Origin of the sequence: Ochrobactrum teleogrylli (genome assembly GCF_006376685.1) — a bacterium.
GTDB classification, from domain to species: domain Bacteria; phylum Pseudomonadota; class Alphaproteobacteria; order Rhizobiales; family Rhizobiaceae; genus Brucella; species Brucella teleogrylli.
In genome coordinates this window covers 171,049-222,948 of sequence record NZ_VEWL01000007.1, presented here as the reverse complement: position 1 = coordinate 222,948, position 51,900 = coordinate 171,049, and the positions used below count along the sequence as shown (strand labels likewise).

The following is a 51,900-nucleotide window of genomic DNA, read 5'->3' as shown; positions in this document are numbered from 1 at the left end:
GTTCACCGGAGGATAGGGAGCATTCTGGTGAGGCAATGTGCTATCCGTTCGGGAGCATTCTCTGATGAGGCAATACGGATGGCCGCTAGCGTAAAAGGCGTGAGGTGCAGACATATATCGTTTTCCCTATGTGATCCGACGCCCGGAAATGGCTCGGTAGATGAGGAAAATGAATGTCTGTGACCCTATCCATGATGGTTGCCTTTAAGTTGGATGCGCTTCTTAGCCAGTCGCGACTTGGATTGCAAGCGGTATTTTTGGGATTCCTGCAATTATTATAGGGGCTTACGCGGCGGGGTTGACGGCAGGCGGGCCGACATACGCTTTTAACAATCCTGCCCGCATCGGCGGGCGGGATTGCGACCGAAGGGAGGCGTCGGCTAGTCTGCCGTCACTGAGCGACGGGTCCCAATGTCCTATTTTTGGCGCTTAAGGAGGCCCGCTTGAACCGCGACCCGTGGCGCGGTGAAGGCGATGGCCGGATTTGGCGCTAAAAATCGACGTTGGGTAGAGCGAGTGTTACCCCGCTGCATGAGGTTCAATCTCCACCTCTGCGATAATATTATTCAATCGTTCTCTTGACGTGATAAGCACTGGTCGTATTGGGCAAAGGCTAATCCATGCGGAGGGCTAATATGGTTAGTGAAAAAGTTGACAGGATTTTGCGTAGCATTGGTGTCGGTGCGGATGAAATTGAGCGCATGACTGAAAGCGAATTCGCGCGACATTGCTATCACCAGTACATACCACTAAAACCTAGCGGAAACCGTAGAATGCTGGAAACTAAAATATGAAATTTCGTATTGCGCGGCCGTCTGATGCCCCAGTCCTTGCCGCTATTTCAATCGAAGTTTGGCTGGGGACCTATATCAAGAGAGGCGTGAATGCCTTCTTTGCAGAATTTGCCCTTAGCGAATTCACATCGGCCAAGCTGGCAGCGCTGCTCGAAGATCCCAACGAGCATGTGATCGTGTCCGAGAACGAGGACGGCCTTGATGGGTTTATCCGCATCAGCCACGAAAAGGTGGCTCCTGTCGCGAACTGTTCGGCCATGGAGATATCGACCCTTTACGTTCAGCCGCGTCACCATGGCAGAGGTCTCGGCAAGGCGCTCCTGGTGCAAGGGCTGAATTATGCACGGACTGCGGATGCTCCATCGGTCTGGCTGACCACCAATTCCGAAAACTCCCCGGCAATTGCCTTCTATCTAAAGCAGGGCTTTGAAAAGGTCGGGACCACGCATTTCAGCATCCATGAACAAGCATACCTAAATGATGTATTCAGACGTGTGATCACTTGATAGACAAATGAACTCGCGATCATCTGCCAAAGGTTATATCCAGATTGATGCAGCGAGGCATTTCTGTCGGCGAGCACAGGCTCTGGATTTGACAGAAGTGAAATGTGCGCGGCAAACTAAAAAGACCCCATCATAGCCCGGCAAGGCTAGGGGTCTTTAAGGAACTAAAATCATGATGATTCAGACGCTTAAAATTGTAAAGACGCCATTTAACACGCGGTGACGCGCTTGCTGGAAACCCCGGTTTTCAGCACACAGAATAGTCTACCCCAAAAAGCAAAATTTGTTGACGAAGCTCCGGCAGGCAAGAGTTTTCTAGCCCAAAGGCTGGCGGCTGCACCGTTGCTTGGGCGCGGGTTTTTCAGAAAAGAATTTGAATCGGAATTTGAGAACGGCGGTTCTGTCGGCGGAAAAATCGATTTTTATGATCTTCTTGACGGCAAGATTGAGCCGGAAACGCCGGAAGAGCGTTTGCGAGCGGATTTCACGGCGCTGGATGAGGAAGAGGCTGAAAAGCCGAGCCGAAAGGCTTTGCCTCGCCACACGGTGGAGTTTGTCGCTCCATCCGACAAGGTACTGGCGCAAAAAGCGCGGGCGCATGAGCACGTTGCCAGTTTCTTACCCCCAGAATGGCGCAAGTTTTTGGAGAAACTGAGCAATGCCCGCCGCGTTGAACGCGAGAAATTGATTATTGAACTTGTGGGATGGGAAGGGCTGGAAGTGCTTGGCCTGCGGCCTGAGAAGCTACGCGAGATGGCCGCAAACGAGGCCGCTACATATGCGCTTGATTGGCCGTGCAAGGATAAAGACGGCAATCTTATCAACCAGCATCCAGACCAGAGACGTCGCCGCGATGAAAGATGGCATCTGCGTAAGATCGCGAAGTTGCAGCGCAAGACGATTTTGCGCGTTGAGGGCGCTTTGAAGGCCGTTGGCGGTCGCAATGCATGGGCAAGACCGACTTATGTGAGTGATTATCTCGTAGGCTTGTATCGCGAGCATGTCGATTTAACGGAGGAAATTTTGCAGGGTCTGCGACTTGTGAAAGTCGATGATCCGACCGTGCAAATATCCATGATAGAGCTTAATGAAAAGGCGAAACGACAGGCGACGGCAAAGCGCTCACTGATGATTGACATGATGCTTGCACGTTGGAAGGCATTGGGCTGGCAAGTCTGCTGGATTACGGTCACGCTACCAGGCGAATTTGTATGTCACGCGACAAATGAAGAGACACGGACCAGTGAGCACGATCCGCGTAAATTCGGGCCGTGGGAAGCATTGGACAAGATTCAAGACGATATGAAAATCGTCCTTCAAATCCTTCGCAATAAGAAAATTCGACCATCCGGAATGTGGTGCGGACAGCCTCAGCAATCGGGATCACCACACAGACATATACTATTGGCAGTGCCGACATTGGATGAAGCGCGGAGCGTTTGCGACGAATTCCGTAAGAAATTTTCGACACGTCTTGAGGCTGACGGCAAGGGACAGGATCGCGGATGCGATGCCCGCGTTATTGGCGATACTGACAAGCGCTATAGCCCGAAACCGAGTAGCGATGGCTCGGCGGAGACTGCTACATCTGCAGCCCGATATGCAGCCAGATATTCGACCAGACAAGAGCAGAAGGTTGACCGGAAGCGGGTCGAAAAATTTGAACAATGGAAAAAAGAGATAGGCGATAAAAAGCTATTTGGCGAAGAAAGGAAGGAGTTTAAGCGCGAGGAAAAGGCAGTGAAAGAGATGCTGGATTCTGAGCGTTACCGCGCTTGGAAATGGATTCGCCGCACTCGGACACATACGTGGATCGGGCTCGATTCCAGTCGTGCGCCCAATGAAATTTGGGATGTTTTGTGGAAATGCGCACATCGTGGTGACCTCGAGCCGGAAGATGCCAGAATGGCAATAGCTATGCGTCACATGATCAAGGTGCGCGAGTTGTCGAAGCTAGCGGAAGCTACAAGGGCGGACATTGCGAGATTGGACGAAGACGACGAGACATTGGCTGGACTGAACATAGTTCTACGCGAGCATTCGGATGCGGCTGCAATGGAAGCGTGGCATGCAGCCATAGCAATTGGCATGTGGCCGGATTCGGACATGGACCCAATTGAGTTGCAATGGCTACGTGAGGCGGTGGCCGAATGGGAAATGATGGGGGTTGACGTAGATGAGGTTGCAGAATCCGCTACGATTATCAATCGCCTGGCCGTCGATCCACTACCGCCTATGCCCTTACGGAAACTGGCTGAAAATGGCTATGGCGAAGAGGTTAGTCAGACAATTGGCGCACTTGGGGCGGTGGCGCGTTTTGTTTTCAAGAATGACATGCCACAAGAGGCGGAAATTCGGGAAGCTGCGGCATCCCTTGGGTTTTCAAATGCGCTGAAATTCGCGGTTGATAAACTTGTCGAAAAACGCAAAGGCCGTGAATTGACCGTTTGGCGGTTTAGAAAGGTGTTTTTCGGATTGGCTCAAACTGCTGGTTTCGGATTCAGCGAACGTCCGAGCGGGCGTTTTGTGATTTTTGATACGTCTGGCGAACAGATGATCAAAACCCCCGACGCGTGGAAGATCGTTGATGAAGAAACAGCGGCGAAGATGGTTGAGGAACATAATGCTGCTATCGAATCCGAAAGTGGTATGTCTCAAGGGATTGAAAATAATATTGTTTTCAGAGATACATCTCCAGATAATCAACACCTACCCAAGACGGTGGGAGCTAACGCCCCACCTATTGGATATATAAGTCCACATGGCGAAATCCCATTCTGATGAGCGGAAAATTCCACCAAAAAGTTGACAGAAAAGAGCTTCGAGATTTGGAAGATGAGTGGGGCTTGCTTTTGGGGAATTCATTCTCATTTATTAAGGGCTTAATCAAATTGGGGGGGGACTATGAATGTATTTGATACTAGCGAACCCGGTGTGCACGATATGGGAAAGCTACAAGCATTTATCAACACGATAAAAGATGACGATGAACAGTATCATTCGATGATGCTGATTTACAATCTTCAAGCATTAAACGCTTATGTTAACGACTATGCCGCCGCAATTGGTCTGCACCTTCATATCGACGGCCTCAGAAAACAAGTTCAGAACGTCAATATTAGGGGTACAATCGAATTTACAAAGAATATGCATGCGCTGGATCTTTGGAATCAAATGGCTGGCCGAGAAGCTTGTATGACAGTTTTTCATTTCGGGAAGTCCTTAAATGCCATTCGTTCAACGATGAAAGACACACCCACTATTCGTGCGATAACCAAGCATGATCTGTTACGTGAAGCTAATCGTGATCTTGAAACCAATTTCCCAAACTACAACGACGCAAGACATGCTGCAGGTCATAGAGCCGAAGCTATTTCCTCTTTGGACGCCGTAAAGAAACACGCAGTCGATCATGGCCATATGAAGGAATACCTTCCTGGCAGGATAGTGGAAGATACTTACGTCACAACCTTCGAAGGGCGACGGATTGAAGTCGAGCTTACGGAGCGGAAGCGAAAGGCATTAAGCGTCATAACGGACAAGATTTACTCAGCGTTTCCTGATCTACATACTAACCTTCCGCCCATGAGCTAATATTTCAATCATCCGCCGACAGTTACAAAACCTGTCGGCGGACTGTGAAAAATTTGATTTTAGCATTGTCTGATCCGACAATTCTTGTAACGGAATATTCCATTACAAGAAGGCGGGTAATTGTGCGGGTAATTGATCTGTTTTGTGGTGCGGGCGGCATGTCCTGCGGGCTTCGGAATGCGGGCTTTGATGTAATTAGGGCTTACGACAATTGGCAGCCTGCGATTTCCACATATCGCGCAAATATCGGAAGTCATGTATGGGCGCATAATCTAAATGACATTCTCGGTATCGGCCCGATGCTATCCAGCCTGCAACCGGACATGATAGCCGGAGGCCCACCATGTCAGGACTATTCGGTTGCGGGGGAGAGACAGGAAGGCGAAAACGCGAATATGACGAAGGCGTTTGCCATGCTCGTCACTATTGCGAGGCCACAATGGTTCTTGATGGAAAATGTTGAACAGGCCCGCAGATCCAGGGTTTGGGCAGAAGCACGGACAATATTGGTCCGAGCGGGGTACGGTCTGACGGAAGCGAAACTTGACGCTTCGTATTACGGTGTCGCCCAATCTCGGAAACGCCTATTTATTATAGGCCGTCTTGGCGAAAGAGACGGCTTTTTAAGCTCGGCGCTTATGGAAGCACGATCTGAGCAGCAAACAACACTTGGCGACGTTTTCGGGGCGGATTGTCCGCCAATATTTCTCTATCCACGATTTCGCATGAACAAGGCCGTTTGGCAGGCCTGCGAGCCTGCGCCGACCATAATTGCATCGTCGTGGCGTCCTATCCCCGAGGGGCGTGAAGTGGCTACCGGAACTGTGGTGCCGTCGCTGGCACAGATAGGGCAACTGCAAGGTTTTCCGACAGACTGGGAATGGCGAGGCAGTTCAAAGCACGAGAATATGAAACTCATTGCGAACGCGGTCCCTGTAGGTTTGGCAAAGGCTATCGGCAAAGTGATCTTGAGCCGCCAAACAGGCGAAAATCTGCCTGCAATACAAGGAAATTTTACGCGTTGGCTTATGCAGCGGGGCCGCTCATATCAGTCTGCAAGGAATGTGAAATCGCAATTGCTAAAGGCTAGGCGTTTGCTCGGCGGTCGGACTTTTAATGATACTGGAATCGAATTGGCTAGGCTGGATGCCCTGCCGAATTTCCAAGAGATTGCACCAAAGATACGATCTGATTTGCGCGCCGCCGTTCGCCTGTATGCTGAATTTCTCGAATCCGGCATGCAACGGGCAAAGCCCGAAAAGTTGGACTTAGCGGCCTGAAATCCAGATTTTGGGCGTTGGGCGCAAAAATGAAGGCGCTAGAAGTGCCATTTAAAGCGCAAGTTTGATGCCTGCCTTACCTGAACCCACAGAAAACGGGCGATTCAGAGGCCTTTCGCGGCGGCATACGCATTCGGTTTTGGTTCATCTGATGGCTCGGTTTCCTCGTATTCAGTGCCTTTTACGACGCGAAACCATATATCCTCTATCTTCTCTGCAGCTTCGCGAGCGGATGGCTCAATGCCTGATGTTTCGCCCAAAGAACCACGGGAGACAGGCAAATCCATTGCTTGAAAAGACCACGACCAACCGCCTTCCGAACTGGCGATATGTTTATGAAATCGTCCTACATTTCCAGGGAAATTGGGCGCGCTGGCGACGAAATCGTCTTCCCGGTCATTCCATGTTTTTCGCCATTTTAAGACAAGCTTAATTTCTGACGGTTCCGACATTTTCCACACCTCGATTCTGAATTGGCACGGACATGGAACATAGCAGGAACAAAGAGAGATGTCACCTATAGGTGACAAACTCAATTTATTTCAAATCATCCTGATTTGAGATGAGTTGCCTGCAACTCCACTTCCTGTTTTTCAAGCCGATAGGCGACAGGTGAAGGCAGAGCGTGCCAACCAAATTGCGCTGTAGCCAGGCTGAGACTGTGATAAAAGGAATCGCATGTAACATGGGGGCTTTATATGCAGCGCTGGCAAGAACAAATAACCAAACATCCGTTGAACACTGTTCTGAACCGTTTCGAAGAACAAGCGACAAGAGAACTTGAAAGTATCGATGACGTACAAGCTATAGAGCGCGCCAGATTTTTAAAGGTAGTAAAGTTAGCGCAGCAAATACTGAATGGCCTCGATCCAGAGTTGGCACCAATCGATCTGCTGAATCAAATTCATAACCAAATCAATGCTCATGGAGCAATCGGAACCGTAGAGCAGTTTGCCAAGAATTCCGATCCTAAGCTTTTCAACGCATTAAACGAACAAATTAATCCTGCGCTTAGTTACTTATATCAACTGAGTTCTTTGAAATTTGCTCGTTCTACACGCAAAGCAGACATTGACGCTGCAACCTCCTCATTTGAAAACTTCGCAAAGAAAACCAAAGAGAGCTTTCTCGCGTTTAAAGCTGAAGCTGAGGCTAGCCTAGCCAAAGCAAAACAATCTGCCGATAACGTCACGTCTATAAGTGCTAAAGCGGACGCTATTGAAGCCGAAATCAACAAAACAATTGAAGAATGGAATAGCAGTTCTTCAAGTATCCTAACCAGCCAGAAATCGGACTTTGCGAATGATAAACAGCTTCGTGATGAGAAGTTCGCGAAGGAAATGGACGATTTCAGAGAGAAATTTAAGGCTGAGAGCGAAACATTAATTGAATCAAACAACGTTGCTTTGATAGAGAAGCAATCTTTATTTGATAAAGCCATTGAAGAAATAAATAAAGACGCCAAAAAAAGACACGAAGACATCGTGAAACTGCATAATCTTGTGGCGCATGACAGCGTGACAGGCGGTTATAAGAGTATAGCAGACAGAGAATATGACGCCGCACAACTTTGGCGAAAAGGCGCGATTGCTTGTATTATCGCAACGATCTTATGGCTCCTCGCAAGCCTGTTTTGGTTTACGCCAGTACTTTATCCAGAAAAGCTATTCTGGATGCAAGTCGCCAAATCCGTATCGCTCACCGCGCTATTGCTATCGTTCGCAGTGTACGCATCCAAGCAATCCACCCTGCACCGTATTAATGAAAGAAAATCGCGCACGTTTTTCCTTCAAGTGCAGGCGTTTGATCCGTTTATCGCTAATCTGCCAGAAGAAGCTCAAAGAGCGCTCAAAGAAGAATTGAGCAAGCGCATATTCGGCGCTGACGATCATTCACAAGATAGCAATTTGATGGAGAAAGCTGAGTTTAAAGGCATTGAGCGAGGTATCGATTTGCTCGGCCAACTTCAAAAGCTTGTTGGTAAAGGCTGATGAGTTGTTACACCGTGATCGTTTTATAGCGCTCGTGGCGGATGGGGATAGTCGCTTAAGTGACTATCCTGCCCTTTGCGCGAGCTTCGGCTGCATAGGCCGAAAGCGGCTTGTCTGCGCGAAAGTGGCGGTCGCGCTCGACCAAGAGGCGCATAGGGCCTCTGAGGGAACTGAGTTCACTGAGAGAGGCATACCCAAGTTCGGGAGAGCCATGTCCGAGGTCGCAGAGGCCGTAAAGGGTATCCTCGTCTGCAGCGAGTTCGGAAAACAACCAGGTTGCCTGAGCGTCGGGCGTAAAAAACTTCACGACTGGCCTGTGATCGCGCTCCGCGATTTCGGACTGGTTTGCGTTGTGACGAAGAGCGGTGCGGAGTTCGCGTGTAAGCAACATTGTTTGGCCTCCTTGTCAGTCGCCCTATGCGACCGTTCTGGAAGCCGAAAACATCGGGAATAGGGTTGATTAGCTGGATGACCGTAGGGAACGCTCGCGCTCGTCCATAAGCGATCAAACCGACCGATGTAGGCAGACATAAGAACGGTGCATATTTTCTGCGATGAACAGGAGGTCGCCAACACTATTGCTAGCGACTTCAAACATCAGATTTCGCCACGAGCCATTTTATCCGCGATAGATGGACGACCACGCTTGCGTTTCGGCATTTCGACAATTGGTAAAGGTGGCGTTGGTTTGCGGTGCTGATCGACCCAAGATTCAAGGTCCTTGTAAGCGAACATCGTGCGCCGACCGATATTGACGGTTGCGGGACCACGACGCTTGTAAACGAGGTCGCGAAGAGCTGGACGGGAAAGGCCGAGAACAGCAGCGGCATTATCATAATCGAGCAGCAAGGGGGTGTGCGGTTCCATAGACACACGACTCCTGTAGTCTGGAGTCATGCGTTTGCCTCACGCACTGACGGAATAGCTGCTTATGCTGATCTGTCTTCACCGTATCTGCGTGAACCGCTTCACGCCGTGGAATGCCACGTAACCGGGGTGCATTAAGAGAAAGATATAAAGGCAACACCTACAAATAGGCTGACCGCGATTTTTGCGGTCGTCAATCCCTTTTGTCGCTGAATGTCGCTATAAGTCTCCGAGTTGAGATATCCGCAAGGAAATCGGGGCAGAGGTCACTTTTTACTGGCACATTTGGCACAATTTTGGCACAGTAAGTAGCGACAAATGGCGACTTCCAGCGACAGATGGCGACACTAAATAATTGATTTTATTGATAAGTGCTTGATGAAAAACACCATGTGACTGCCCTCCGAAGGCAGAGGTCACAGGTTCGAATCCTGTCGGGTGCGCCATTTCTCAATCAGCTTTCAAATTCGCTCAGGATACCTGTAGCCAGTCATCAATACCTTCGGCTGCGGCAACGCCCATTGCGAAACAGGCCGTTAAAAGATAGCCGCCGGTGGGTGCTTCCCAATCGACCATCTCACCGGCAACAAAGAGGCCGGGCATTTTCTGCAACATCTGATTCTGGTCGATCTCATCCCACACGATACCGCCAGCCGAAGAAATGACCTCATCTATCGGACGGGTACGCAGCAAAGGGACGCGAAGCGCCTTGATGGCATGCGCCAGCTTGTCAGGATTTTTATCGCGCAGATATTCAGCAACAAGCGCTGCCTTCACGCCGGTCAAGCCAGCGCCCTTCCGCAAAAGATTGCCAAAGCTGAGCTTGCTGTCCTGTCGTTCCAGATCGGCTTTGAGCCGCTCAACGCTACGCCCCGGCGCAAGATCGAGCACCAGATCGGCCCGCCCGTCTGCTTCCAGCGCGTCCCGCAAGGCGGCTGCGTGCGCGTAAACAAGGCCACCTTCAACACCCGTTTTCGTGATGACGAACTCGCCCTGTGTTGTCCCCGCAGCGCTTGTGATGGTGACGGATTTGACTGGTTCGCCTGCAAAACGGCTCACCAGATGCTCACTCCAGGCAACATCGAATCCACAATTTGCGGAACGCAGCGGCGCGATCGTAATGCCCTTCTCGGCAAAATGTGGCACCCAGGTGCCATTTGAACCGAGTTTCGGCCAGCTTCCGCCGCCAAAAGCAAATAGCGCAGCATCGCATTCGACGGTTTCGCGGCCATTGGCCGTTTCCACAACAGGCCTATTGCCTTCAAAGCCCACCCAGCGATGGCGCGTCAGCACCCGCACGCCTTGCGCTTCCAGACGGCGTCCCCATGCGCGCAGAAGCGGCGAGGCTTTCATCGCCTTGGGAAACACCCGATCCGAGGACCCCACAAAGGTTTCAGCGCCAAGCCCGTCAGCCCAGTCGCGTAGTTGTTGAGGCCCAAACTTTTGCAGCATTGGCAGAAGCCGGGCATTGGCCGCGCCGAAACGGCTTGCGAAGACCGCGAAATCTTCCGCATGAGTGATGTTAAGGCCAGATTTTCCAGCCAGCAGAAATTTCCGTCCAACCGTCGGCATCTGCTCATAGACGGTCACGGCGTATCCGAGCGCAGACAGTTTTTCGGCTGCAATCAGTCCAGACGGACCGCCGCCGAAAACCGCAATGCGACCGCTACGCATGTCTGTCTTGCTGAAACGTGGACGTAAAATCCATCAGTCCTGCTTCTCCAGCATTTCCTTGACGGTGGTCGCCAACTGCTTGAGCGAAAACGGTTTTGGCAGGAATCCGAACTTTGCATCCGCGGGCAGATTGCGGGCGAAGGCGTCTTCCGCATAACCGGAAACAAACACGAATTTGATATCCGGGTAGGTCTTGCGCAGCTCACGCAACAGCGTCGGGCCGTCCATTTCAGGCATGACCACGTCGGATACGACGATATCCACCTCGCCGCCCAGCTCTTCCATGATTTCCAGCGCTTCCACGCCGGAAGCCGCTTCATGCACCGTATAGCCGCGCGACTGGAGTGCGCGCACGCCGCCCATACGCACGGCATCCTCGTCTTCCACGAGCAGGACGGTAGCGGAACCGGACAGGTCCGTTGCCTTTTCGACCTTCTTTTCCTTGACCGCGACGGGCGTGTCTTCGGCACTCTTTTCCACGATAAGGCGTGGCAGGAATATCTTGAAGGTCGTCCCCTTGCCGACTTCGGAATCGCAATAGATGAAGCCGCCGGTTTGCTTGATGATGCCATAGACCATCGATAGACCAAGACCGGTGCCCTTGCCGACTTCCTTGGTGGTGAAGAATGGCTCAAAAATCTTTTCAAGCACATCGGCTGGAATGCCCGTGCCGGTGTCTTCCACCTCGAAGACGACATAATCGGCTTCAGGAAGATCGCGATAATTGAGCTTTGCCGCTTCATGGACGGGCACGTTGCGGGTCCGCAGCGTGATTGCACCGCCCTCAGGCATAGCATCGCGCGCATTGACGGCGAGATTGACGGCGACCTGCTCGAACTGGCCAAGATCGGCTTTGACTGGCCACAGGTCGCGGCCATGATCAATCTTCAGTTCGATATCCTTGCCGACAAGGCGCGCCAGCAACATGCGCAGATCGGCCAGAACATCGGTCAGGTCCAGCACTTCCGGACGCAGCGTCTGGCGGCGCGAGAACGCAAGCAACTGGCGCACGAGCGAAGCGGCACGGTTTGCGTTCTGCTTGATGTTCATAATGTCCGGGAAAGACGGATCGGACGCGCGATGATTGGTCAGAAGCAGGTCCGACGACATGATGATTGCCGTCAAAACGTTGTTGAAATCATGCGCGATACCACCGGCAAGCTGGCCCACAGCCTGCATCTTCTGGCTCTGCGCCATCTGGTTTTCGAGCGCTTTCTGTTCCGTCGTTTCAACGGCGGATATGATCGCGGCTTCTTCCGACGATTCCCCACCCATATCGCTGACCGGGCTCATATAAAAACGGATATGCCGTTCTTCATTACCCGGAAGCACAGTATCGACGGGCGAGATACTCGCCTGGCCCGCAAATGCCGCGGCAAGCGCCTTGGTGAAGACTTCGCGGTCGCGCTCATGCACGACATTTTCGAGCTTCACGCGGCGATCGACGGAATCGCGATCCACAACGGACGAGAAAATATCGAGGAAGCGCGCATTGGTGCGTAGCGTGTGCCCTTGCGCATCGACGGCGGCAATGGCCATCGGCGCGGAATTGAAGAATCGCGTGAACCGAACTTCTGCCGAACGCAGTGCAGCCGAGGAATCATCCCCCTCCGCACGATCCAGAACGATGGTGCGACTGGTGCCGCGCGTCCCGTCGCGCGCCGCCTGTACACGGTGATAAAACCGCACGGCCAGGCTCTGGCCATTGCGCTTGATGAGATCGAGATCGATCACCGTGTTGCGGCTGGTGCCGGGCTCGGCCTTGACGGCCTTGATCAGCGCCATGCCGCTGCCCGCTACGATTTCGTTGAGCGTCAGCGAGCCCGGTGTGAAGGCTGTGAGATCGACGCCCAGCCATTCCGCCAAAGTGGCGTTGAGATAGATGATGCGGCCCGACGGATCGGCAGAGAAGAAGCCTGCCGGTGCATGATCGAGATGATTGATCGCTTCCTGCAATTCCTGAAAGAAGCGTTCCTGTTCGGCGCGTTCTTCTGAAATGTCGGCAATCTGCCAAGCGACGAGCGGGCCTTTGTAATCCTGCCCCGCTTCGATGGGACGAGCCTTGATCCGATACCAGACCGGTGCAAGCGAACCATGCGCTTCACGGGACAGCCCGCCAGACAGTCGCACTTCCTCCTGCCCGGAAAGACCGTCACGTACGGCATTCGTCAGACGGTAAATCGCGTCGGATGCTGCCGGTTCCGCCGTCAGCACATTGTCAAGCGAGCGGATGCCGTCGGCATTGGCAACGCCGGTCATGTTGGCATAAGCCTGATTGGCATAAACGATCTGGCCGCGAGAATCGGAGATGACAGTACCTTCCGGCTGCGAATCCATGAAGGAATGCGCCAGATCCTGCCCGCCTTTGCGCTGGCTGAACTGAATGAGGCCCGTGGCCGCGCCCAGAAGATAGAAGACACCGACCATCGACAGAATGCCCATCAGGATGAGCGCGAAACCATCGCCAATCCGGTCGCGAAACAGGAAATAGACAACCGCCAGCCCGGTCAGCAAAAGGCCGACGATCAGCAGACGCAGCGCGCCGCTGGAATTGCGCTTCGGTGTAACGAGCGGTTTCGGATATGCGTTGTCCGTCTGTCGAGACATCAAGCCCACCGACCTTCCATACTGCATGACTGTTCTGCGCAGGCCGTGAATGTGCCGTGCATTGTTTCGATCAGCCAAGACGTCTTTTCACTCATTAAGCAACCCGATCCTGTCGCCACCCATCTTCTTGCGCGTTCTCCATAATCGATCGCGCAGCGGGGCGAAACGCCATGCATCTGGGTATATCCGATTCGCAGAATGCTTTAATCGGCGAGCAGCACAAGCGTTGCTACACGGAAACGGTGTAAATGCAGTTGTTTTTCACCGTTTTGGTTGGGGATCATAGATTTCTCGCAATTCGATGGAACATTCCCAACGCTTGCAAATTCAACTACTGTCCTGGAAAGTGCAAGTTGCGCGATGATGCGGAATGTCGGGGGATGCACAATCTCCGCTCGTCGGGTTTTTCGAATATTGAATTTAAGAGGGTATCCGCATGAAGGAATGGCTCAGCGGCATCGTTGGAGAAAGCGCGGCTAATATTGTCGGCTTTGTGCTTATATTTGCGATCATTCTCGGCGGAATTTTCGTTGTTTTGAGTATCATCCGCCGTTTCAGCGGTGGTACTTTCGTCTCGAACGGTCGGACACGCCAGCCGCGCCTCTCCGTCATGGATGCCGCAGCCGTGGATAGCCGCCGCAAGCTGGTTCTCATCCGTCGCGACGATGTCGAGCATCTGCTGCTTATCGGTGGCCCGACGGATGTGGTTGTCGAACAGAACATCGTTATGGAATCACGCGCCCATGCCCGCGTGCAGAACTCGCGTATCGAGCCGGAACATATCGAGCGTTTTCGTCAACATGAAGCGACGATCACAAGCGATGTGAACGAGCGTCCGGCTTTGTCGTCACAGACATCCGCGCCAGAACCGACGCCGGCCAAGGAAGAAGCGATCCAGCTGAGTTCGGCCATCGAAACGCCGGTCTACCGCAAGCCGGAACCGCCGAAGGAAGAGCCGGTCCGACACGAAGCCCCGCAAGTTGCTGCGCCGCGCGTACCGCCGCGCCCGCCGGTGACACCGACGGTCACTCCCGCCGCCCCGCAGGCCCCTATCCGCCCTCCGGTCGCGCCGCCCGTACAGGCCGCACCACAGAACCGTCCGCAACCGCGCCCCGCACCCAATTATCCGCCGCAGCCGCGCACGGTGCTTCCAGCCCAGCCACCACAGCCGTCGCAGCCGCCTGCCCGTGCTCATCCTGCCTATCCGCTGAGCCAGGTATCGCGCGGCGTGGTCAGCTCTACGTCAAACCTGGGAACCACCGCCGCAACAGCTGGCGCTGCTGCTGCAACGGTCGCCTCGGCAAATCTCGGCAGCATCGTGCCGGAGCGTGAACCGGTAGCCGCCGTGACAAACACGCCCACGCCTTCGCTCGACGTGACGAGCCCGTCCGTTTCGTCCACCGTGACACCGGATTTCAGCAATGTATCCGAACCGAAGCGCGTCGAGCCGGAAGTTGCCATCGCCGCACCGGTCCAGCCGACAGCGGCAACGGAAGATGACGATCTGGAAGGACTGGGGGGTGCGTTGCACGACGCCATCATGGCCGATCTTGAAACGGAAGTGACACCCGTGAAGGAAGAAACGCTTGAACCGGAAGCGGATTTGACGACTGATTTCTTCGAAAGCGAACTTTTGAGCTCGCTTGACATTTCGGCAACCGACGACACGACGTCGGATGATATTGAAGATGAGATGGAAAAGCTTCTCGGTGAACTGACGAAGAACGAAACCCGCCCGTAAGCAGGCGGTTCTCGTTTCGGCCTGGAGCATTTCCAGCAGAAGTGCGAAGCGCCTACGCAGGGAAATCAGTCCACTGGACTGATTTCTGATCCTGCTTCGATGCGTAGGATAATGCGTAAAGACAAATAGATAGAGCAGTTCTACGATTCCGTTTTAAGCGGAACGGCGCTAAAAGCGCCAGCGGTTATGCCGCTGGCGCTTTTAGTTTGGCGGGCATGCAAAAACAAAAGGCTGCGGTCACCCGCAGCCTTTGAAATTTCTCAAACCAACGTTATGTTTTAGTCGTCGCGATAAACTTTTTCACGACGCTCATGACGTTCCTGCGCCTCAATGGACAATGTCGCAATTGGGCGTGCATCCAGACGCTTCAGGCTGATCGGCTCGCCGGTTTCTTCGCAGAAACCATAAGTGCCTTCGTCAATCCGGCTCAAAGCCGCATCAATCTTAGAAATCAGCTTCCGCTGTCTGTCGCGAGCCCTAAGCTCGATTGCCCGGTCCGTTTCGGAGGATGCCCTATCCGCCAGATCGGGATGGTTTGCATTTTCCTGCTGTAGCGCATCAAGCGTTTCACGCGCTTCGCGAAGAATATCATTCCTCCAGGCGATTAGTTTCGCTCGGAAGTAAGACTTCTGCCGTTCATTCATGAACGGTTCGTCTTCAGTGGGCCTATAGTCAAGGTCGATTAATTCACTCATTCTGAATCACCCCACATCTAGGAGACGCGTGCGGTTATATAAGTCCATCGTCCAGTCGACACAACATCAAAGAAACGTATCCCACTACTTTTTAGTGCATCAATTTTGTGTGTATTTGCAAAAAATTTGTGCAAATCGCGCGCGCAACAGATACTCCGGCCATTATGTCTGGAAGATGACACCGAGGATTAAAAATAGATTGCAACGGGAAACATGATCTCAGCAATTCCGTTACCGTTGCTCTATTATGCCCAATAAATCAGCACCAATCCGCTGTGAAAAACGTCAGGCAACGGTGGAAAATTACGCCACATGACGCAGCAACCGCGCATTTTAGCGAAAATCATGGCAAAACATCTGTGTAGCCACGTTCGGGACGGTACAGATGAGTCGCTTGCTTCTCCTACGACATGCCAAAGCCGTCTGGGCAAAGCCCGGAATGAAGGATTACGACAGGCCGCTGGATGTGGAAGGCCACAACGCGCTCGACAGGCTCGCCGAGGCGATGCGCGCGACAGGCCTTCTGCCTGACCGCGTGGTGCTTTCCGGCTCCTGCCGTACGCGGGAAACCGCCTTCGGCCTGCAGACAAGGCTGGGCGTCGAGGTCGAAACCATCATAGACGACGAAATCTATAGCGGCGGCGCAGCGGAATATCTGCGCTCCATTCGCGCGCATGGCGATGTCGAGACGCTGATGCTGGTCGGGCATAATCCGAGCATGGAAGATCTGGCGCTTGCCTTGTGCGCCAAAGGCGACCGGGAGAGCCTTGACCGTCTGCATGCCGGTTTCCCCACCGCCGCCCTCGCAACAATCATTTTTTCTGAAAAGCTGAGCGATCTCAGCCGCGAACACGGATTTCTTGAAAGTTTTCCGCAGCCGGGAGCCTGACGCGCCTTCGTCTTGCGAAAAGGGTTCGTCATCTTATTTATACGTGAACCGAGATTCACCCTGCGAGGACATCATTGGCAAAGCTTACCAGCATCGGCGATGAAGCCAAAATCGCACTGGACACACTGACGGAACGTGCGACCGGGCTTCTTTCACCATCGCTGCGCCTTGGGGTGACGGGCCTGTCCCGCGCGGGTAAAACGGTTTTCATCACCGCACTGGTCCATAATCTCGTTCATGGCGGCAGGCTGCCGATGTTCGAAGCGTATAAGTCGGGGCGGATCTCCCGCGCGCTTCTGGAGCCGCAGCCCGATGACGCTGTTCCGCGTTTTCAATATGAAGAACATCTGTCGGCGCTTATCGACGAACGCGTCTGGCCGGATTCCACTCGTGCCATTTCGCAGCTTCGTCTGACCATTGAGTATGAAACCGCATCAGCATGGGGGCGATGGCTGTCTCCCGGACGACTCTCGGTCGATATTGTCGATTATCCCGGCGAATGGCTGCTCGATCTGCCACTGCTCGGCAAGAACTATGCCGAATTCAGCGCAGATTCCTTCGCCTTGGCCAACGAACCGACCCATATCGATCTGGCGCAGCCGTGGCTGGCGGATGCCGCCTCGGTCGATCCAGCCGAAAAGGCGGATGAACTGACGGCGCAGCGGCTGGCAAAAAGTTTTACCGCCTATCTGCGGGCCGGAAAAGCGGACGAACGCGCATTGTCCACCCTGCCGCCCGGTCGCTTCCTGATGCCTGGCGATCTTGATGGCTCGCCTGCGCTGACCTTTGCGCCACTACCCAACCTTGCACCTGAAGACATCAAGGCCGGATCGCTCGCGGCCATGATGGAACGGCGCTATGAGGCCTATAAAACCTATGTCGTGAAACCGTTCTTTCGCGAGCATATTGCTCGGCTGGACCGCCAGATCGTGCTGATCGACGCGATGCAGGCCATGAATGCCGGAGGCGCCGTGGTGGCGGACCTCGAACGTGCACTGACCGATATCCTGTCCTGTTTCCGTCCCGGACGCTCCAATCTGCTGACCGGCCTTATCCAGCGCCGTATCGGGCGAATTCTGGTGGCCGCAACCAAGGCCGACCATCTGCATCATGAAAGCCATGATCGTTTGCAGGCCATTGTACGTCGTCTTGTAGAACGCGCCATCGAGCGCGCCAATTTTTCGGGCGCAGACATCGATGTTCTGGCCATGGCAGCCGTGCGCGCAACCCGCGAAGCGACTGTGACACAGGGAAAAGAGGTTCTTCCGGTCATCGTCGGGACGCCTCTCAAGGGCGAACGTATCGACGGCGATGTTTTCGATGGTGAAACAGAAACAGCTATATTTCCTGGAGACTTGCCAAAGAATCCTAATGCGATCTTTGAACAGGTTTCCACACCGGAAGACCCTGCCATTCGCTTCGTGCGGTTCCGCCCCCCGCGCCTTGAACGCACCGCCGAGGGTGTGACGCTATCGCTTCCTCATATAAGGCTCGACCGCGCCCTTCAGTTCCTGATCGGAGATCGTCTGGCATGAGCGATGACACACCGCGCAAACCGACCTCCTTCAAGGTTGCCCCCCAGCCACGCGTTCAACCGGTACCGGAAGCGCCTGACGAGACGCCGCGCCGACCCCGTGCCGTCAAAGATTTGGAGCAGATCGTCGTAGAGCCGGATATTTTCGAACTCAGCGACGAAGAAGCCGCCGAACTCGAAGTTCTTGATCCAGCCTTCGAAGCACCGAAGCGCAAGGGCTGGTTTGGCGGATGGTCGCTCGGCAAGATATTGACCGGCGCACTGGGTGTTCTGGTTTCTTTTGCCGTTGGCATCTGGACCGAAGATCTCATTCAGGCGCTTTTTGCCCGTGCAGGTTGGCTCGGCTGGACCGCTCTGGCGGTAGCACTCGTCGCCCTCGCCGCTTTCATCGCCATCATAACCCGTGAATTGCTGGCCCTGAGACGCCTCGCCTCCGTGCAGCATTTGCGCAGGGATGCGGCGGACGCCGCAGAGCGCGATGACATGGCGGCTGCGCGCAAAGCGGTCGATGAATTGCGCGCCATTGCGGCCAACCTGCCGGAAACGGCGCGTGGACGTCAGCTTCTGGACGGTTTGACCGACGACATCATCGATGGGCGCGATCTGATCCGACTCGCGGAAACGGAAATTCTGCGCCCGCTCGACCGTGAAGCGCGCGCGCTCATTCTCAACGCGTCGAAGCGCGTATCGATTGTGACGGCGATCAGCCCGCGGGCGCTTGTCGATATTGGCTATGTGATTTTCGAATCGGCGCGGCTCATTCGCAGGCTGTCGCAGCTTTATGGCGGCAGGCCCGGTACGCTAGGCTTTATCAAGCTCGCGCGGCGCGTTCTCGCCCATCTGGCGGTCACTGGCACCATTGCCATGGGCGACAGCGTGATTCAGCAACTGGTCGGGCAGGGTCTGGCGTCGCGGCTGTCGGCCAAGCTTGGCGAAGGCGTGGTGAACGGCCTCATGACGGCGCGGATCGGCATAGCAGCGATGGAGGTCGTGCGCCCCTTCCCGTTTAACGCTGAAAAGCGCCCCGGTATCAGCGATTTCATCGGCGATCTGGCCCGCGTCAATGGCGACAGAAGCGCCGCGCCCAGGTCTGGCAAGGCTGCAGCGCCCAAGGCCCAACCATGAGTTTTTCCGGGAAAACCCACTGACTTCCAGCCCGATAAAAACCAAGCGTTAACCATTCGCGACGATTATTAGCGGATAGAAATCCTGCGTCAGAATCGCGCGAACTGGTCGTTTGGCACAATCCTGTTTCGGTGTGCCCATCCAGTCCGTTGTTTCTGATAGTGCCGGTTATTCCGGCTTTTTGCAGCGTATGACACGACATTCGGTCGTGACATACTGACCAACAACGATTAGGAATGGCGTCCAGTAAAGGTCGCAAATTCCGGGACAGAGCCGAATATGAAGAATTGCATCGCTGCCTGCCTGACGCTGCTGCCCGTCTCGCTTTCCGCTGCGCCGGTTCTGGCCGCAGACAAGGACAAGCAGTTTTTCCAGACGATCGAAGGCCAGTGGTCCGGCCCGGGCGAAATCGTTGCCGGCAAATACAAGGGCACCAAATTCGTCTGCAATCTTGCTGGCACCACACCGGATGATGCCGTTGGCATGACGCTGGATGGCAGCTGCCGCGTCGGCGTCTTTTCGCAGCCTATGAAGGCGACCGTCACCCGCGTCGGCTCTGGCTATTCCGGCAAGTTCAATGATGGTTCGGAAGGCAAAGGCCTCGACGTTACGTCCGGTTCCGTCAGCGGCAACAAGATGGTGTTCGGCCTCAATCGCAAACAGCTGAACGGCGCCATGCTGGCCCGCATTTCCGATCAGAACACGATGAATGTCACCGTGTCGGTGCGTGTCGAAAAGGAACTCGTTCCGGTTATCGGCATGAGCCTCAAGCGCATTGATAATGTCGCCGTCGGCAGCATCGCCAAGAACTGACTTTTACAGTTTTATTGGTTCCACCAGCCCGCATCCGTGCGGGCTTTTTCTATTTCGGATGATGGAACGTCCGCTTTCCATTCTGCAACCGTTCGCCCGGCGACTTTCAAGGATGGTGCGATATCGCTGAGTGGCACAAGCACAAATGCCCGCTCCTGCATGCGCGGATGCGGCAACTGGAGTTCCGGCAGCGCCATCGCAACAGGCTGCCCGGCAGCATCTTGCATCGCCAGAATGTCGATATCGATGATGCGCGGCCCCCAACGCTCCAGCCGAACGCGTTTCAGCGAGCGCTCCACGTCGAGACATGTCGCGATCAGTTCCAGCGGTTCGAGCGTGGTTCGCAGCTCGGCACAGGCATTGTGAAACCAGGCCTGATCGGTCTTGCCCCATGGCGGAGTGCGATAAACGGGTGAAACGGCGACCACACTAGTATCCGCGCGCGCATCCAGCATGCGCAGTGCGCTGCCCATAGAAAGAACGGGATCGTCAATATTCCCGCCGAGGCCAAGCCAGGCGCGATAGGGTCCTGCGACTGCACTCACTGCGGATGAACCACCGTGACCTCAACATGATCCAGAACACCTGGAACTGGCGCATTGGGCTTGCGAATGGTGATTTCGGCGCGCTTGATTTGAGGAAACCGCTTGCTCAGAGCCTTGGCGACATCAAGCGCCAGCGTTTCGATCAGATAGCGCTGGCGACCGGTGATGATTTCCTCGATCACCGTGAAAGCCGTTCCATAATGGACGGTCCCTTCAATATCATCGCTTTCCAGCGCATTGCCGGGATCGACATCCAGAATGGCGTCGACATAAAAACGCTGACCGAGTTTGTGTTCTTCATCGAACACGCCGTGGTGCGCAAAGAATGCGCAATTCATAATCCGGATCGTGTACACGGCTTCACTTTCTCATATTCTCGCTGCGCTTCACTTGCAGGATAGCATCCGCAATCGCAAGTGCGTCTCTATTAAAAGCGACATTGTGAACGCGAAAGATGTCGGCTCCTGCCAGTCGCAACGCAACCGAGGTCGCAGACGTAGCTATATCACGCTTCAAAGGGTCGGTCTCGCCCGTGATCGTGCCCACAAAGCGTTTGCGCGATGTGCCCACCAGCCACGGATAGCCGAAACGATGTAGTTCCTCCATCCGTGCCATCAAAACCACATCCTCCTCCACGGTCTTGCCGAAACCGAAACCCGGATCAAGCATGATGCGGGATCGATCAATGCCTGCCGCAGCGGCAATCTCCAGCGACTTTTTTAGAAAAACGGCGCGATCCTCAATGACATCGGGATCGGTTTCCCGGTCGCGGGTCGTATGCATGATGACAAGCCCTGCCCCCGTCTCGCGGGCAACACCGGCAATAGCCGGTTCGCGCTGCAAGCCCCAGACATCGTTGACGATATGCGCGCCAGCCTCCACCGCCGCTCGGGCCGTTGAAGCCCGATACGTATCGACGGAAATGATGCAGCCGAAACGTTCCGTCAGCGCCCGGATGACCGGTACAACACGGGCCACCTCTGTTGCGGCTTCGACGCTCTCAGCGCCCGGCCTCGTCGATTCACCGCCAACATCAATGATGGTGGCGCCGTCCTCGAGCATCTTTCCGGCAGCGGCAAGCGCCGTTTCGAGTTCATTGTGATGCCCACCATCGGAAAAGGAATCCGGCGTGATATTGAGGATGCCCATGATTACGGACTTTTCCCCGAACTCAAGGCTGCGCCCGTGAGCCAGTTGCCAGATTTTCGTCATTTCCGGATATTCCTGTATAGATGCTAATTAAGGCCCGCGATGCAACCAAGCTGGCCGAATGTCATTTAACCAAAGCGTTATAGTTCTCTTGACGTTTGCATGCCATGCTGCGACGGCAAAATATGAGTTTATTCCGAGTTTAGGAAAAAGGTGCCAGAATATGATTTTCAAAAAGCGGATTCTGGCTTTTGGCGCGGCTCTTGCAATCCTTGCATCTCAGGCCGACGCCGCATCGATCTTCCGTGAATTCAAATATTACACCGTCAATGGCAAGACAGCTGCCGAACTCGACAAGGCGCTCGCCCGCAGCGGCCCCTTTCTGAAGAAAACCGGACAGCATCATCCTGGCGCCGCTGAAATCCGATTCGACGCCAAAGTCCGCTATGGTCGTGCGCCGGGCAAGGCCTGCAAGGTGCAGGACGTCTATGTCAATGTTCACGCGAAAGTCTCGCTGCCGCGCTGGGCGCAGCGCCGCAAGGCGACAGCGGAACTGGCTCTGATCTGGGACACGCTCTATCAGGACATTCGCCGTCACGAGGAAAGTCATATCGTCATCGCGCGCAGCCATGCCAGCGAGATGGAACGACAGATCCGCGCCCTCCCCACTCGCTCGGACTGCGCCGTTTTGCGCAAGGATATCGACAGGATCACCGCCCGGCTGATGGAAGCCCATGACGAAGCGCAGCAACGCTTCGATCGCGTAGAGACCATCAATTTTGAAAAGCGCTTCGAGCGGCTGCTGACCTATCGTCTTGAAAAGATGAATCAACTGCCGCGCTGATTCCTACGATCCGGCTTTATGCAACCTCTTGCGCACAGCCTGCGTCATGAGGGCGGCTTCATGAAAACCGGACAGGATCAGCTTCAGCTTGCCCGGATAATAGCAGGCATCACCAATCGCATAGATATCGGGCTGTGAGGTCGCGAAAGTTTCAGGTGCGACAGCAATGGCATTGCCAGCTCTTTCCAAAGCGATTTCGGCCAATGGATCGGGCCGCACGATCTGGCCATCCGGTCCGAAAGCACCGAGACCCGAAGCGATCACCACGGCATCAGCCGCAAATGAAGCATCGTTGGCCGTCGTCAGGACAAGGCGATCTCCAGCGCGTTCCAACGTCGTGACGGTCTGACCGTAATGGAATGTGGGTTCGTAGGGCGCGATCTGTTCCAGGAGCCGGGAAACCAGCTCGTCGCCCATGATCGTGGGGAAACCCGGAATATCGAAGATTGGCTTGTCGGGATAGAAGGCGGAACATTGTCCGCCCGGCCGATCCAGCGCGTCGATAAGCTGACATCTGAACCCGAACAGGCCGAGCTGGAATACGGCGAAAAGTGCAACAGGCCCTGCCCCGATGATCGCTATATCATTCTTTATAACGATCCCCGGAGCAGCCGCCATTTTCTTAGTTCTGGCGTTCCGGCACCTGAACGACGAGACCGTCGATCTCATCGGTCACGCGGATCTGGCAGGACAGACGCGAAGTTGGACGCACCTCATAGGCGAAATCCAGCATATCTTCTTCCATCGGATCAGGCCCGCCAACCGTTTCCGTCCACGCTTCATCAACATAGACGTGGCAGGTAGCACAGGCGCATGCGCCACCGCATTCGGCGTCGATGCCCGGAATGCCATTGCGAATGGCCGCTTCCATCACGCTGGAACCGTTATCGGCCTCAACTTCGGTACGTGTCGCGCCGTCAGCAGATACGAATACGATCTTGGTCATTTTCATTCCTTGAAACGCGTGAAGCCACGCGATCTTTTATCCCTTGCGATGGATCACCTGAAATTGGGATCTGCACGCATAATCTCGCAAAGGCAGATACGGCGTTCCGGCCTTAGTTTCAACTGCAAGAGCCCCGTTAAGCCCAACTGCGCCAATATGCCGTGTTTTATAATGTATAAGCGGTGCGCCAGCGCCGATATAATGGGTTTTCTGCAAAACTCCGCCTTGCCGTTGCGCAAGATTGCGGCATATGATGACAAGATGGGAATGCAGACATGTCGGATGGACGAATCCTGCACCCGGCAAATACAGCTTATGATTGCGCTATCGGATATCGAATTCGAAATACGAGCAATTTTGTTAACGAATTTGCATCGCCTTTCGAACTGCAAAAAGCGACCCCTGCTGATTTCCACAACTTGCTGATAATTGCAAAAAGCCCGGAAACACCGCATTTTTATGAACCCAAGCGTTTTCTGTTAACCTTGTATTTAAAGTTTTAGGCATCAGCGGGTGTCGCCTATTTCCTTAACAGGACCGAGCCGATACGATGCAAAATGGCGGATAAAGTTTAGTAACGGCTCTTTGACGATCCGGCCGTCACGGTAATTGAGTACGAGGTAGGCGAACAATGGCTTCCAAATCCAAGGCACAAAAGCTCGACCTTGAGGTTGAAAAGGCACTAGAACAGGCACTCGACATCGACTTCGGCGATGATCTCGATATCGATATGGATTTAAGTGCGTTCGACGAGAGTTTTTCGGTCGACGATCTGGAAGAGCAGATTTCGCGCGCAGCTGAAGAGCTGGTCGCGGAACAGAAGACGAAAGCCGCTGAACCTGAAAAGGTCGCAGCCGTGGCAGCCGAAACCAAGGTCGCTCCGATCGTTTCTGCATCCGTTATCGCCACGCCTGCAGCACCACCCGTACCGCCGGTGGTCAAGGCCGTGTCTTCCGCACAGCAGCCCCTGCAGCAGATCGTCGCCAATACGCCGCATAAGCCGACCCCGATCAAGCCCGACACCACGCAAGCCGCTCCTTCGCCTCAGGTAGCAGATGTGCCGGAAGCGCCGGAAGCAATCCTGCGCCCTGTTGCACCGGCAGCGACCGTCAGCGTTGCAGCGCCTGCCGCACGCACACCCGCCAACGATGATTCGCGCAACGATCGTGCTATCGCAACCGCGCCGCGCCGCGTGACCGAGCGCACATCCAAGCTTTACTGGACCACCACAGCCATCAGCGTTTTGTGGGCTGCCGGTGGCGTCGCACTCAGCAAGGCCATCGATCCGGCTGTGTTCTCCAGCCTTGAGGCCACCAAGAACTTCTTCACCTCGCCCGCAGGCATTGGTGTGCTTGCAGGCGTTGCCCTGCCCGTCGCCATGTTCTGGGGCTTTGCGCAGCTTGTGAAGCGCGCGCAGGAAATGCACAACGCCGCACGCAGCATGTCTGAAGCGGCGATGAAGCTGCTTCAGCCCGAAGCCGTATCGGCTGATCGTGTTTCGACGCTGAGCCAGGCTGTGCGTCGCGAAGTGGCTGCCATGAACGAAGGCATCGAGCGCACGCTCGCCCGCGCCGTCGAGCTGGAAACCCTCGTTCAGTCCGAGGTCAATCAGCTTGAACGCGCCTATAGCGATAATGAAGTTCGCATCCGTTCGCTGGTCGGCGATCTGGGCAATGAGCGCGAAGCCGTCGTCAGCCACGCTGAACGCGTTCGCTCGTCGATTTCCGGCGCCCACGAACAGCTCAAGGAAGAACTGTCGAGCGCATCCAACATCATCCGCGATAATGTTCTGTCTGCTTCCCAGCAGCTCAGCTCGCTGTTGAGCGAATCCGGCGAACGTCTGATCGGCAGCATCAATGAGAGCGGCAGCTCCATTGCCGAAGCCATCGAAACCCGCACGGGTGACATCGGTTCGCGCATCACGACCTCGGGCGAGGCTTTTGCCAATCTGCTCGATACGCGTATCGCAACGCTGGACGAACAGTCCCGCACGATCTCCGAACGCTTCACGACGGCTCTCGATGAACGCGCCGCTGGCATTGCCAATCTGCTTGGCAGCTCGACGCAATCGATGGTCAGCGAATTCGACACGCGCCTTGCCAATCTGGAAGGCACCTTGTCCGAACGCGGTCATGCCCTGCTTTCCGAGTTTGAGGCACGCGCTCATGCACTTGACAGCAGCACAGAAAAGCTCAACGCCGCTCTGGAAACACGCTCGCGTCAGATCAACGAGAACCTCATCGCCCGCACCCGTGAAATTGCCGAGACCTTCTCCGGCGGTCGCGCTTCGCTGAGCTCGATGATCGACGAAACCAAGACGAAGATCAGCGACGATCTGACCTCTATCGGTGAAAGCGTCGGCAATCTTCTCGGTGAAAAGGCAGCCGCCTTTGCAGGCAAGCTGGCAGAAAGCCGCGATGTGCTGGCTGCTTCGCTCGAAGGCGAAACCGACCGCGTGTCGGCAGTCATTCGCGGACATGCCGATACGCTGGCAGCCCGCACCGATGACATCCGCAATGCGATTGACGGTAGCGCATCGGCGCTCAACTCCGTCGCGGATAACCATGCGGCCATTCTGGCTGAGCGCACCAATGCGCTGCAGCAGGCAATGGCGAGCCATTCGGCACAGCTGGATGCAAGCTTTGCCGATCACGCTCGCTCGCTGGAAGAACGCGCTTCCGCCCTGCATACGGTCATCACCGGCAATCAGGCCATGCTTGCTCAGCTGATGGATGAGCGCACTGCGGCAATGCGCGATAATTTCAACGAAAATCGCGAAATCATGGCACGTGCATTCGATGACCGCGTCAACTCGCTTCAGGCCCTGATTGCCGACAATCAGTCTTCGCTGGCGCGCATTCTGGACGAACGCGCGGCAACGCTCGGCCAGTCCATTGCCGCTGGACGCGAGGCTTTTGAAGCAACGCTTGGTGATCATGTTCGTCAGGTGGAGGAACGCACGAGTGGCCTCCGCGCCGTCCTGAGCAACCATAACGACTCGCTGGTCGACATTCTGAACGGCCATGAGCAGACGATTGAAACACGTGCCGCAGCAATCCGCGCAACGCTGAGCGACAGCACTGCCTCGCTCAACCAGTCGCTGCAAGACCATAGCGATGTTCTGGATCAGCGTACCGCCAATCTGCGCGGCGCGATTGCCGACAGTGCTTCGGCAATCGGTCAGGCGTTCGAAGGCCAGACCGGCATTATCGAAGGACACACGGCCAATCTCCGCAGTGTCATCGCCGAAAGCGGTTCCGTCATTGGCCAGGCATTCGCCAGTCAGAACGGTGCGATTGAAGAGCACACCGCCAACCTGCGAAACGTCATTGCGGATAGCAGCGCTATCATCAACGACGCGTTCGCTGGCCAGACTGGTATTATCGAAGAACGCACGCAGACCATGGAAAAGGCGCTATCCATCGGCGTCGACAATGTTCGCCGCGCACTGGAACAAAGCGCCGGTGTTGTTGCAAGCTCGCTGCGTGAGAAGATCGGCGAAGCGGCAAGCACGCTTTCCGCAGAAGCAGCAAAGGCCGGTCAGGCTCTGGATGGCTTCGGCGAAGCCTTCAGCGCGCGCCTGATCGACAATCTGTCGGGCACGGAAGCACGCTTGGGCGAGCGCGCTGACGCGATTGCCGGACGCCTCGGCGATATCGAAACCCGCCTCACCGGCGAACTCGGTTCCATCGAAGCCCGCATCGCTGACACCGCAACCAAGACAAGCGAGACCCTTGCCGGTCACAGCGAGGCTTTCGCTGCGAGCGTTATCGATAATCTGGCAGGCACCGAAATCCGCCTCAATGAGCGCGCTGGCGCGATTGCAAGCGGCCTTGAAGCCATCGAAAACCGCCTCACCGGTGAACTCAGCGCCATCGAGGCCCGCATCGCCGATACGGCATCGAAGACGAGCGAAACCCTTGCTGGTCACAGCGAGAGCTTCTCGGTCAGCGTTGCCGACAATCTGGCAGGCACTGAAGCCCGCCTTGCGGAACGCGCCGACGCGATTGCCACCCGTCTGGGCGACATTGGTTCGCGCATCACGATGGAACTCGGCTCCGTGGAAGCCCGCATCGCGCAGGTCACGGATACGACGGCTGTTACCCTTGAAGAGCGCACCCGTGAACTCAATGCGGTTCTCTCGGCCCGCTCGCAGGAAATCACCAAGATCCTCAACGATACGGCTGAGCCGCTGGTCCAGCGCCTTGCCGATAGCGGACGCGGTCTGGCACAGCAGCTTGAAGAAGCAACCCATGCCGCAACCGACCGCCTGCGTTCGGAAAACGCCGCTCTGGTCAACGCACTGGCAAACCGCACGGCAGAAACCATTGCAGCCGTTCAGCAGGCAAAGGCCGGTCTCTCCGACAATGTCAGCGAGCTGATCGACCGCCTCTCCACTTCGAATGGCGAGCTTGGCAAGCTGATCGACGCTGCAACGCGCAATCTGACGGATATTGATGGACGCCTCGTCGATACCACGTCGAGCTTCGTTGAAAACACCAATCGCGCTGCGCAGATGTTCCAGGCCTCGACCGGCCTGATCGACACGAATATCGGTACGCTGCGTGCGCTTTCCGACAGCACCCTCTCGCAGATTGCCGACATTGCCGACCGTTTCGAAGACCATGGAAAGGTTCTTTCCTCGGCCTCCGACATGATCAATTCGGCGCAGAACGGTCTTGTCTCCACGCTGTCCGACCGCCAGCAGGCGCTCGACAAGCTGGCTTCCGGCCTTGTCGAGAAGTCGGAAGGCATCGAGAAGCTGATGCAGTCCTTCGAAACTCTGGTTGCTTCGGCATTCCAGCGCGCAGAAGGCCAGACCCGCGCCTCGGCGGAAAAAATGCGCGAAAGCGTTTCGGAAATCGTCGAGCAGGCAGCGCAGAAGTTCTCGGCGGCAACCGACGATATCCGCCGCACCGCTGGCGAAATCCGCACCGAGCTCAACACCACGCGTGGTGAACTGAAGCGCGGCGTTCTCGACATGCCTGCTGAAGCCAAGGAAACGACGACTGCCATGCGCAAGGCCGTCAGCGAGCAGATCAGCGCGCTTAAGGAACTGGCTGAAATCGTCAACAAGTCTGGCCGTCTGGTCGATGTTGGTGAAAGCCGCGCAGACCGTCCGGTTTCGCGTCCGGCGCCAGCTGCACAGCGCCCGGCCCCTGTTCAGGCGCCAGTTGCACCGGCCCCACAGGCTGATGTTGCGGTGCGCCAGCGCCCGGTTGAAATGCCAAAAGCTCCGGCTGCATCGGCACCTGCCGCTACCACTGAAAAGCCTCGTGGCTGGGTTTCCGATCTCCTTGCCCGCGCATCGCGTGAAGAAGAAGAAGCCGTCCAGCCCAAGGTGCAGCCAACCGCCGCTCCGCGTTCGCCAAGCCATGTGGTTGAATCGCTGAACTCGTTGTCGGTCGATATCGCCCGCGCAATCGATCATGAAGCATCGGTTGAACTGTGGGACCGCTACCGCCGCGGCGAGCGCAACGTCTTCACCCGTCGCCTGTACACGCTCAAGGGCCAGCAGACGTTTGACGACATCAAGCGCAAGTATCAAACGGATGGCGAATTTCGCCGCGCCGTGGACCGCTACATGGACGACTTCCAGCGTCTGCTCGAAGACGTCGCGCGTAACGATCGCGATAATATGGTGACGCAGACCTATCTGACGTCCGATACCGGCAAGGTTTACACCATGTTGGCCCATGCCAGCGGTCGCCTGCGCTAATCAGGCACCAGACCACAAAACAATTCAGAACGCGGCTTTCGGGCCGCGTTTTTTGTTTACCGAAAGGAAGTGAGACTAACAAACGTGGCAACGCGGCGATGGGTTGATAAGACCGAAATCCGGCGTGCTTTGGCTGCTACAGCCGGACAAAAGAAAAGCGGGGTTAAGCCCCGCTTTTTCATTTCAAATCATCTATTCTGCATTTGCGCGGTTTACAGCGATGAAACCGTCCAGCTGACGATTTCATTCACCGTACGATCAAAGGCTGCATCAAGCGCCTTCACGTAAGCCGCATTGCCGGTGCCGCTGACCGGTGCGGAATTCCGAAACACGCGTGTGGAGCGAACTTCACCGGTCTTGTCGTTCATGAGCTTGATGGCGAGTTCCACAACAGCCGTTCTGGAGCCGCCGCTAACCTGAACGCCAAACATGCGAAGATCAGTCAGGATCTGATAATTGATCGCCAGACCATCACCCGGACGCCCAACACCGCCAAACACGCCGGTATTCTCATAGGCCTGGACGAGGCGAGACTGGACGATATTCGTCAGCCTGTCGCCCCATTGTGCGCCCTTCAGATACTCGATGGAACCCGGCGCAGAGCTGATGACGATGTTTTCGCTGTCCAGCGCCTTCAATGCTGTTGGCGTCGGAACCAGTAGCTGCAGGCTCTTGCGGCTCGGCGACGAAACAGCAGGTTTCGGCGCGCTCAGATTGAATGTATCGAGAGGTGTCGTCCCACAGCCCGCGAGAAGCGCCGCCAGCAAGAGCGAAACCGAACCCACGGCACCAATCTTGCGGCGCGATTTCAAGCCATGCGTCTCGCCTGTCGAATTTTCGCTTAAGAAAATCAATGACGCGCCCTTCCGTTATACTGGGGTACACTGCCTTGCCCGCCGAAAATCAGACGCTGCGGGTTGCGTTCTAGATCTGTGATGGCCTGCTCAATACGCTGTATGGAGCGGCGGCTATCCACGACCACCGACTGCACGTCGCGCAATCCCTGACCTGAAAAACGCTGCAAATTATCTGCAATCGGTCCGAGGCGCTTGTCGAGATTGTCCGAGGTCTGGCGAATGGATTCGAGTGTCGCCTTGGCCTGCGCCACCACACCGTCCTTATCGTCCGTAGACAGAAGCTTGTCGGTCTTGGCCAGAATGCCGTCAACGCGCACCGAAGCCGCATTGAGCCGCGCCATTGTTTCCTTGGCATCCTCGATGATCTGCTTGATGTTTCCGGTGTTGGAACCCAGTTCGTCAAGCACATCGGCGTTTTTGGCCAGTGCGTCGGTGAATGTCTTGGTGTTGTTGATCGTGTCGGTCAGAGGACCACGCGCTTCTTTGACAAAGCCTTCCAGCTCGCCCAGCACAGTGTTGGCACGTCCGAAAATATCCTGCGCGGTGGCAAGGAGATTGTTGACCGCAGATGGATCGGCGTCGATACGCGCGACGGTATCCTCCTTCGCCGCTTCTGTCAGCAGGTTCGGCTCGTCTAGGCTGCCGCCCTTCAGTTCGATATAGGCCTGTCCGGTCAGGCCCTGAAAGCCGAGCGTTGCAGCCGTCGAACGCGTGATCGGCGTGCTGCCATTCACGCGCGTCTGCACGATAACCATTTCCGGGTTGCTCTCATCAAGGCGCAGACGACGGACATCGCCAACCTTGATACCATTGAAGAGAACCTGACTGCCGACAGTCAGGCCCGTCACGGAGCCGGGAATGCGCACATCCATAGGAATGGAATCGCGGGCCTCGCCGAAGCGCGCAATCCAGTACACGAATCCGAAAGCCAGCAGGCTGACAAGCAGCGTGAAAACCCCGACCAGAACGTAATTGGCTTTTGTTTCCATATCTTATCCCGTCTGCAAGCGGCTGCCGGGCCGCCGTCTTGATGGCGCCGAAGTATCGATCTGGCGCGCACGCTTGCCCCGAAAATAGGATTTAACCCATGGATCGTCTACATGCAGCATGTCTTCTATCGTGCCGCTGACGAGCACTTTTTTGTTCCCCAGAACTGCTATGCGGTCGCAGATCGCAAACAGGCTGTCGAGGTCATGCGTGACCATATAGACCGTCAAGCCCATCGTATCGCGCAAATTCGCGATCAATTCATCGAACTCCGCGGCGCCGATAGGGTCGAGACCCGAGGTGGGCTCGTCAAGAAAGACGATGTCCGGATCGAGCGCCAGCGCACGTGCCAGAGCGGCGCGCTTGATCATGCCGCCGGAAAGTTCCGACGGAAATTTCTCTGCCGTATCCGGCTTCAGTCCCACAAGATCGATCTTCAGTCGCGCCAGCTCATCCATCAGCTTTGGCGACAGATCGAGATATTCGCGCATCGGTACCTGAATATTTTCAAGCACGTTGAGCGCCGAAAACAGCGCGCCATGCTGGAAAAGAACGCCCATCCGCATGTCGATGGCCATTTTTTCCAGCTCATTGAGGTGATCGATATTGCGCCCAAGAATCTCGATTTCGCCGGACTGCTTCTTGTTCAAGCCCAATATGGTGCGCATCAGCACCGACTTGCCCGATCCGGACGGACCGATGAAGCCCAGAACCTCGCCCTTGTAGATATCGAGGGACAGCTTATCGAGCACCGGCGCACGGCCAAACGACACCGTCACGTCGCGCACCGAAATCATCGGTATCGCCGTGTGGTGGCCATCGTCCTGCTGTGGTTGCGACTCTGCGTCGATACCGTTCTCCATATCTATTCTTTAACCGAGCCGCGCTTCCGACTGAACAGCGGAAGGCCAATGCAGGATCAGTTTTTTGTGTAACTGTGTCTCAAAGAACCCAAACAAAACAACGGCCATACAAAATTCTAGAAATTGATCGCTGCGTAGAACATCGCAAACATACCATCGACAACGATAACCACAAAAATAGCCTTCACCACCGATGCTGTGACCCGGCGTCCAAGTGATTCTGCACTTCCGCCGACCTTCATACCTTCGACCGAAGCAAGAATACCGATAATCATCGCCATGAATGGCGCTTTGATCAAACCGGCGAAATAAGTGTTGAGCGCCACGGCATCATGCAGACGGCTGATAAAGGCCTCCGGCGAGATATTGGAATAAAACCATGCGACACCACCTGCCCCTACCAGTGCCGCCAGATTGGAAATGATCGTCAGCAGCGGCAGCACGATGACGAGCGCAACAAGGCGTGGAAACACCAGAACGCCAACGGGATTGAGCCCGATGACGGTCAGCGCGTCGGTTTCCTCGCGCATTTTCATGGAGCCGATTTCGGCCGTGATGGCGCTGCCGGAACGACCGGCAATCATGATCGCAGTCAAAAGCACGCCCAGTTCACGCAAAACCAGAATGCCAACCAGATCGACCACGAAAATTTCAGCGCCAAAATAGCGAAGCTGAAACGCGCCCTGCTGTGCGATAATGGCGCCCACAATCGTCGACATCAGCACGATAATGGGAATGGCACCCACGCCCATGCGGTCCATCTGCGTCACGATGGCGGCAATCGGAATTCCGCTCCCACGACCATATTTCAGCTGCGCGCCGCGAATGGTGGCGCCCAGAATATGCATCGACATCTTGAAGTCATTGTAAATCGAGACGACACCGCCACCAAGGGCTGCCAGAAACGCGATAACGAAGAACGGCTTTTTGGCGCGCGGAACGTCGAGCGCGCGTTCGACGGCACCGCCGACTTCGTCCATCAGCGGTGCCCAGGCTTCGCGGATACCTTCAAGCTGAACATCCGCCTTCTGGGTGATGAGACGCTGCCTCAGCCGCTCGACAAGCCACGCGCCTGCCGTATCGAGGCCGGAAATGCCAGAAGCATCGATATGCGTGGATTGGCCGCCCGCAACTTTTTCGAGACTGCGCATTTTGTCGTCGACAAGATGAACGCTCTGCGAAACCCAGCGTCCGCTCAGGCGAACCAGACGCACGCCATCCTGATCGGCCACATCGATCTTTGGCGCGACATTCGCAGCGGCTCTTGCTTTGTCAGCAGTGTCGGTCAACATGGCAAACCTCATATACGAGTCGTAACACGACCGAAATACAGCGTATTGGAGCATCCGCCCGTTGAATCAGACGAATACCCCAATTTCGCGCTCTCACGCACTATCTCATCCCAAAAGCCCATCAACTTTTCGGGATTGAGATTCGGAAGGCTCTCCATGCAGAATACCTTGAACATCCTCGTTGAACGCTACCCTATCGCCGGAAAATTCACAATTTCGCGCGGGTCGAAGACCGAAGCAGCAGTCGTTGTGTGTGCAATCGGCAACGGTGAACATCAGGGGCGCGGCGAATGCGTTCCCTATGCACGCTATGGCGAAAGCATCGAAAGCGTCACGGCAGCAATCGAAGCCGTCCGGGCACAGATCGAAGATGGTGCAACACGTCAGGATATCCAGACGCTGATGCCAGCCGGTGCCGCCCGTAATGCGGTCGATTGCGCCCTGTGGGATCTGGAAGCCAAGACCACCGGCAAACGTGTTGTCGATATGCTGGGCGGCGCGTTCAAGCCGCTGGAGACCGCGATTACCGTTTCGCTGGGCACGCCGGAAGAAATGGCGGAATCGACCGCTAAAGTCGCGCATTATCCGCTGATCAAAGTGAAGATGGGCGGCGACAACGACATTGAACGCATTCGCGCCGTTGCCGCAGCAGCGCCGAACAGTCGCATCATCATCGATGCAAACGAAGGCTGGACCGATGCGAATATTGCCGAAAATATGCGCGCCGCTGCCGATGCGGGCGTGATCCTCATCGAGCAACCCCTGCCCGCTGGCAAGGATGCGATCCTGAGCCAGATCGAACGTCCGGTCATGATTTGCGCCGACGAAAGCGTTCACACGTCAGAGGGTCTGGAAGAATTAGCCAAGCGCTATGATGCCGTGAATATCAAGCTCGACAAGGCAGGCGGGCTGACCGAAGGGCTAGTGATGCGCGAAAAGGCCATTGGGCTCGGCCTGAAGATCATGGTCGGCTGCATGGTGGGCACATCGCTCGGCATGGCGCCCGCAGTTCTGCTCGCCCAGAAGGCAACGGTTGTCGATCTCGACGGACCACTGCTCCTTGCACAGGACCGCGAACCCGGCCTTCGTTATGATGGCGCGCTTGTTTATCCGCCGGAAGCGACTGTCTGGGGCTGAACTGCCTGATAGTCCCGAACGGGGGGCTGTCCGCCCGCTATGGAGGTCAAAGCCTCTTCAAAGATGTCTGCGCAGGCATCCCAGGTGAAGGGTTTTAGAACCTGTTCCGGATCGAAAGGCTCAAGCTCCAGCGCGGCCAGACAGGCCGCGCGCAAGTCTTCCGAAAGAACACCCGCGCCCGTCGCGCCGATGACGTCTTTCGATCCCGGTACGGGAAAAGCCGCAACAGGCAGACCGGATGAAATTGCTTCCAGCAGCACGAGGCCAAACGTGTCTGTCCGGCTCGGGAAAACAAACACGTCAGCCGACGAATAGGTTTCGGCCAGCGCCTCGCCTTCCCGCTTGCCGACAAATACCGCATCGGGAAAGCGCGATTTCAGATCATCGAGTGCCGGGCCGTCACCGACAATCAGCTTGGTGCCGGGTAGATCGAGACTGAGAAAGGCGGGTAGGTTCTTTTCCGTCGCCACGCGTCCAACACAGATGAAAACAGGTTCCGGCAGATCGCGGCTCACATTGGCGCGGGCATGGAATACACCGCGATCCACGCCGCGTGTCCACAGATTGAGGCCGGTAAAACCGCGCTCTTTCAGATCATCCAGAATGGATTGGGTGGGAACCAGCGTATGCGATGCGGCATTGTGAAACCGCCGCAGAAAGCCATAGCTCCAGCTCAAGGGAACCGGAAAGCGCTCCGCAACATATTCAGGAAAGCGCGTATGAAAACTGGTGGTGAAACTCCAGCCCTTTTTCAGACATGCCTGTCGCGCCATGTAGCCGAGCGGACCTTCGGTGGCGATGTGGATATAGTCAGGCTGCATTTGCACCAACCGCCGCCGAAATGCGCCGGGCGTGGTCAGCGCCAGTCTGATTTCCGGATAGGTCGGGCACGGAACCGACTTATAGTCGAGTGGCGAAACCACAATCACCTCGTAACCGCGCGCGCGCATCATGTCCTGACATTTTGTCAGTGTTCGAACGACGCCGTTGACTTGCGGATGCCAGGCGTCGGTGACGATGACGAGCTTGTTCATCCGGCAATTTGCGCCGCGCTACGGGCAGGACGTGGCAGACGGACTATCCTGTTGTCGTCGGCCCGATTATCGTGAGCGAGAGCCCTGCCGCCGGACGATTTTTCGTCGCGCATTTCCGTCCAACTGACCAGTTCCATACGTCCGTCGAAATGCTCCAGCACCGCTGTGCAGCTTTCCACCCAGTCGCCGGTGTTGATATATTCAACATCGTTCATCTTTTCGATGGTGGCGTGGTGAATATGACCGCAAATGACGCCATCGACACCGATGCGCTGCGCCTCTTCGGACACCACCGTTTCGAACTCGCCGATGAAATTGACCGCCTTTTTCACGCGGAATTTCGCCCAGGCCGAAAACGACCAGTAGCGCAACCCGAAGAGCGAGCGCAAACGGTTCATCGCCGTGTTGATCCAGATCGCCGTGTCATAGGCCCAGTCGCCGAGATAAGCGATGAAACGGGCATTGCGCACCACCACGTCGAACTGATCGCCATGGATCACCAGAAACTTGCGGCCATCCGCCGTCTCGTGAATGGCGCGGTTTATCACTTCGATGCCGCCGAAATGCGTTCCCTGAAAATTACGCAGGAACTCGTCGTGATTGCCTGCAATGTAGATGATGTTGGTGCCCTTGCGGCTTTTACGGAGAAGCTTCTGGACAACGTCGTTATGTTCCTGCGGCCAGTGCCAGTTGCGCCGTAATCGCCAGCCATCGACGATATCGCCGACCAGAAAAATCGTTTCCGCATCATGGTAGCGCAGGAAATCGAGAAGCAGATCGGCCTGCGCGGCCTTTGATCCCAAATGCACATCCGAGATAAAAATCGTCCGGAGTTTCTTGGCCTGCGCTGCATCGGTGCTCATTTGGTTGTCCCTCTCAATGGCAACCTGAAACTACGTGCAGAGAACCTGATTCATGTCACAGAGTTATGACGGGACTGTAATGCGCAGATGACGGTGGCCGACGAACAGACAGCCTCAAGCAAACCACGATCACCGAATAGTGTGCGTGAAAAACACCGAAAAATGGTCAAATGAGCGTCGAGAAAAGTGGACACATCAGCGCGTCAACCAGAATCCGGTTGATTGCACTTGGCGCTTGGTGGCATGTCTCCATGACCTTTAAAAAGCAAAGAGGATCGAGCCGTGGATTTGGGCTTGAAAGGTCGCAAGGCAATCGTATGCGCTTCCAGCAAAGGTCTGGGTCGCGCCTGCGCCGAAGCACTGGCCGAGGCAGGATGCGATATCGTGCTGAACGGACGCAGTGAAGAAACTCTTCTTGAGACAGCTGACGCCATTCGCTCGGCTTATGGTGTCAATGTGGTCGCTGTCGCCGCCGATGTTTCGACGCCAGAAGGTCAGAAGGCGCTGCTCGCCGCCTGCCCCAACCCGGATATTCTGGTCAACAATAATGGCGGACCACCCTTCCGCGACTTCCGCCTGCTCGACCGCGAAGCCCTTCTTGAAGGCGTGACGCAGAACATGGTCACCCCGATCGAACTGATCAAGGCGGTCATCGACGGAATGGTTGAGCGCGGCTTTGGCCGCATCGTCAACATCACCTCGACCTCGGTCTATGCGCCCATTCCGGGACTTGATCTTTCATCCGGCGCCCGCGCGGGACTGACGGCCTTTCTGGCCGGCGTTGCCCGTACCGTTGCCGGGGCCAATGTCACCATCAACAATATCCTGCCCGGTGCATTCGACACGGACCGCCTGCGCAAAGGCTTTGCCTTCTCCGCGCAGAAGACCGGCACCACCGCAGAAGCAGAAGCTGCCAAGCGCGCAGCCCGCATCCCTGCGGGACGCATTGGCCAGCCAGAAGAGTTTGGAAAGGCTTGCGCCTTCCTCTGCTCGCAGCATGCAGGCTATATAACGGGCCAGAATCTCGTTATTGACGGCGGCGCTTATCAGAGCGCCTTCTGACACGGCCATTACATTACAGATAAACTCATTCTCCAAAACGGGCCTAATGGGACGTCAGAGTTTGAGCTAAAACCCAAAGTGCCCGACCCACGTGTTTAAAGGCTCGGTGTGCATGTGATTGCACCCTCCACGCGCCGCTGATCATCCCGGCGGTGCGGAAAAATGGAAAGCGATGCGACTATGACCAAGAAAACTCCTTCCACGCCGACGCGTTCGGATTTCGATGAAGCAGCCCTGTTTTTCCATCGATATCCGAAGCCTGGAAAGCTGGAAATCCAGGCAACCAAGCCGCTTGGAAACCAGCGTGACCTTGCGCTCGCTTATTCGCCGGGCGTGGCAGCGCCCTGCCTCGCCATTCAGGAAGACCCTGCCACCGCAGCCGAATATACAGCGCGAGGCAATCTCGTGGCGGTGGTTTCGAACGGTACGGCTGTTCTGGGTCTTGGCAATATCGGCGCGCTCGCATCGAAGCCGGTCATGGAAGGCAAGGCCGTCCTGTTCAAGAAGTTCGCCGATATCGACGTTTTTGACATCGAAATCGACGCGCTGGAAATCAACCGGGTTGTCGACGTGGTATCCGCTCTGGAGCCGACATTTGGCGGCATCAATCTGGAAGACATCAAGGCACCGGAATGTTTCGAAGTTGAAGAACAGCTTCGCGCCAAGATGAATATTCCGGTTTTCCATGACGACCAGCATGGGACGGCGATCATCGTGGCCGCCGCCGTGTTGAACGGTCTGGAACTTGCAGGCAAGCAGATTGCAGACGCCAAGATCGTCACCTCGGGTGCCGGTGCCGCGGCTCTCGCCTGCCTCAATCTTCTCGTCAATCTCGGCGCCAAGCGTGAAAATATCTGGGTCTGCGATCTGGAAGGTGTGGTCTATGAAGGCCGCAACACGCTGATGGACCGCTGGAAAGAAATCTATGCCCAGAAGACCGATGCGCGCACGCTGGCAGATGTCATCGGCGGGGCGGATGTGTTCCTCGGCCTTTCGGCTGCGGGCGTGCTGAAGCCGGAACTGCTCAATCAGATGGCTGAAAAGCCGCTGATCATGGCTCTCGCCAATCCAAAGCCGGAAATCATGCCGGAAGAAGCGCGTGCTGCGCGTGCCGACGCCATGATCTGCACCGGACGGTCCGACTATCCGAATCAGGTCAACAACGTTCTTTGCTTCCCCTATATCTTCCGTGGCGCTCTCGATGTCGGCGCAACCGCGATCAATGAAGAGATGAAGCTCGCCGCCGTGCGCGCCATTGCATCGCTTGCGCGTGAGGAACCTTCCGATGTCGCCGCCAAGGCCTATTCCGGCGACACGCCGACCTTTGGCCCGGATTACATCATTCCCTCGCCTTTCGATCAGCGGCTGATCCTGCGCATCGCCCCGGCTGTGGCCAAGGCTGCGATGGAAACTGGTGTCGCAACGCGCCCCATTGAGGACATGGAAGCCTATCTCGACAGGCTGAACCGCTTCGTGTTCCGCTCCGGCCTCATCATGAAGCCGGTTTTCGCCGCCGCCCGTTCGCAGGACAAACCCAAGCGCGTCATCTATGCCGATGGTGAAGATGAGCGCGTGCTGCGTGCCGCGCAGGTGGTGATCGAAGAACGCATCGCCGCGCCAATCCTTGTCGGTCGTCCGCAGGTCGTCGAAACGCGCCTGCGCCGTTATGGCCTGAAAATCCGTCAGGGCGTCGATTTTGAACTGATCAACCCTGAAGACGATCCACGCTACCGCGACTATGTCGATCTGTACCTGTCCTATACGGGGCGTCAGGGCGTCACGCCGGAAGCGGCCCGCACTATCGTGCGCACCAATTCGACCGCCATTGCGGCCCTGGCCGTGATGCGCGACGAAGCGGATGCAATGATCTGCGGTCTCGAAGGTCGTTTCGAGCGCCATCTGCGCGTTGTGCGCCAGATCATCGGCATTGTTCCGGGTATCCGCGATTACTCCGCGCTCAGCCTGCTGATTTCGCAGCGCGGCGCGCTGTTCCTGACCGACACCTATGTCAATGTCGATCCGAACGCGAATGAAATTGCTGAAATGGCAATTCTCGCCGCCAAGGAAATCGACCGTTTTGGCATTGTCCCGAAGGCTGCTCTGGTTTCGCATTCGAATTTCGGATCTAAGGAAAGCGCCAGCGCGGAAAAGATGCGTCAGGCAGCGGCCATCCTCGCAGACAAGGCCCCCGACCTCGAATCCGATGGTGAAATGCATGGCGACTCAGCGCTGTCTCAGGCGCTGCGTGACCGCGTGTTCCCGAATTCGCGCCTCAAGGGAGAAGCCAATCTTCTGGTTTTCCCGAATCTCGATGCGGCCAATATCACGCTCAACGTGGTCAAGACCGTCACCGATGCGCTGCATGTCGGCCCGATCCTGCTCGGTGCCGCCCGCCCGGCACATATTCTGACCCCTTCGGTCACGTCGCGCGGTGTCGTCAACATGACCGCTCTGTCGGTCGTTGAAGCACTGCAGCGCGCTGGCGAAGCACCGGTGCGCAAGGCGAAGATTCGCAAGTAAGCCTATCCGCAAAAAGAAGCAGCCGGCACAGTATCAACTGTGTCGGCTGTTTTTGTTTGTAATCAGTAACTGTCAGGGCTTTCGGCTCTGAACCTTGTCCGGCCCCATCAGCACAAGAAGGTCGGCCAGTTCGGGTCCGTGAGATTGCCCCGTCAGCGCCAGACGCAACGGCATGAAGAGACCCTTGCCCTTACGTCCCGTTTCCGACTTGATGGCCTCGGTCCAGACTTTCCATGTCTGGTGGCTCCAAGGAGCTGATGGCAACGAATTGAACGCGATACGAACAAAGTCGCGATCCTCATCGGACAGTTCCGGCGCTTCCGGCAAATCGCCAGTTACGATCTGCCACCAATGCTGCACATCGCCGAAGCGATCCAGATTGCCACGCACAGCGAGCCAGAATGATTCAGCCTTGTCGCCTTCAATACCAAGCGCTGTGAGACGAGGCTTGGCGTCGGCAAAAGACATTTCGTGCAGCAATGCGCGATTAAGCGTGTCCAGTTCCGCCGGATCAAACTTGGCCGACGATTTTGAGATGGAGGCCAGATCAAAATGTTCCGCCAGCGCATCCATGGTCGGCGCAGCGGTGACATTTTCCGACGTGCCGATCAGGATAGCCAGCGAAGCAACCGCCATCGGCTCATAGCCGTTTTCGCGCAGCGACCCAACCGAAAGCGCGCCCGTGCGCTTGGACAGCCCTTCGCCCGTCGTGGTGGTCAGCAGATTATGGTGTCCGAAGACCGGCGGTTCTGCGCCGAGCGCCCGGAAGATTGCGATCTGCACGCCGGTATTCGTCACATGGTCGTCGCCACGGATAATATGGCTGACGCCGAGATCGATGTCGTCCACGACCGAAGGCAGCGTATAGAGATAGGTGCCGTCTTCACGCACCAGCACCGGGTCCGACATGGACGCCAGATCGACCACCTGGGGGCCACGCACCAGATCATCCCAGTGAACTTCGGTGCGCTGCGTTGTGAACGGATCGGTTTCGAAATTCGGCAGCAGAAAGCGCCAATGCGGCTTGCGGCCTTCGGCTTCGAAAGCGGCCTTTTCCGCATCGGTGATTTTCAGCGCCTCGCGGCCATAAACCGGTGGCAGGCGGCGCGCGAGACGCAGCTTGCGGCGACGCTCCAGTTCGTCAGCCGTTTCATAGCAGGCATAAAGCAGCCCTGCTTCCTTCAGCTTTTCCACGGCGCGAGCATAAACATCGAAGCGTTTCGACTGATATTCGACGCGGTCCGGCTTGACGCCAAGCCAGTCCAGATCAACGGCGATGGCCTCAGCATATTCTTCACGCGACCGTTCAACATCCGTGTCGTCATAGCGCAGGATGAACTTGCCGCCATTCTTTTGGGCATAAAGCCAGTTCGAGAGCGCAGTGCGCGTGTTGCCGATGTGAATGTAACCCGTCGGCGACGGGGCAAAACGAACAGTAACAGTCATTCTATTATCTTTCAGCGGTCGCGGAAGCGGTTCGTTATGGGATAGCGGCGATCGCGTCCAAAATTCTTCCTGGTAATCTTAACACCGGGTGCCGATTGTCTGCGTTTGTATTCAGCGAGATAAAGCAGATGTTCGATACGCTGCACGGTCTCAACCGGATGGCCGCGCGCAACAATATCGGCATTGCTCATTTCGTTCTCGACCAGACATTCCAGAATGTCGTCGAGCACCGGATAAGGCGGCAAGCTGTCCTGATCGGTCTGGTTCTCGCGCAGTTCGGCGGACGGCGCCTTGGAGATGATGTTGTTCGGGATCACCTCGCCTGCCGGTCCGAGCGAGCCTTGCGGAACATGGCTGTTGCGCCATTCCGACATCGCATAGACCTGCATCTTGTACACGTCTTTGATCGGATTGAAGCCGCCATTCATGTCGCCATAGAGCGTGGCGTAGCCAACCGACATTTCCGACTTGTTGCCAGTCGTGACGACCATGGAGCCGAACTTGTTCGAAACGGCCATCAGGATGGTGCCGCGCGCGCGGCTTTGCAGGTTTTCTTCAGCGACACCGCTGTCCGTACCGGCAAATAGTGGCTGAAGCGCGCTCATGAAGCCCTCAACCGGCTCGGCAATGGGCACGATATCGTAACGTACGCCAAGGGCCTTGGCGCAGTCGGCTGCATCTTGCAGGGATTCACCTGACGTGTAGCGATACGGCAGCATGATGCAGCGCACACGCTCCGGCCCCAGTGCATCCACGCCCATCGCGGCGCAGATTGCCGAGTCGATACCGCCGGAAAGACCCAGAACGACGTCCTTGAATCCGTTCTTGTTCACATAGTCGCGCAGGCCCAGCACACAGGCGGAATAGTCCGCTTCCAACTCTTCCGGAAGCAAAGCCTTCTCGCCCTCCTCGCACCGCCAGGTGTCTCCGTCGCGATGCCAGATCGTCATGGCGATCTGTTCCGAAAACTGCGGCATTTGCAGGCACGGGAACTTGTTTCCGGGATTGAAAGCGAACGATGCGCCATCGAAAATCAGTTCATCCTGACCACCAACCTGATTGGCGTAAAGCATCGGCAGTTCGGACAGCATCACCTGCTTCAGAACGACTTGATACCGGCGGTCCATCTTGGCGCGGTGATAAGGTGAACCATTCGGCACGAGAAGGAATTCTGCACCGCTTTCGGCAAGCGTTTCGGAAACGCCGAGATCGCCCCAGATATCCTCGCAGATCGGAATACCGATTCGCACGCCACGGAAATTGACTGGTCCCGGCAGCGGACCCGGCTCGAATACGCGCTTTTCATCGAATTCGCCGTAATTCGGCAGATCGACCTTGAACCGCTCAGCAATCACTTCGCCGCCATCCAGCACCATGACCGAATTATGCAAGCCACTCTCGCGGCGCAGAGGGGTTCCGATGATAACGCCCGGCCCACCATCCGCCGTATCGGCTGCAAGGTCTCGGACGGCCTTCTCGCAGGCTTCGACAAAAGATGGCTTCAGTACCAGATCCTCAGGAGGATAACCGGCAATGAACAGCTCTGTGAACAGGATCAGATCGGCCTTCATGTCGGCAGCCTGCACGCGAGCCGCGCGGGCCTTGGCCAGATTTCCGGCAATATCGCCCATGACGGGATTGAGCTGCGCGACTGCAATACGAAGCATAATGAGATTCTCACCAACACTATTTCTGCGCAAGATTTAGCGTGGGAGTGGAGGGGATGCAATGACTGGCACGCCTCCCCTCCGGTGTTTAATCTGCGGATGAAAACGAAATATCCAGAGATCACTTCAATCAGAAGAGTTTTCCTCCAGAAACTTGCGTAACATCAACCAGAAGTTATTTTCTATTCGCAAATGGATTGACGGCTGTCGCGAAGCAACCGATATACCCCCAATCACTTGAACTTTTTGCGCAGTCTTGACCGCACTTAAACACGTTTTCACCGGAAAGAACACAAGCATTCGCCGATGCAGCACCAAAAGAGAAAACAGAAGCTACAACAACGAAAGACATAATAAATTTACTCATAAGTATTTCTCCGTTTTGAATTTACGTCTTCAGAATACGCAAATTGAAAAATTTCAAAATACCAATAATAATTAAATTACTCGCAAGATATATTTAATTTATAAAAAATAATTTTATAAATTATAAATATATAATAATGCGATATATCCCCAAATCGTTGCTGGGAATAAATCACACCATATCTGCCTTCGGTGATCTGAGGATACAACGTGTATAATCCGCCAGGTTTTCATAACTATCGCAATGATGTGCATTCGGCTGCCACGGTGCAGTATCCGCAGCATTGGCGTCAATAAAATAAAGCCCAGCCGACATTAGAAATACCAAAAACAAAAAAAGATAAATTATTCTCGTCATTTATATCTCCTGGAATCACCCCGCCAAAGAAGATATCAATTATAGAAATTCCCAAAACCGCAACTATGAACGAACTTTTTCTATTTTATCTATTTCAAATTCCAATATATTTATTTTAATAATAGAAAGACGATATGATTATATAGCCCCATGTGGCCACAACAAATATAATTGCGATCAGCACGGCCAATGAACCACAGTCCTTGGCAATCTGGATTTCCTTATGAAAATCGCGGGACACCGCATCGCATGTCGCCTCTATGCCGGTATTCAGAATTTCGACCATCATCAGAAACAGGATCGAGCCGGTCATCAGCAGGAAGGCCAGCCATGTGGGCGCAAGGAAGAAAGCGACAGGCAAGGAGACCAGAAACAATACCAGTTCCTGTTGCACGGCTTTTTCATTGCCCGCGAGATATTTCAGCGCGCGCATCGAGTTCAGAAAAGCCAGAAAAATGCGCTGCATAAATACCCCCAGAAGCCATGGACACGATTTCGCGCTTTGCCGGAGAATGCTTTAGACAACTCTGCTTCAAAAGCAACAGGGCGGAGATCGAAACCTCCGCCCTGCCCAAATGATTACAATCCAAGAGCCTTTCAGGCGCTTGCGACCTGCTTTTCAGTGCCCGCATCGCGCTCCTTCTTGAGGAGTTCGGCCAGCAGGAACGCCAGTTCCAATGCCTGATCGGCGTTAAGGCGCGGATCGCAATGCGTGTGGTAGCGATCCTGAAGATCGTCTGCGGAGATGGCGCGGGCGCCGCCCGTGCATTCCGTGACGTTCTTGCCGGTCATTTCGACATGAATACCGCCCGGATGCGTGCCTTCGGCGCGATGGATCGCGAAGAAGGATTCCACTTCCTTGAGAATGCGGTCGAACGGACGCGTCTTGTAGCCGCCAGCGGTGATCGTATTGCCATGCATCGGATCGCAGGACCAGACGACCTTGCGGCCCTCCTTTTCGACAGCGCGGATGAGCTGCGGCAGGTGATCGCCCACCTTGTCGTAGCCGAAGCGCGCGATAAGCGTCAAACGGCCAGCTTCGTTTTCCGGGTTGAGCAGGTCGATCAGGCGAATGAGGTCATCCGGCTGCAAGGACGGGCCACACTTGAGACCGAGCGGGTTCTTGATACCGCGGCAATATTCGATATGCGCATGGTCGGCCTGACGCGTGCGATCACCGATCCAGATCATGTGACCAGACGTGCCATACCAGTCGCCCGACGTGGAATCGACGCGGGTCAGCGCTTCTTCATAGCCGAGCAGCAGCGCTTCATGGCTCGTGTAGAAGTCAGTCTCGCGCAGCGAATGGTTGCTGTCAGACGTGATGCCGATAGCGCGCATGAAGTGCATCGTTTCCGAAATGCGCTGCGCCAGAGCCGTGTAACGTTCCGCCTGCGGGCTCTTGCCGACGAAGCCGAGCATCCACTGATGCACGTTTTCCAGATTGGCATAGCCGCCCTGCGCAAAAGCGCGCAGCAGGTTCAGCGTTGCTGCGGACTGGCGGTAAGCCATGTCCTGGCGCTGCGGATCGGGCGTGCGCGAGGCTGCGTCGAAATCGATACCGTTGATGATGTCGCCACGGTAGGACGGCAGCTCGACGCCATCCTTCGTTTCCATGTCCGTCGAACGCGGCTTGGCGAACTGACCGGCAATACGACCAACCTTCACCACCGGTTTGGAAGCACCGAAGGTGAGGACGACAGCCATTTGCAGGAACACGCGGAAGAAGTCGCGAATATTGTCCGCGCCATGTTCAGCGAAGCTTTCGGCGCAATCGCCGCCCTGAAGCAGAAATGCCTTGCCTTCCGCCACAGCGGCCAGCTGCTGCTTGAGCTTGCGCGCCTCGCCTGCAAAAACCAAAGGCGGATAGGTGCGAAGACGGGCCTCAACGTCGGTCAGAGCCTGTGCGTCCGGATAAAACGGCACTTGCTTGATCGGTTTGTTTCTCCAGGAATGCGGGGTCCAGTTCTTCGTCATTAGAGCACCTGTTTTGCGTTATCCGCTCGATAATCCTCGGATTATATCCTCCTTACACGAAAGCCGGAATTCCAATCATGCAGCCTGCACCTGAAGAAGATGCCAGCCACATGTCTAATCCCGGCGTGCGTGGGTCGCGCTGATATAATGCACGCGCGGGTTTTATACCAGCAATAATCGTTAATGATATTCGCCTGCGGCGAAAGGGTCAGCCTTCGACCTTTTCGCCATTTACGACGCGATAACTTGGCTTGTACATCGTGACCAGTTCTTCGGCGGCGGTCGGATGCACGGCCATGGTGCGGTCGAAATCATCCTTGGTCGCGCCAGCCTTCAGCGAAATCCCCAGAAGCTGCGCCATTTCACCGGCATCCGGTCCCATAATATGGGTGCCCAGGACGCGGCGGCTTTTGGCATCGACGACGATCTTCATCAGCATCTTTTCGTTGCGGCCCGAAAGCGTGTTCTTCATCGGACGGAACAAGGCGCGATAGACTTCGACTTCCGGATATTTCTTCGCTGCCTCTTCCTCGGTCAAACCGACAGTGCCAATTTCGGGCTGGGAAAAGACAGCCGTTGCGATCAATTCATGATCGGGCTTGGTCGGATTGTCCTTGAAAACTGTTTCAAGGAAGCACATTGCCTCGTGAATGGCCACAGGCGTCAGCTGCACGCGGTTGGTGACATCGCCGACTGCCCAGATATTGGCGGTGCTGGTGCGCGAATAGTCATCCACTTCCACGGCGCCGAGCTTGTCCAACTTCACGCCAGCGGTTTCAAGGCCGAGTCCTTCCGTGTTGGGCATGCGGCCAAGCGCCAGCATCGCCTGCCCGGCCTCGAGCGTCTCGCCATTCGACAGGGCAATCGACAACAGGCCGTTTGCCTGCTTCGTAACCTTCTCGAAAACCGCCTCACAAATGATGCGAATACCCTTGGCTTCCATGGTTTCATGCAGCAAATGGCGAACATCGCCGTCGAAACCGTTCAGGACTTCCTTGCCGCGATAGACAAGTGTGGTTTCCACGCCGAGACCATGGAAGATATTGGCGAATTCGACCGCGATATAGCCACCGCCAGCGATGACAATTGCCTTTGGCAATTCATCCAGATGAAAAGCCTCGTTCGAGCTGATGCAAAGCTCATGGCCGGGCAAAGCCGCGTGCGGGTTCGGACGTCCACCAGTGGCGATCAGAATATGTTCAGCAGTAACGCGTCGTCCATCAGCCTTCAGCTCGACCGTATTTTCATCGACGAGCACCGCGCGGCTTGCAAAAATCTCGACCTTCGAATTTTCAAGCCCCTTGCGGTAGAGCCCTTCCAGACGGTCGATTTCCTTGTCCTTACCAGCGATCAGCTTCTTCCAGTCGAAGCTGCTTTCGCCCACCCTCCAGCCGTAACCGGCGGCGTCCTCGAAATGTTCGGGAAACTGCGAGGCATAGACAAACAGCTTTTTCGGTACACAGCCGCGAATGACGCAGGTTCCGCCCATGCGATATTCTTCGGCCAGACCGACCTTCTTCCCCATGGCGCCCGCCAGTCGGCCTGCGCGCACACCACCGGAACCGCCACCGATAACAAAGAGGTCGTAGTCATATCCGGTCATGGGGAATCTCCTTCAGAATTACTGACGATGATATGTAGGCAAAAGAAAAAGCCCGGCCAAGTCGCCGGGCTTTCAAATTATTTGATCTGAGCCGTGATTTACTGCTGTGCAGGCTGCTGCGTCTGCTGGCCAGCTGCCGCACCGGCCTGAGCGGCCAGAACTTCTGCAACATCGCGAGCGAGGTCACGGGCAACACCATTTTGCCAGACATTGGCGGCCTTCACGACTTCACGGGTCACAATCGGGCCTTCCGACAGAAGCTTCTTGCCAGCTGGCGAGGTGTAGAAGGTCGAGATCGCCTTCAGTTCCTCTTCCGAAAACGCCTTTGCGTAAGCGCGTGCGGATTCGGTTTCGAGGTCCGAACGGCGGGCAGCGAGAGCCAGAGCCTTTTCATCGACGGTCTTGGTGATCAGACCTTCGAGATTGGGGTCCTTCTGGATCAGCTCGCCCTTGAGCGCGCGGGCTGCGTTCGGCAGAATCTCGTCGAACTGCTCGGTCGCGTGGATCGCGGAGATCGCTTCGCGGGCAGCCTGCAGATGGGCATCAGTGATTTCCTGCGCCGAAGCCGCATGAACGCCGGCCATCAGGGCGAATACGGAAAGCGGTGCAATCAGACGACGAAAGCCAGTTGCCGGGATCATATGCTCAATACTCCGTTCAATCAGTTCAACACCAGCAATAGCACTGGCAGTTCAAGACCGGTTCAGGGTTCGGATGCCGTCGATGCCTGCAATCACTGCCGCACGCGCCAGCCCGATGAAAAGTCCGTGCTCGACGACGCCGGGAATGGCGAAGAGAGCGTTAGATAGTGTCTTTGGCTCGGGAATGCGGCCAAAAGATGCATCGACGATGTAGTGTCCACCATCCGTTACAAAAGGCGAACCATCTTTTAAGCGCAGGTTCAGCGGGCCTGCAAGGCCGCATTTCGCGGCTGCCGCCTCGATTGCGCGCATCGTGGCGCCAAGACCGAAGCGATTAACCTCGATGGGCAGCGGAAAACGGCCCAGCGTTTCCACAACTTTCGACTGGTCGGCAATGACGATCATGGCGTCCGAGGCTGCGGCCACGATCTTTTCGCGCAACAGCGCGCCGCCGCCGCCCTTGATGAGCGACAGTTCGGAATCGACTTCGTCCGCGCCGTCAATGGTCAGATCGAGATGCGGAGTTTCTTCCAGCGTCGTCAGCGGAACGCCCAGTTCCTGACACAGGCTGGCGGTGCGTTCAGAGGTCGGCACGCCGACGATCTTGAAGCCGCCCTGCACTTTTTCGGCCAGCAGACGCACGAATTCTTCTGCCGTGGAGCCCGTGCCGATGCCAAGACGCATACCATCCTTGACATGCGTCAGCGCCTCGGCTGCGGCGGCGATCTTCAGCTTGCGTGCTTCGTCCATGAAAGAAATCCTAGCATATCCTCCGGGTTGAACCGGCGGATTCTCGTCCCAATTCGGTTCGCGTCTAGCATGCGCAGGCATGACAACAAAGCATCTATTTAAATATGACGCAGAATTTCACATCTGCGCGACCGGAGAACCTGCCCTTGAGCCGTTGCACGCTATCGGTTACGTATGCCTGACCTCATCTATCCGAAAGAGACATTATGTCTGTTGCCAGTGCCAAGCCCATAATCGTTTTCGATCTCGACGGCACACTCGTCGATACCGCGCCGGACCTGCTCGACAGCCTCAATCACTGCCTGTCCATTTCCGGTCTCAAGGCCGCCGATCGGGCAGCGTTGCGCCGGTTTGTCGGTCAGGGCGGACGCACCATGATCGAACGCGCTTTCGCGGCGCAGCAGACGCAGATCGATGACACGCGCCTCGACCAGTTGGTGGAAGAGTTCCGCGAGCATTATGCGGACAACATGCCCGGACATTCCGTGTTTTTCCCCGGTGTGCTGGAAGCGCTCGACCGCTTTCAGGCGCATGGCTTCGAGCTGGCTGTCTGCACGAACAAGTTCGAATCTCTTTCGGTCAAGCTGTTGACGTCAATGGGCGAAGCCGCGCGCTTTGCCGCGATCTGTGGGGCGGACACTTTCGCCTGGCGCAAGCCGGACCCGCGCCATCTGACCGACACCATTGCGCGCGCTGGCGGCAATCGTGATCGCGCGCTGATGGTCGGCGACAGCCGCACGGATATCGACACGGCCAAGGCGGCGGGCATTCCTGTGGTAGCCGTCGATTTCGGTTATACTGACCTTCCGGTCCAGCATTACGAACCGAGCCGGGTGATTTCGCATTATGACGAATTAACCCTCGAAATGGCTCAACAGCTGATCGACGCGGTTGCAGACCCCGTCTGAAAGGATCGAGAACGGTGAAAAATACAGTTTCTCAGTTTGTTACGCTGGCTTTTTCAACCGCTATGGCATCAGGCGCTTTCGCTCAGGAAAAATCCGCGCCCGGTCTTCCGGGCGTTGAACCGCAAAAGCCTCTCGTCTCGGCGCCACCGCCCGCCCCGGAGCCGGATGGAACGCCAGCAGGCAGCTGGAAGAATTTTCGGGTCGGCAACACCGATGTCTCTGTCTCGGGCGATATCATTATTGATGTCGGCACCGGCAGAGGCGGCTCCCGTCACCGATAATCCTTAGCTTCGGGCTGAAACTGCCAATGCGGACCAGACGGCGGGCAGCAGGTCGGGCAAGTCTTCAGCGATCAATCCGTGACCGAAGCGCCGTCCCGCATCGGCATGAATCCAGACTGCCGCACAGGCTGCCTCGAAGGGCGACATTCTCTGCGCCAACAGACCGGCCACAATGCCTGCCAGAACATCGCCGGAACCGGCGGTCGCCAAAAACGGCGTTCCATTTGCATTGATCGCGGCGCGACCATCCGGGGCGGCGATGACCGTATCCGGCCCCTTATAGATCACCACCGCATTGGCAAGGGTAGCCGCCTTACGGGCCTTATCGAGCTTTGACGCATCATCCTTGGCCACATCCGGGAAGAGCCGACGGAATTCTCCCTCATGCGGCGTCAAAACAAGCGCTGTCGCCGCGCCTTTTCGCGCCTCAAACAATTCTCGCGGATTCTTTTCGAATGCCGTTATGCCATCCGCATCAAGCACCAGCCCATTGAGCGCCGGAAATGCCGATGCCGAGCGCCCGCCCAGCATCAGGGCATGCTCGCGTGCGAATGCTGCGTTTCCGTAACCGGGGCCGAGCACAGCCGCCGCGACTTTTCGATCTGCGATGAACTCCCGTACATCGCTGGTACTGCGGGTTTCGCGCACCATGATGCTGGTGACATGCGCCGCATTGATTGGCACGGCATCCGGTGGCGACAACAGCGTTACGGCTCCCGCGCCGCTTCTGGCCGCAGCCAGTGCCGACAGCCGCGCTGCGCCCGTCGCGTGCATGCCACCAGAAAAGACGGCGACATGTCCGCGGCTATATTTATGCGCATTGACGTTCAAGGCAGGCAAGCTATCCACCCACAAAGCGGGGGCATTTTCGTGCGCCTGTGGGCGGATCGTGTCCAGCACACGGTCTGGAATGCCGATATCCGCCACATGCAGAACGCCGCATAACGCCCTGCCCGGCTGCAATAAATGGCCGGGCTTCTTGCGAAAGAATGTGACGGTTGCCCGCGCTTTGACCGCCGCGCCCAAGAGCTGCCCGCTGGCGCCCGACACGCCGCTTGGCAGATCGACGGCGATAACCGGAATGTCTGATGCGTTGATCGCGTCGATGGCCACGGCTTCGGCCCCATGAACGTCACGCGTCAGCCCTGCGCCGTAAATGGCATCGATGGCACCGGAAAAACTGGCGGGCGAAAACTCGTTGATGCTGCGCACCTCGCCCTTGTGAAACAGCGAGGCACGAAGCGCGTCGCTGCCTTTTCGCGGCGGCGCGACGCTGAAGCACACGACCTCGAAACCCGCTTCCAGAAGATATTGCGCTGCGACATAACCGTCACCGCCATTATTGCCCGGTCCGCATAAAACCGCGACCGGCCCTTTGTCGGCGAACATGCGTTGTGCGACTTCCGCCACCGCCCGCCCCGCCGCCAGCATCAGCGAAAAGCCGTCACGCACCCCGTTATCCATGGTCCAGCGGTCCGCGGCTGCCATTTCATCGGGGTTTAGCAATTCCAACATCGCGCACCTGTTTCGTAAGACGGATTTCGCGGTGATTAAACACGCGGCAGAGCGCTTTGTGCAAGAGAGCCTATATTTGTCGCAAATTGATTACTTTTTAATCATACATTCAATATCAGAATAGCTCTTCCACACCCCAACGATAGGCACCTCCTTGCAAAGGTGCCGCCTTTAGTGCCACTCTGCTAAGGAAATGGAAGAGAAGAGAAAATTTTGCCTAGTTTTTTCAAACTGGCACGCTTCATGCTTCTCCAACAGTGAAACGGGCACAACGCTCATTTCTGAAGAAAAGCGGAGACCATTCTCTGATGAAAAAGATCGAAGCCATCATTAAGCCCTTCAAACTCGATGAAGTGAAGGAAGCCCTTCAGGAAGTCGGCTTGCAAGGCATCACTGTCATCGAAGCCAAGGGCTTTGGACGACAGAAAGGTCATACCGAGCTTTACCGCGGTGCCGAATA

General features: G+C 55.9%; 44 protein-coding genes and 3 pseudogenes (1 of these 47 only partly in view). 20 read left to right on the top strand and 27 right to left on the bottom strand.

Annotated features, from left to right (window positions below; genetic code table 11):
• Nucleotides 1-790: 790 nt before the first annotated feature.
• The 4 genes from FIC94_RS13450 (at nt 791) to FIC94_RS13435 (ending at nt 6,174) form a co-directional block, all read left to right on the top strand.
• On the top strand, nt 791-1,300 hold the full coding sequence (locus FIC94_RS13450) for a GNAT family N-acetyltransferase (RefSeq protein ID WP_140025199.1): 510 nt from the start codon (nt 791-793) through the stop codon (nt 1,298-1,300).
• 228 nt (nt 1,301-1,528) lie between these two features.
• A complete protein-coding gene (locus tag FIC94_RS13445) occupies nt 1,529-4,081 on the top strand; it encodes a replication endonuclease (RefSeq protein ID WP_140025198.1) in 2,553 nt (850 codons plus the stop codon).
• Nucleotides 4,082-4,204: 123 nt separating this feature from the next.
• On the top strand, nt 4,205-4,894 hold the full coding sequence (locus tag FIC94_RS13440; RefSeq protein ID WP_140025197.1) for a hypothetical protein: 690 nt from the start codon (nt 4,205-4,207) through the stop codon (nt 4,892-4,894).
• Nucleotides 4,895-4,938: 44 nt separating this feature from the next.
• Nucleotides 4,939-6,174, top strand: coding sequence for a DNA cytosine methyltransferase (locus FIC94_RS13435; RefSeq protein WP_235892006.1), 1,236 nt, complete (start codon nt 4,939-4,941; stop codon nt 6,172-6,174).
• A gap of 104 nt (nt 6,175-6,278) precedes the next feature.
• Here FIC94_RS13435 and FIC94_RS13430 read toward each other — a convergent pair whose 3' ends face one another.
• Nucleotides 6,279-6,626 carry a hypothetical protein gene (locus FIC94_RS13430; RefSeq protein WP_140025196.1) on the bottom strand — a complete coding sequence of 116 codons (348 nt, stop codon included), beginning with the start codon at nt 6,624-6,626 and terminating at the stop codon, nt 6,279-6,281.
• Nucleotides 6,627-6,872: 246 nt separating this feature from the next.
• Between FIC94_RS13430 and FIC94_RS13425 the strand changes: the two genes are divergently transcribed.
• Nucleotides 6,873-8,165, top strand: coding sequence for a hypothetical protein (locus FIC94_RS13425; RefSeq protein WP_140025195.1), 1,293 nt, complete (start codon nt 6,873-6,875; stop codon nt 8,163-8,165).
• Nucleotides 8,166-8,220: 55 nt separating this feature from the next.
• Here FIC94_RS13425 and FIC94_RS13420 read toward each other — a convergent pair whose 3' ends face one another.
• From FIC94_RS13420 to cckA, 4 genes are all read right to left on the bottom strand, one after another.
• A complete protein-coding gene (locus FIC94_RS13420) occupies nt 8,221-8,556 on the bottom strand; it encodes a DUF2958 domain-containing protein (RefSeq protein WP_140025194.1) in 336 nt (111 codons plus the stop codon).
• A gap of 206 nt (nt 8,557-8,762) precedes the next feature.
• Nucleotides 8,763-9,032 carry a helix-turn-helix domain-containing protein gene (locus FIC94_RS13415; protein WP_180917985.1) on the bottom strand — a complete coding sequence of 90 codons (270 nt, stop codon included), beginning with the start codon at nt 9,030-9,032 and terminating at the stop codon, nt 8,763-8,765.
• Nucleotides 9,033-9,503: 471 nt separating this feature from the next.
• Nucleotides 9,504-10,706, bottom strand: a complete 1,203-nt coding sequence (locus FIC94_RS13405; protein WP_140025192.1) for a TIGR03862 family flavoprotein — start codon at nt 10,704-10,706, stop codon at nt 9,504-9,506.
• Between the two features lie 33 nt (nt 10,707-10,739).
• Entirely contained in the window at nt 10,740-13,313 is a 2,574-nt protein-coding gene (cckA, locus tag FIC94_RS13400) for a cell cycle histidine kinase CckA (protein ID WP_140025191.1), read from the bottom strand.
• A 436-nt stretch (nt 13,314-13,749) separates the two neighbouring features.
• On the opposite strand from cckA, the gene FIC94_RS13395 reads away from it, so the two are divergent.
• On the top strand, nt 13,750-15,054 hold the full coding sequence (locus FIC94_RS13395) for a flagellar biosynthetic protein FliO (RefSeq protein WP_140025190.1): 1,305 nt from the start codon (nt 13,750-13,752) through the stop codon (nt 15,052-15,054).
• 278 nt (nt 15,055-15,332) lie between these two features.
• On the opposite strand, the gene dksA is transcribed toward FIC94_RS13395, so the two are convergent.
• Nucleotides 15,333-15,749, bottom strand: a complete 417-nt coding sequence (dksA, locus tag FIC94_RS13390; RefSeq protein WP_109368939.1) for an RNA polymerase-binding protein DksA — start codon at nt 15,747-15,749, stop codon at nt 15,333-15,335.
• 385 nt (nt 15,750-16,134) lie between these two features.
• On the opposite strand from dksA, the gene FIC94_RS13385 reads away from it, so the two are divergent.
• The 4 genes from FIC94_RS13385 to FIC94_RS13370 all read left to right on the top strand — a co-directional run bounded on the left by FIC94_RS13385 (nt 16,135) and on the right by FIC94_RS13370 (nt 20,110).
• Complete coding sequence (locus FIC94_RS13385; protein ID WP_140025189.1) at nt 16,135-16,638, top strand: SixA phosphatase family protein; 504 nt, start codon at nt 16,135-16,137, stop codon at nt 16,636-16,638.
• A 74-nt stretch (nt 16,639-16,712) separates the two neighbouring features.
• Nucleotides 16,713-18,173 (top strand): YcjX family GTP-binding protein, encoded by a 1,461-nt coding sequence (locus tag FIC94_RS13380; protein ID WP_109368937.1) that lies wholly within the window; start codon nt 16,713-16,715, stop codon nt 18,171-18,173.
• Nucleotides 18,170-19,297 carry a YcjF family protein gene (locus FIC94_RS13375; protein ID WP_140025188.1) on the top strand — a complete coding sequence of 376 codons (1,128 nt, stop codon included), beginning with the start codon at nt 18,170-18,172 and terminating at the stop codon, nt 19,295-19,297. Before FIC94_RS13380 ends, FIC94_RS13375 begins: the two co-directional genes overlap by 4 nt.
• A 279-nt stretch (nt 19,298-19,576) precedes the next feature.
• A complete protein-coding gene (locus FIC94_RS13370) occupies nt 19,577-20,110 on the top strand; it encodes a hypothetical protein (RefSeq protein ID WP_109368935.1) in 534 nt (177 codons plus the stop codon).
• Between the two features lie 11 nt (nt 20,111-20,121).
• Here the strand turns inward: FIC94_RS13370 and folK are convergent, their stop codons facing one another.
• From folK to folP, 3 genes are all read right to left on the bottom strand, one after another.
• The gene (gene folK / locus FIC94_RS13365) at nt 20,122-20,583 is read right to left on the bottom strand and encodes a 2-amino-4-hydroxy-6-hydroxymethyldihydropteridine diphosphokinase (protein ID WP_235858880.1); all 462 of its coding nucleotides are present in this window, start codon (nt 20,581-20,583) and stop codon (nt 20,122-20,124) included.
• A 68-nt stretch (nt 20,584-20,651) separates the two neighbouring features.
• A complete protein-coding gene (gene folB, locus FIC94_RS13360) occupies nt 20,652-21,011 on the bottom strand; it encodes a dihydroneopterin aldolase (protein ID WP_109368933.1) in 360 nt (119 codons plus the stop codon).
• A 4-nt stretch (nt 21,012-21,015) separates the two neighbouring features.
• Nucleotides 21,016-21,867: a dihydropteroate synthase gene (folP, locus tag FIC94_RS13355; protein WP_140025187.1), complete on the bottom strand. Its 852-nt coding sequence runs from the start codon at nt 21,865-21,867 to the stop codon at nt 21,016-21,018.
• A 160-nt stretch (nt 21,868-22,027) separates the two neighbouring features.
• Here folP and FIC94_RS13350 point away from each other — a divergent pair, with 160 nt between their 5' ends.
• Nucleotides 22,028-22,648: a DUF922 domain-containing Zn-dependent protease gene (locus FIC94_RS13350; protein WP_140025186.1), complete on the top strand. Its 621-nt coding sequence runs from the start codon at nt 22,028-22,030 to the stop codon at nt 22,646-22,648.
• 3 nt (nt 22,649-22,651) lie between these two features.
• Here the strand turns inward: FIC94_RS13350 and FIC94_RS13345 are convergent, their stop codons facing one another.
• The gene (locus tag FIC94_RS13345) at nt 22,652-23,266 is read right to left on the bottom strand and encodes an NAD(P)/FAD-dependent oxidoreductase (protein ID WP_140025185.1); all 615 of its coding nucleotides are present in this window, start codon (nt 23,264-23,266) and stop codon (nt 22,652-22,654) included.
• 4 nt (nt 23,267-23,270) lie between these two features.
• Nucleotides 23,271-23,594: a 2Fe-2S iron-sulfur cluster-binding protein gene (locus FIC94_RS13340; protein ID WP_140025184.1), complete on the bottom strand. Its 324-nt coding sequence runs from the start codon at nt 23,592-23,594 to the stop codon at nt 23,271-23,273.
• A 608-nt stretch (nt 23,595-24,202) separates the two neighbouring features.
• Between FIC94_RS13340 and FIC94_RS22875 the strand changes: the two are divergent.
• The 3 pseudogenes from FIC94_RS22875 to FIC94_RS22870 all read left to right on the top strand — a co-directional run.
• Nucleotides 24,203-26,796: pseudogene (locus FIC94_RS22875) on the top strand (apolipoprotein A-IV repeat region-like domain-containing protein); the annotation flags it as partial.
• Nucleotides 26,770-27,342, top strand: a pseudogene (locus FIC94_RS22940) (apolipoprotein A-IV repeat region-like domain-containing protein); the annotation flags it as partial. The pseudogenes FIC94_RS22875 and FIC94_RS22940, both read left to right, overlap by 27 nt.
• Before the next feature lie 27 nt (nt 27,343-27,369).
• A pseudogene (locus tag FIC94_RS22870) lies at nt 27,370-29,313 on the top strand (apolipoprotein A-IV repeat region-like domain-containing protein); the annotation flags it as partial.
• A gap of 212 nt (nt 29,314-29,525) precedes the next feature.
• On the opposite strand, the gene FIC94_RS13330 reads toward FIC94_RS22870, so the two are convergent.
• From FIC94_RS13330 to FIC94_RS13315, 4 genes are all read right to left on the bottom strand, one after another.
• Nucleotides 29,526-30,125, bottom strand: a complete 600-nt coding sequence (locus FIC94_RS13330) for an ABC-type transport auxiliary lipoprotein family protein (protein ID WP_140025206.1) — start codon at nt 30,123-30,125, stop codon at nt 29,526-29,528.
• Nucleotides 30,126-30,163: 38 nt separating this feature from the next.
• Nucleotides 30,164-31,159 (bottom strand): MlaD family protein, encoded by a 996-nt coding sequence (locus FIC94_RS13325; protein WP_109368927.1) that lies wholly within the window; start codon nt 31,157-31,159, stop codon nt 30,164-30,166.
• A 3-nt stretch (nt 31,160-31,162) separates the two neighbouring features.
• Entirely contained in the window at nt 31,163-32,020 is an 858-nt protein-coding gene (locus FIC94_RS13320) for an ABC transporter ATP-binding protein (RefSeq protein WP_121536107.1), read from the bottom strand.
• A 116-nt stretch (nt 32,021-32,136) separates the two neighbouring features.
• The gene (locus tag FIC94_RS13315; protein ID WP_109368925.1) at nt 32,137-33,312 is read right to left on the bottom strand and encodes an MlaE family ABC transporter permease; all 1,176 of its coding nucleotides are present in this window, start codon (nt 33,310-33,312) and stop codon (nt 32,137-32,139) included.
• Between the two features lie 156 nt (nt 33,313-33,468).
• On the opposite strand from FIC94_RS13315, the gene dgcA reads away from it, so the two are divergent.
• On the top strand, nt 33,469-34,449 hold the full coding sequence (gene dgcA, locus FIC94_RS13310) for an N-acetyl-D-Glu racemase DgcA (RefSeq protein ID WP_140025182.1): 981 nt from the start codon (nt 33,469-33,471) through the stop codon (nt 34,447-34,449).
• On the opposite strand, the gene FIC94_RS13305 is transcribed toward dgcA, so the two are convergent.
• Both FIC94_RS13305 and FIC94_RS13300 read right to left on the bottom strand, forming a co-directional pair.
• Nucleotides 34,419-35,483 (bottom strand): glycosyltransferase family 4 protein, encoded by a 1,065-nt coding sequence (locus FIC94_RS13305; RefSeq protein ID WP_140025181.1) that lies wholly within the window; start codon nt 35,481-35,483, stop codon nt 34,419-34,421. The two genes, dgcA and FIC94_RS13305, sit on opposite strands and share 31 nt — an antisense overlap.
• Complete coding sequence (locus FIC94_RS13300; RefSeq protein ID WP_180917984.1) at nt 35,480-36,346, bottom strand: UDP-2,3-diacylglucosamine diphosphatase; 867 nt, start codon at nt 36,344-36,346, stop codon at nt 35,480-35,482. The genes FIC94_RS13305 and FIC94_RS13300 overlap by 4 nt, the downstream gene beginning before the upstream one ends.
• A gap of 282 nt (nt 36,347-36,628) precedes the next feature.
• On the opposite strand from FIC94_RS13300, the gene FIC94_RS13295 reads away from it, so the two are divergent.
• Together FIC94_RS13295 and FIC94_RS13290 are read left to right on the top strand one after the other, a co-directional pair.
• Complete coding sequence (locus FIC94_RS13295) at nt 36,629-37,408, top strand: SDR family oxidoreductase (protein ID WP_140025180.1); 780 nt, start codon at nt 36,629-36,631, stop codon at nt 37,406-37,408.
• Nucleotides 37,409-37,588: 180 nt separating this feature from the next.
• The gene (locus FIC94_RS13290; RefSeq protein ID WP_140025179.1) at nt 37,589-39,928 is read left to right on the top strand and encodes an NADP-dependent malic enzyme; all 2,340 of its coding nucleotides are present in this window, start codon (nt 37,589-37,591) and stop codon (nt 39,926-39,928) included.
• A 72-nt stretch (nt 39,929-40,000) separates the two neighbouring features.
• On the opposite strand, the gene gltX is transcribed toward FIC94_RS13290, so the two are convergent.
• From gltX to rpiA, 9 genes are all read right to left on the bottom strand, one after another.
• Nucleotides 40,001-41,374, bottom strand: a complete 1,374-nt coding sequence (gltX, locus tag FIC94_RS13285; RefSeq protein ID WP_140025178.1) for a glutamate--tRNA ligase — start codon at nt 41,372-41,374, stop codon at nt 40,001-40,003.
• An 11-nt stretch (nt 41,375-41,385) separates the two neighbouring features.
• Nucleotides 41,386-43,041, bottom strand: a complete 1,656-nt coding sequence (locus FIC94_RS13280) for an NAD+ synthase (protein WP_140025177.1) — start codon at nt 43,039-43,041, stop codon at nt 41,386-41,388.
• Nucleotides 43,042-43,216: 175 nt separating this feature from the next.
• Nucleotides 43,217-43,408: a hypothetical protein gene (locus FIC94_RS13275; RefSeq protein WP_140025176.1), complete on the bottom strand. Its 192-nt coding sequence runs from the start codon at nt 43,406-43,408 to the stop codon at nt 43,217-43,219.
• Between the two features lie 171 nt (nt 43,409-43,579).
• The gene (locus tag FIC94_RS13270; protein ID WP_140025175.1) at nt 43,580-43,765 is read right to left on the bottom strand and encodes a hypothetical protein; all 186 of its coding nucleotides are present in this window, start codon (nt 43,763-43,765) and stop codon (nt 43,580-43,582) included.
• A 115-nt stretch (nt 43,766-43,880) separates the two neighbouring features.
• Entirely contained in the window at nt 43,881-44,231 is a 351-nt protein-coding gene (locus tag FIC94_RS13265) for a diacylglycerol kinase (RefSeq protein WP_109368919.1), read from the bottom strand.
• A 131-nt stretch (nt 44,232-44,362) separates the two neighbouring features.
• The gene (locus FIC94_RS13260; protein ID WP_109368918.1) at nt 44,363-45,742 is read right to left on the bottom strand and encodes a class II 3-deoxy-7-phosphoheptulonate synthase; all 1,380 of its coding nucleotides are present in this window, start codon (nt 45,740-45,742) and stop codon (nt 44,363-44,365) included.
• A gap of 208 nt (nt 45,743-45,950) precedes the next feature.
• On the bottom strand, nt 45,951-47,345 hold the full coding sequence (gene gor / locus FIC94_RS13255; protein ID WP_140025174.1) for a glutathione-disulfide reductase: 1,395 nt from the start codon (nt 47,343-47,345) through the stop codon (nt 45,951-45,953).
• Nucleotides 47,346-47,443: 98 nt separating this feature from the next.
• Entirely contained in the window at nt 47,444-47,986 is a 543-nt protein-coding gene (locus FIC94_RS13250; protein WP_109368916.1) for a DUF2059 domain-containing protein, read from the bottom strand.
• Between the two features lie 51 nt (nt 47,987-48,037).
• Nucleotides 48,038-48,736, bottom strand: a complete 699-nt coding sequence (gene rpiA, locus FIC94_RS13245) for a ribose-5-phosphate isomerase RpiA (RefSeq protein ID WP_140025173.1) — start codon at nt 48,734-48,736, stop codon at nt 48,038-48,040.
• 206 nt (nt 48,737-48,942) lie between these two features.
• Between rpiA and FIC94_RS13240 the strand changes: the two genes are divergently transcribed.
• Both FIC94_RS13240 and FIC94_RS13235 read left to right on the top strand, forming a co-directional pair.
• A complete protein-coding gene (locus FIC94_RS13240; protein WP_140025172.1) occupies nt 48,943-49,644 on the top strand; it encodes an HAD family hydrolase in 702 nt (233 codons plus the stop codon).
• Between the two features lie 62 nt (nt 49,645-49,706).
• The gene (locus FIC94_RS13235) at nt 49,707-49,925 is read left to right on the top strand and encodes a hypothetical protein (RefSeq protein WP_109370217.1); all 219 of its coding nucleotides are present in this window, start codon (nt 49,707-49,709) and stop codon (nt 49,923-49,925) included.
• Between the two features lie 3 nt (nt 49,926-49,928).
• Here the strand turns inward: FIC94_RS13235 and FIC94_RS13230 are convergent, their stop codons facing one another.
• On the bottom strand, nt 49,929-51,440 hold the full coding sequence (locus FIC94_RS13230) for an NAD(P)H-hydrate dehydratase (protein WP_140025171.1): 1,512 nt from the start codon (nt 51,438-51,440) through the stop codon (nt 49,929-49,931).
• Nucleotides 51,441-51,748: 308 nt separating this feature from the next.
• Between FIC94_RS13230 and FIC94_RS13225 the strand changes: the two genes are divergently transcribed.
• Nucleotides 51,749-51,900: the beginning of a P-II family nitrogen regulator gene (locus tag FIC94_RS13225; protein ID WP_078338549.1), read on the top strand. It continues 187 nt past the right edge of the window; only the first 152 of its 339 coding nucleotides appear in the window; it begins with the start codon at nt 51,749-51,751; its stop codon lies off the right edge, out of view.

What these genes read in the sequence shown, in the direction of transcription:
- FIC94_RS13450 (WP_140025199.1), top strand. Translation starts at nt 791, where the DNA reads ATGAAATTTCGTATTGCGCGGCCGTCTGATGCCCCAGTCCTTGCCGCT.
- FIC94_RS13440 (WP_140025197.1), top strand. Translation starts at nt 4,205, where the DNA reads ATGAATGTATTTGATACTAGCGAACCCGGTGTGCACGATATGGGAAAG.
- FIC94_RS13430 (WP_140025196.1), bottom strand. Translation starts at nt 6,626, where the DNA reads ATGTCGGAACCGTCAGAAATTAAGCTTGTCTTAAAATGGCGAAAAACA.
- FIC94_RS13425 (WP_140025195.1), top strand. Translation starts at nt 6,873, where the DNA reads ATGCAGCGCTGGCAAGAACAAATAACCAAACATCCGTTGAACACTGTT.
- FIC94_RS13420 (WP_140025194.1), bottom strand. Translation starts at nt 8,556, where the DNA reads ATGTTGCTTACACGCGAACTCCGCACCGCTCTTCGTCACAACGCAAAC.
- FIC94_RS13415 (WP_180917985.1), bottom strand. Translation starts at nt 9,032, where the DNA reads ATGGAACCGCACACCCCCTTGCTGCTCGATTATGATAATGCCGCTGCT.
- FIC94_RS13405 (WP_140025192.1), bottom strand. Translation starts at nt 10,706, where the DNA reads ATGCGTAGCGGTCGCATTGCGGTTTTCGGCGGCGGTCCGTCTGGACTG.
- cckA (WP_140025191.1), bottom strand. Translation starts at nt 13,313, where the DNA reads ATGTCTCGACAGACGGACAACGCATATCCGAAACCGCTCGTTACACCG.
- FIC94_RS13395 (WP_140025190.1), top strand. Translation starts at nt 13,750, where the DNA reads ATGAAGGAATGGCTCAGCGGCATCGTTGGAGAAAGCGCGGCTAATATT.
- dksA (WP_109368939.1), bottom strand. Translation starts at nt 15,749, where the DNA reads ATGAGTGAATTAATCGACCTTGACTATAGGCCCACTGAAGACGAACCG.
- FIC94_RS13385 (WP_140025189.1), top strand. Translation starts at nt 16,135, where the DNA reads ATGAGTCGCTTGCTTCTCCTACGACATGCCAAAGCCGTCTGGGCAAAG.
- FIC94_RS13375 (WP_140025188.1), top strand. Translation starts at nt 18,170, where the DNA reads ATGAGCGATGACACACCGCGCAAACCGACCTCCTTCAAGGTTGCCCCC.
- FIC94_RS13370 (WP_109368935.1), top strand. Translation starts at nt 19,577, where the DNA reads ATGAAGAATTGCATCGCTGCCTGCCTGACGCTGCTGCCCGTCTCGCTT.
- folK (WP_235858880.1), bottom strand. Translation starts at nt 20,583, where the DNA reads ATGGGCAGCGCACTGCGCATGCTGGATGCGCGCGCGGATACTAGTGTG.
- folP (WP_140025187.1), bottom strand. Translation starts at nt 21,867, where the DNA reads ATGACGAAAATCTGGCAACTGGCTCACGGGCGCAGCCTTGAGTTCGGG.
- FIC94_RS13350 (WP_140025186.1), top strand. Translation starts at nt 22,028, where the DNA reads ATGATTTTCAAAAAGCGGATTCTGGCTTTTGGCGCGGCTCTTGCAATC.
- FIC94_RS13345 (WP_140025185.1), bottom strand. Translation starts at nt 23,266, where the DNA reads ATGGCGGCTGCTCCGGGGATCGTTATAAAGAATGATATAGCGATCATC.
- FIC94_RS13340 (WP_140025184.1), bottom strand. Translation starts at nt 23,594, where the DNA reads ATGACCAAGATCGTATTCGTATCTGCTGACGGCGCGACACGTACCGAA.
- FIC94_RS13325 (WP_109368927.1), bottom strand. Translation starts at nt 31,159, where the DNA reads ATGGAAACAAAAGCCAATTACGTTCTGGTCGGGGTTTTCACGCTGCTT.
- FIC94_RS13320 (WP_121536107.1), bottom strand. Translation starts at nt 32,020, where the DNA reads ATGGAGAACGGTATCGACGCAGAGTCGCAACCACAGCAGGACGATGGC.
- FIC94_RS13315 (WP_109368925.1), bottom strand. Translation starts at nt 33,312, where the DNA reads ATGTTGACCGACACTGCTGACAAAGCAAGAGCCGCTGCGAATGTCGCG.
- dgcA (WP_140025182.1), top strand. Translation starts at nt 33,469, where the DNA reads ATGCAGAATACCTTGAACATCCTCGTTGAACGCTACCCTATCGCCGGA.
- FIC94_RS13305 (WP_140025181.1), bottom strand. Translation starts at nt 35,483, where the DNA reads ATGAACAAGCTCGTCATCGTCACCGACGCCTGGCATCCGCAAGTCAAC.
- FIC94_RS13300 (WP_180917984.1), bottom strand. Translation starts at nt 36,346, where the DNA reads ATGAGCACCGATGCAGCGCAGGCCAAGAAACTCCGGACGATTTTTATC.
- FIC94_RS13290 (WP_140025179.1), top strand. Translation starts at nt 37,589, where the DNA reads ATGACCAAGAAAACTCCTTCCACGCCGACGCGTTCGGATTTCGATGAA.
- gltX (WP_140025178.1), bottom strand. Translation starts at nt 41,374, where the DNA reads ATGACTGTTACTGTTCGTTTTGCCCCGTCGCCGACGGGTTACATTCAC.
- FIC94_RS13280 (WP_140025177.1), bottom strand. Translation starts at nt 43,041, where the DNA reads ATGCTTCGTATTGCAGTCGCGCAGCTCAATCCCGTCATGGGCGATATT.
- FIC94_RS13275 (WP_140025176.1), bottom strand. Translation starts at nt 43,408, where the DNA reads ATGAGTAAATTTATTATGTCTTTCGTTGTTGTAGCTTCTGTTTTCTCT.
- FIC94_RS13270 (WP_140025175.1), bottom strand. Translation starts at nt 43,765, where the DNA reads ATGACGAGAATAATTTATCTTTTTTTGTTTTTGGTATTTCTAATGTCG.
- FIC94_RS13265 (WP_109368919.1), bottom strand. Translation starts at nt 44,231, where the DNA reads ATGCAGCGCATTTTTCTGGCTTTTCTGAACTCGATGCGCGCGCTGAAA.
- FIC94_RS13260 (WP_109368918.1), bottom strand. Translation starts at nt 45,742, where the DNA reads ATGACGAAGAACTGGACCCCGCATTCCTGGAGAAACAAACCGATCAAG.
- gor (WP_140025174.1), bottom strand. Translation starts at nt 47,345, where the DNA reads ATGACCGGATATGACTACGACCTCTTTGTTATCGGTGGCGGTTCCGGT.
- FIC94_RS13250 (WP_109368916.1), bottom strand. Translation starts at nt 47,986, where the DNA reads ATGATCCCGGCAACTGGCTTTCGTCGTCTGATTGCACCGCTTTCCGTA.
- rpiA (WP_140025173.1), bottom strand. Translation starts at nt 48,736, where the DNA reads ATGGACGAAGCACGCAAGCTGAAGATCGCCGCCGCAGCCGAGGCGCTG.
- FIC94_RS13240 (WP_140025172.1), top strand. Translation starts at nt 48,943, where the DNA reads ATGTCTGTTGCCAGTGCCAAGCCCATAATCGTTTTCGATCTCGACGGC.
- FIC94_RS13235 (WP_109370217.1), top strand. Translation starts at nt 49,707, where the DNA reads ATGGCATCAGGCGCTTTCGCTCAGGAAAAATCCGCGCCCGGTCTTCCG.
- FIC94_RS13230 (WP_140025171.1), bottom strand. Translation starts at nt 51,440, where the DNA reads ATGTTGGAATTGCTAAACCCCGATGAAATGGCAGCCGCGGACCGCTGG.